Source organism: Acinetobacter tjernbergiae DSM 14971 = CIP 107465 (assembly GCF_000374425.1).
Taxonomy (GTDB): domain Bacteria; phylum Pseudomonadota; class Gammaproteobacteria; order Pseudomonadales; family Moraxellaceae; genus Acinetobacter; species Acinetobacter tjernbergiae.
In genome coordinates this window covers 57672-115342 of sequence record NZ_KB894364.1, presented here as the reverse complement: position 1 = coordinate 115342, position 57671 = coordinate 57672, and the positions used below count along the sequence as shown (strand labels likewise).

Here is a 57671-nt window from a genome sequence, read left to right as displayed (position 1 = left end):
TCAATGCACACTGTGCTGATGCAATGGTATGTATCTCGAACTGTGACAAGATCACCCCAGGAATGTTGATGGCAGCGATGCGCTTGAATATCCCTGTGGTATTCGTATCTGGCGGCCCAATGGAAGCAGGTAAAGTTAAGTTTCGTGGTAATGAAAAAGCCATTGATCTTGTTGATGCCATGGTGGTTGCAGCAGACGAAAGTTATACCGATGAAGAAGTTGAAGCTTTTGAACGTTCAGCTTGCCCAACCTGTGGTTCATGTTCAGGGATGTTTACAGCAAACTCAATGAACTGTTTAACCGAAGCTTTGGGCTTATCTTTACCAGGTAATGGTTCAATTGTGGCAACGCATGCCAACCGTGAAAAATTGTTTTTAAGAGCAGGTCGCTTAGTAGTTGAACTGGCGAAACGTTATTATGAACAGAATGATGACAGTATTTTGCCGCGCTCGATTGCAACCAAAGCCGCTTTTGAGAATGCGATGACACTTGATATTGCAATGGGTGGTTCAACCAATACGGTATTGCATTTATTGGCGGCTGCACACGAAGCAGAAGTTGATTTCACTATGGATGATATCGACAATTTGTCTCGTAAAGTACCTGTATTATCTAAAGTTGCACCTGCAAAGTCGGATGTGCATATGGAAGATGTGCATCGTGCAGGCGGTATTATGGCGATCTTAGGTGAACTAGATCGTGCTAATTTATTGGCGACATCATGCTCAACTGTGCATGAACCGACACTGAAAGATGCCTTAGATAAGTGGGATATTATCCGTACTGAAGATGCAGACGTATATGAATTTTATCGTTCATCACCGGGTGGTATTCCGACCCAAGTGGCATTCTCACAAAACCGTTATTACTCAACTTTAGATGGCGACCGTGAGAACGGTGTGATTCGTAATGCTGAACATGCCTTCTCTAAAGACGGTGGCTTGGCTGTACTTTATGGCAACATCGCTTTAGATGGGTGTATCGTGAAAACTGCGGGTGTAGATGAGTCTATTCTGAAATTTACGGGTACAGCACGCGTTTTTGAAAGCCAAGATTCAGCAGTTGAAGCGATTTTAGATCATAAAATCGTTGCAGGCGATATTGTTGTGATTCGCTATGAAGGTCCACGTGGTGGGCCGGGTATGCAAGAAATGTTATATCCAACCAGCTATTTGAAATCGAAAGGTTTGGGTAAAGACTGTGCTTTGATTACTGATGGTCGTTTCTCGGGTGGCTCTTCAGGTTTGTCGATTGGTCATGTTTCACCAGAAGCAGCAGAAGGTGGTGCAATCGGTTTGGTTCAAGATGGTGATACCATTGAAATTGATATTCCGAATCGTACCATTCACCTTGATGTAGATGATGCAACAATGGCACATCGTCGTACTGTTCAGGAAGCCAAAGGTTGGCATCCAGAGGAAGAGCGTAAGCGCAAAGTTTCAAAATCTTTGAAAATTTATGCTTTGCATTCAACTAGTGCTGCGAAAGGTGCCGTACGCGTTTTGTAAACTTTTGCCAAGCAACTATGCTAATCATCCCTCTTTATTACGATAAAGAGGGACTTTTTTCTGATTTTATAAGATACTCAATATACTTATTTACTCACTTGCTAGAATGTAAGTTAGAGAAAATTTACCCATTTATAAACGTATAACCATTAGAGGCTATCGACATGTCTTTGCTACGTCGTTGGTTTGATCCCATCCGATCGAGTTGGTTCTATCAAAAACCTTCCCGTCAGGCGGTGTTACCCACGGAACAGGGTTTAAGTATTTACCTACGTCTAGACGATGTTTATAGTTATCTTGCAGTACAGCAGCTTGATCAGCTCAATGAAATTTTGAGTGATGAACTCAAACCTTTAAAAGTGATTATTTCAAGGCAGGGCGCTGAGCCTCCGAATGGTATGTCTAGGCAAGATTGGCAAAACTATTGTTTAAATGATGCCAAAATTCTCGCTAAGCAGCATCGTTTTGGTTTCGATGAAACCCCTGAAATACCCAGTGCAGAAGCATTACAACAAGCAGAAATCATTCTAAGAAATACGCCTTTAAGAGAACAAAATTTTTTACATTTACTCGAAGACGTATTCCATATGTTATGGCAACAACAATATGGCAAATTACGTACTTTGTATGCGATGGCAAGCCAACATCAAGCCCCTCAAGATTATCCTGAACGTATCTTTAAAGATGTGCCTGTTGCAGCCAGTTATTTCGAATTTGGTGAGCGTAAATATCAAGCCGTTGATGATTTATTACGCCTGACACGCCGTTTAAAACAACAAAAATTACTGACTGGAAACCCAATTTTCCTGATCAATCATATCGAATGGCGTGAGCATTTGATTAATGATGGTGAGGCACTGGCTGAAGTGCAAGCCTTACATCCAGAATTAGATTTGTATATTGCACTTGAAGATCCAATGAGTTGGTTACTTTTGGCTTATATCAAAGAAGAACTCGCCAATTATTATAATATCCAGTTGAAAGTCTATCCCTTGAGTTATCACGGACGTGACTGGTTCGATTGGAGTTTGGCAACACGCGTATCAAAACGAACACAAGTCGCATTTACGCCGTTTTGTCGCCCAACCAAAGAAGCGACTTATGAAATGGCGAAGCTATTTTATAGTGTTGCAGAAGCAGAACAGGTCGATTGTATTCATGAGATTTTGGAAGGTATTTGGACGCGTGGCAAAGATATTTCTTTCAAAACACATTTTCAACGGATGCAAAAGCGTTTAGCGATCGAACAGATCACAGAACAAGATGTGGGTGCTTTGCTTAAACAAAATGATACCTTATGCCAGCAAAAACATCAGCCTGATTTTCCTGTATTGGAATTACGTATAGATGGGCAAAGTTATGTGTTTAATAGCTTATATCGGGTTTGGATGATTGAAAGTATCATTAGTAATGTTTTAGAAGAAAAATATAAGCAAGAGAGTGAAGAATAGTTGATTTTCCTCAATAAAAAGCTTTAATAGGAATTGCCTGAAAAAACTAATAAATAGGAAATAAAGATGGGAACTTGGTCACATGAACCATTTGGGAATGACACGGCAAATGATTGGGCTGACGAATTAGAAGATGTGACTGATTTTTCAGTCATTGAAGCCACTTTACAGACGGCATTGGATGAAGGACAAGAATATCTTGATGCAGATGTTGCGATGGAAGCTCTAGCTGCGATAGAGGTGCTTGCCAAGAGTCTGGGGCATGGTACTCAAACAGATGTTTATACTGCGAAAGTAGATGAGTGGCTTGAGACAGTTTCACTGAAACCAAGTACAGATTTATTGCTAAAAGCTCAGCAAGTCCTTGTTTTGGTTTTGTCTGATCAGTCTGAATTAAAAGATTTATGGCAGGAAGCGGACGATTATGATATTTGGTTAGCCAGTATCCAACAGCTCAAAGATGCGCTTCATTAAATACATCGAAGAATAAAAAAAGCAGCTTTCACTGCCTTTCTTGTACTAGTTTTTATCTTTTAAACTGAATAACAGATTCAGAAAAATTGCCGCAAACGTTGCAGTTCCAATTCCACCCAAGTTAAAGCTACCAAACAATAATTCAAAGTTACCTGCACCTAAAATGATGGTTACAGATGCCACAATCAGGTTTTTATTATTGGAGAAATCGACTTTATTTTCGATCCAAATTTTAGCACCCGCAATGGTGATTAAACCAAATACCACAATCGAAGCACCCGTCAAAACGGCGGTAGGAATGGTACTAATCACAGCTCCAAATTTTGGTGACAGACCCAAGAAAATCGCAAACACACCTGCAATCACAAACACAATGGTTGAATAAACCCGAGTGACTGCCATCACCCCGATATTTTCACCATAAGTGGTCATCCCTGGTGCGCCTACACTTCCAGATAAAGTAGTTGCAAGACCATCAGCAACAAAAGCTTTACCCAGTTGCGGTGTAAGATCTTCGCCTGTCATTGCACCGACTGCTTTGATATGACCTAAATTTTCAGCCACTAAAATTAAGGCAACAGGCGCAATGATTAAAATGGCATTCAAATCAAAAGTTGGGTGTGAAAAAGTTGGGATACCAAACCAAGGTGCGGCTGCGATTTGGGAGAAATCAATTGGTTTACCAAAACCTAAAAGATTGGTGGTGATCGCATAAATTGCATATGCCATCAATAGACCGACCAACAATAACAAGCGCTGTAACAGACCTTTGGTAAATACGGCGATGATGCCCATACTTAAAACAGTGATCAATGCCATCCACATTTCAAAAGGCTGTCCAGCAACGCCTTTAATAGTAACGGGTGCAAGGTTGAGACCAATAATCATCACCACAGCACCTGTGACGACAGGTGGCATCAATTTTTCAATCCAGCGTGTCCCTGTCAGCATCACAGCAAAGCCGATCAAGGCATAAAAAATACCACAGGCAACAATGCCCCCAAGCGCAACGGCTAGGTTTGGGTTAGCACCTGATCCTGTAACGTGACCTGTTGCTGCTGCAACGACACCAATAAAGGCGAAGCTTGAGCCTAAATAACTTGGGACACGCCCACCCGTGATCAAGAAGAAAATAATGGTACAAATCCCTGACATTAAAATGGCAAGGTTCGGGCTAAAACCCATGAGGAGTGGTGCAAGTACAGTGGCACCAAACATTGCAAATGCGTGTTGTACCCCTAATACCGCACTTTGTAAGGGCGGTAAATATTCGTTTGTCGCAACAGGGCGATGATCAATCTTTCCCTGATACGGCTGCCATTTTGGAAACCAATTTGACATAGATGAGACTCATTATGTGATATCAGTGGGTATAATACCTTGTCTTAAAATGTGCTTTCATCTATTGATCTTTGAGAATGTAGTTAGATAATTCGTTGAAGTTTAATATTTTTACCTTTTGGTAAAATATTTTTTAAAATAACCTATCGTATTTATTATTTATTTTTCTCTAGATTATTTGAAAAGTTAACTATCTTATTTAAAAAAATATTTTCTAATTTTTTTAGAAAAATGGAATATTTTGCCAGTCTTGCCATCAACACGTGTGATTTATGCTGATGGCAAGGTTCTTATTTAGCCGGTATTGCGCAAACCTGCGGCAATCCCTGCAATACTTACCATTAAGGCATGATCGACAGGGCTATGCTCGGTTTGATGCTCGGCTAAATATAGACGACGGCGTTTCATCAGCTCTGCTTGTAATAAATGCAGAGGCAATAAATATGGTTTACGCACCTGCATGGATTGATCCAATACTTCATTATTACTCAGAAGTTTGGATTCACCTTTGAGACGTAGCAGTGTATCGACGGCATTTTGCAAGCGTTGGCGTAACTCAACGCCTAGAACTTTTAAGTCCTGATCTTGGGTGAGATGAGATTCATAGTACAACGCAATGTCTGCATCAGATTTGGATAATACCATTTCCAGCATATCAATTAAGGTTTGGAAATAAGGCCACTGTTCGAGCATCTCATTTAAGGTATTTTTGTGCTGCTCATGTACCTGATTAATTGCAGTGCCTGTACCGAGCCAAGCAGGCAGCATCAAGCGAATTTGTGTCCATGCAAATACCCACGGAATTGCACGTAACGATTCAATTCCACCACTGACTTTGCGTTTGGCTGGACGTGAACCCAGTGGCAGCATTTGCAACTCTAGTTCAGGCGTAACGGTACGTAAATAGCGAACAAAATTGGGGTTTTCACGCACAGTTTGGCGATAGACCTGTACCGATAAATCAGTCATTTGATTCATCAAATCACGCCATTGTTTCTTTGGCTCTGGGGGGGGCAATAACGTTGCTTCTAAAGTTGCCGCTGTATAGATTTCCAAATTTTGTAGTGCGATGCCTTCTAAACCAAATTTAAATCGAATCATTTCACCTTGTTCAGTGACACGAATTGCACCTGAAATCGAACCTGGTGGTTGAGAGAATAGCGCTTGTTGTGTTGGCGCACCACCACGACTGATCGAACCGCCACGACCATGAAATAGCGTTAATTGCACATCATGTTGTTTGGCGATCGCCGTTAGTTCTTCTTGAGCGCGGTATTGTGCCCAGTTCGCAGACATAAAGCCTGCATCTTTCGCAGAGTCCGAATAGCCAATCATCACCTCATGTTTGCCTTGAATATGCTGTTTGTACCAATGCATATTGAATAAGGTACTCATGGTTTTGGCTGCGCCGTCGAGATCCCTTAATGTTTCAAATAAGGGTACGACACGAAGAGGATGCTGAATGCCTGCCTCTTTTTGCAAAAGCAGCACCGCTAAGACATCACTCGGATATTCTGCCATCGAAATAATATAAGCACCCAAGCTCTCGGTAGGTTGTTCTGCTAAAGTGCGCATGGTGGCAAACACTTCCAAAACATCAGGATGCTGAATCAAGCTGCCTTCTGGTTCATTGATAAACTTAGGTAATAACGGACGTTTGCTTTGTAGTTCCTGAATGAGGAAGTTCTGACGGGCTTGCTCCGTCCACGATTCAAAGTTACCCAAACCTAAATATTCGGTAATGGCTGAAATGGCTTGACGATGCCGCCCTGATTCTTGGCGAATGTCGAGTTTGAGTAATTCAATCCCGAAACAATTCACACGATAAATGAAATCGAGTAATTGCCCATTGGCGATTTCAGCTAAGTTACTGTCGATCAGTGAGCGATAGCACAACAAGAGTGGTTGTAGTAATTCATCTTTATTTCGAATGATCTGGCTATCATCGGCTTCTAAGCCTTGTAAGCGTTGACCCAAGCAATAACGGGTTGCTTTCAAGCGTTCACGAGTTTCACGTAAATATTCACGATAGGGTTCAGGGTGTTCATAACCGAGTGCTTGAGTGAGTTCATCCGAACAGCTTTGAATTGACAATTCCCAGCGTAGATTTTCAATATCACGTAGATACAAATCAGCAGCTTGCCAACGTGATAACCATAATACTTCTTGGGTGACTTGATGAGTCACATTGGGATTACCATCACGATCACCGCCCATCCATGAGGCAAAGCGAATGGGTGCAATATTGAGTGGCAAATACTGTTCACAATGCTGCTGGGTGAGTTCATTCAGCTCACGAATAAACTTGGGTACAGCATTCCATAAGGTTTGTTCAATGGTGGCAAAGCCCCATTTCGCTTCATCGACAGGGGTTGGGCGATGTTGGCGAATTTCATCGGTTTGCCATGCCGAGCTGACCAATTGTTTCAGTGTGGCAAGGGTGTGTTGACGCTCACGTGGAGTGAGTTTTTGTTGATCGAGTTGAGAGAGACAGTCCGTAATATCATCATATTTTTGAATTAAGGTACGGCGGCTGACTTCGGTTGGATGTGCTGTCAGTACCAATTCAATTTTTAAATCACAAATTTGTTGGAAGAGTTGTTTTTGATCGATCTGTTCGGTTTTGAATTTTTCAAATAAATGTGACAAAGGATTTGGATTGGGTGCATGTTCATCAAACTCAGCCTGACGACGATTACGCACCACATGATATTGTTCCGCGATATTGGCAAAATTCAGGAAATGTGAAAATGCACGGGTCAGCGGCAAAATTTCTTCATCTTTCAAGCCGAGAAAAAGTTGTTCGAGCTGTTTTTCTGCTTCAACTTGACCGTCACGAGCGCCTTTGGCTAATGCACGGATTTGCTCAATTTGATTAAACAAATCTTGCCCAGCGTGTTGCTTTAAGGTCTCTCCAAGTAGATTGCCCAGTAAACGGACATCTTCACGTAATGGAGCTGTGATTTGTTGAATCATTCTATTTCTCCTCATGGTCTCTTTCGACTATAGCGCGATTGAGAGACAATCCAAGTGGAGAACGTAAATAAATGTGAATTTTATCTAATTTTTAGGTTGATATTTAAGCAAAAAAAATTCAATTGCTTGTTCAATCATTTGCTCGATTTCCATAGTGGTTGGAACGGGATCTAAACCAAGCAAGACTTTATGATGACGTATGCCTAACAGCAATGACATGATGAGGTCAGTCAGTTTAAGTGGCTCATCTGCCTGAATGAATTTAAACGCAATCGCCTGCTCAAAAAAATCACACCAAACATTACACATTCGCGTATGTGACGCATCAAAAAATTGTTGTGTAAGTGGACTTTGTTCAGCGGCAAGTTCAAACAAGAGACAATCTAATTTAAGTGCCTCAGGCAAATAAATAATGCTTAAGGCTCGATGACACATTAAATACAGTGCTTGCTCAAAATCGGACTCAGCTGTCAGTTCAAATTGTTTCGCTCGAATTGATTCTTCACAGCTTTCTTCAATCGCGCAGATAAATAAATTGGCTTTGTCTTGAAAGTGGTTATACACCGTGAGTTTGGTGACACCTGCTTCTTTTGCAATCTGATTCATATTGGTCGCGTGGTAGCCCATTTTTAAAAAAATAGATTTCGCAGCCTGTAAAATTTTGGCTCTCTTTTCTAAATCTTTAGGACGACCACTGTGAATTTGCACGTTACCTTTCTCTTTAATTCAATTAAAAATCAGAATGCTAGATTTATTTTTTAATTAGTGTACTCATGAGTATATTAATTAAAAAATAAACAATCTATCATAATGTTCATATTGTGCCTTAAAAAATCAATTTGAATAAGAGCGAAACAGAGATGAATCTGCTAAATCATGTAATTGTGGGGTTGCTCGTACTCAGCAGTGTCACTTTAACGGCATGTCAAAAAGAGGTTCCCAAGACAGAGGAAATTCCTTATGTCATGGTGACGCAGCCGAATACGAATCATATCGATCAAAAAAGTTATGCAGGTGATGTTCAAGCCAAGCAACAAACTGCATTGGCATTTCGTGTCGGGGGGCAAATTACCGAACGTTATGTTGATGTAGGTGATCGGGTCAAAGTCGGACAGGTTCTGGCTAAACTAGATGTCAAAGACGCACAATTGCAAATGAACGCTGCCAAAGCACAATTGCAAAGTGCTGAAGCAGCAGCAAAAATTGCTGCTGAAGAATATCAGCGTTATCAACAGTTATTACCAGTCAATGCAGTGAGTCGCTCACAATTTGATGCGGTGAAAAATCAGTATGAATCTGCTCAAGCAGGGTTACAGCAAGCGCGTTCTAATTATGAAGTGTCTTCAAATCAAACCGGTTATAACCAACTTATTTCGAATAAGAATGGGGTGATTACACAACGTCAAATAGAGGTTGGACAGGTCATCGGAGCAGCACAACCTGCCTATCAACTGGCGATTGAAGGCGAGCGAGAAGTCGTGTTTGGCGTACCTGAGCAAGCCGTTAGCAGCATTAAAGTGGGTCAACCTGCTTGGGTTACGTTGTGGTCTCAGCCTGATGCTCGTTTTGCAGCGAAAGTTCGTGAAGTGTCACCTGCTGCAGATCAATCTCGAACCTTCACAGTTAAAGTTTCATTATTGGAAGGGCAATCTAGCATCCAGTTGGGGCAAAGTGCGCGAGTAATTTTTGTTGCAAATGAAAATAACGTGTTGAGTGTGCCTTTATCCAGTGTCACCGCCAATAATCAACAAGCGTATGTTTGGGTGGTCACTGCCAATCAAACCTTACGTAAAGTCCCTGTGACGTTGGGCACTTATGGGCGTGATAGCGTACCGATCCTTTCAGGTTTGAAAGCTTCAGATTGGGTCGTAGTGGGTGGTGTGCATCTATTACGTGACCAACAAAAAATTCATCCTGTAGATCGTGATAATCGCGAAGTCACCGTTAAAACGGGAGGTTAAGCATGAAATTTAACCTTTCAGAATGGGCGCTGAAGAATAAGGGCATTGTTCTGTATTTTATGCTGTTACTCGGCATTGTCGGAATTATGTCTTATTCCAAGCTCTCTCAGAGTGAAGATCCTCCCTTTACGTTCAAAGTGATGGTGGTACAGACCTATTGGCCAGGTGCGACAGCCAAAGAAGTGTCGACACTCGTTACCGATCGTATTGAAAAAGAATTGATGACCACTGGTCAGTATGATCGCATCATGGCGTATTCACGCCCTGGTGAATCGTTGGTGACCTTTGTTGCGAAAGACAGTTTGCCATCGAGCCAGATTCCTGATATTTGGTATAACGTCCGTAAAAAGGTCAATGATGTACGTTCACAGCTACCGAGTGGCGTGCAAGGGCCATTTTTTAACGATGAATTTGGCGATACCTTCGGGAATATTTATGTCCTGACGGGCAAAGATTTTGACTATGCGGTAATGAAAGAATATGCCGATCGTTTGCAACTACAATTGCAACGGGTCAAAGATGTCAGCAAAGTCAATCTCGTTGGTCTGCAAGATCAGAAAATTTGGATTGAATTATCCAATACCAAAGCTGTTCAGCTCGGTGTACCCGTTACTGCAATTCAGGAAGCGATACAAAAGCAAAATGATATGGCAGGTGCAGGTTTCTTTGAAACAGGTACCGACCGTATTCAAATTCGTGTCAGTGGGCATTTACATAGTGTCGATGACCTGAAAAAAATGCCGTTGTTGGTCGGGAATAAAACCATTCAATTGGGTGATGTTGCTGAAGTCTATCGTGGTTTCAGTGAACCTGCTCAGCCACGTATGCGTTTCATGGGCGAGAACGGCATTGGGATTGCGGTGTCGATGCGCAAAGGTGGAGACATCATTGCACTGGGCAAAAACCTAGAAACTGAATTTAATAGCTTACAGAAGAGCTTACCTTTGGGCATGAAACTGCAAAAAGTTTCAGATCAGCCTGTAGCGGTACAACGCAGTATTCAAGAATTTTTAAAAGTACTGGCTGAAGCGGTGATTATCGTTTTATTGGTGAGTTTCTTCTCGCTCGGTTTCCGTACAGGGTTGGTCGTTGCATTGTCGATACCGCTGGTACTGGCGATGACGTTTGCAGGGATGAGCTTATTTGATGTAGGGCTACACAAAATTTCTTTGGGTGCATTAATTCTTGCACTGGGTTTGTTGGTCGATGATGCGATTATCGCTGTTGAAATGATGGCGATTAAAATGGAGCAGGGTTACAGTCGACTGAAAGCCGCAGGCTTTGCATGGCAAACCACCGCGTTTCCAATGTTGACAGGAACACTGATTACCGCAGCAGGTTTCCTCCCAATTGCTACAGCTCAATCAGGCACAGGTGAATATACTCGTTCTATTTTCCAAGTGGTCACGATTGCATTGATTGTGTCGTGGATTGCTGCGGTTTTATTCGTACCTTATTTGGGCGAAAAATTACTGCCTGATTTCACCAAGCAGAATCAACAAGCGGCGTGGTATTTACGCCTATGGGCAAGGTTACGCAAGCAACCAGCACCTGTCGTTGAGGCACATGCTGGGCATCATGATCCATATCAGTCAAAATTTTATCAATCTTTCCGTGGTATCGTTGAAATCTGTATTACCTATCGTAAGACAGTGATTGCAGTGACCGTTGGTATATTTGTGTTGTCGGTGGCGATGTTTAAATTCGTTCCACAGCAGTTCTTCCCAGCATCAAACCGTGCGGAGATTTTAGTTGATTTAAAATTAGAAGAAGGCGCATCACTGGTTGCGACTGAACAGGCGGTGCATAAGGTTGAGCAATTCCTTGCGAAACAAAAAGGGATTGATAACTATGTAGCCTATGTCGGTACAGGGTCACCACGTTTCTATTTACCTTTGGATCAACAGCTTCCACAAGCCAGTTTTGCTCAATTTGTGGTATTGGCATCGTCTTTAGATGATCGTAATGAAATTCGCCGTTCTTTAGAGAAACAAATCAAGCAACTCTTGCCACAAGTACGTACCCGTGTGTCTTTACTTGAAAATGGCCCACCTGTGGGTTATCCATTGCAGTATCGTGTCTCAGGTGAAGATTTGGCAACGGTTCGGGCAGAGGCACAAAAAGTTGCTAAAGTTGTAGGTGAAGACCTGAATACCACCAATGTCCATTTGGATTGGGGTGAGCCAAGTAAAATTATTGCGATTGAAATTGACCAAGACCGTGCCCGTCAAATGGGTGTTTCTAGTGTTGATTTAGCCAATTTCTTGAATGCTTCGGTGACAGGCTCAGTGATGAATCAATATCGTGAAAAACGTGAGTTGATTGAGATTCGTCTACGTGGTGATAAAACTGAACGTGCAGAAGTGGCTTCTTTGGCAAGCTTAGCTGTGCCAACCACCAAAGGAACAACCGTACCTTTGGCACAGATTGCAAAAATTGAATCACGTTTTGAAGAAGGCTTGATTTGGCATCGTAACCGCCTACCAACGATTACGGTTCGTGCCGATATTCGAACCAATTTACAGCCTGCAACCGTGGTTCAGCAGTTAGCGGATAAAATGCAAACTTTACGTGCGGATTTACCAAATGGCTATTTGCTTGAGGTGGGGGGTACGGTTGAGGAATCTGCGAAAGGTCAAAATTCAGTGAATGCAGGTATGCCATTGTTCTTGGCTGTGGTGATGACCTTGTTGATGATTCAATTGCGTAGCATGTCACGTGCAACGATTGTTCTGCTGACAGCACCGCTTGGCTTAATCGGGGTGGTTGCATTCTTACTCTTGTTTAATAAACCGTTTGGTTTCGTGGCGATGCTTGGGACGATTGCATTGTCAGGGATGATTATGCGGAACTCGCTGATTTTGATTGATCAAATTGAACAAGATATTCAGGCAGGGTATGCGCCGTGGGATGCGGTGATTGGTGCAACCATGCGCCGTTTCCGCCCAATTGTATTGACTGCATTGGCTGCGGTACTGGCGATGATCCCGTTATCACGCAGTCTTTTCTTTGGTCCAATGGCAGTTGCAATTATGGGTGGTTTGATTGTTGCGACTTTACTCACCTTATTTTTCCTACCCGCATTGTATGCAGCATGGTTCAGAGTAAAGAAAGCAACACCTCTATCGTAATTATTTTGTGAATAAAGGTGCGAAATATTGAAAATTTCAATATAGTAGCACCTATATTTGAAGACCAAAAAATAATGGAATTTCATTGCTTGACCAGTTTGGCAAAATGCAGTGAATGAGGTGATATAGAGCATGGGGCAAGACAGTATTGAGCAGCATCGCCGTTACGTGGCGATTTCTTATGTGTTCATGTTTCTTGCATTATTTACAATCGTGTTTGCAGTATTTGCATACCTATTAGCACGAAAAGTTGCGATTGTGGATAATGCTGAAGTATGGATTCATGCACATGCCCTTTGGATCATGCGTAACGTGCTGTTATTTATCATGATCGTTTGCTTTGCATCGCTATGGTTTATTCCGTTGTTCTTTTTTGCATGGGACAGCGCATTATGGGTCACGGGCATGACGGTTGCAGGTGTGATTTTCAGTGCGATCGCATGGTTATTTTTGCTGAATGCATGGATCAACGGTCTTGCCAAGTATTTTAAAAATAAAGCGGTATTCTAATTTTATCGCTTTTTTATTGTGCGAGACCTTGTAAATTTAGAGTAGCGCCCTTATTAAGGCTCTGTTGACTTTGTAAATAAAATGTCAACAGAGCCTATTTATTTGTAGAGATTGAACTAATTCCGTGAGGAGCATCGCCAACCATGGCTAAACGTGATTATTATGAGGTTTTGGGCGTTTCGAAAACCGCAAGTGATGATGAGATTAAAAAAGCCTATCGTAAGTTGGCGATGAAGTATCATCCAGATCGTAACCCAGACAATGCTGAAGCAGAAGATAAGTTCAAAGAAGCTGCAGAAGCCTATGAAATCCTGTCTGATGGCGAAAAGCGCAGTATGTACGATCGCGCTGGTCATAGTGCTTTTGAAGGCGGTTTCGGTGGCGGTGGTGGTGGCTTTGGCGGTGGTTTTAGCGCAGAAGACATTTTTAGTCAGTTTGGCGATATTTTTGGTGGTGCTTTCGGTGGCGGTGGTCGCCAGCAGCAACGTCAACGCCGTGGCTCAGATCTTCGCTATGTGATGGAATTGACGCTTGAAGAAGCTGTCAAAGGCGTAAAAAAGACCATTACGTTTACTGCACCTGCACCTTGTGATACCTGTGATGGTAAAGGTTCTAAGAATCCAAATGATGTTGAAACTTGTCGTACCTGTCATGGTGCGGGTCAAGTGCGTATGCAGCAAGGTTTCTTCTCGGTTCAGCAAACCTGTAGTACCTGCCGTGGTCAAGGCAAGATGATTAAGAATCCATGTAACACTTGTCATGGTTCAGGCGTTGCAGACCGTCAACAGACGCTTGAAGTCACCATTCCAGCAGGCGTAGACAATGGCGATCGAGTACGTTTAACTGGTAAAGGTGAAGCGATTCGTGATGGTCAAGCAGGCGATTTATACGTTGAAGTCGTGGTTCGTGAACACGAAGTCTTCCAACGTGATGGCGCTGACCTGTATATGGATGTGCCTGTGAGCATTGCTGATGCTGCTTTGGGCAAAGAAATTGAAATTCCGACCCTTGATGGTCGTGTTAGTTTAAAAATTCCTGAAGGTACACAAACAGGTAAATTATTCCGTTTACGTGGTAAGGGTGTTCGCCCTGTACGTAGCAGTATGGTTGGTGATTTATTGTGCCGTATTGTGGTTGAAACTCCTGTCAATTTAAACAGTCGTCAGCGTGAATTGATGAAAGAGCTACAAGCTTCTTTTGATGGTGATGGTCATGCTTCATCGCCAAAGAAGAAATCATTCTTTGATCGTCTATTCGATTAATTGATGCTGAGAAAAAACCTGCTTCGGCAGGTTTTTTTATGGGAATTTTTTAGCGTATGCACAGAGTTTTGCTATAGTAGCGAGATTGTTTAAATAAAAGACTGGGAAAAATTATGTCAACTTCTCCACGCATTGGGATCTTGGGTGCAGGCGGACGCATGGGGCGTATTCTGATTCAAGCGGTACAACAAGCAGGCTATCAACTTGCAGCAGCAGTTGAACGTCCTGAAAGTAGCTTAGTGGGTGCCGATGCGGGTGAGCTTGCAGGTGTGGGAAGTCTTGGGGTTAAGGTTGTTGGCAGCTTAAACGAAGTGTTAAAAGACTGTGATGTGGTCATTGATTTTACCGCACCTGTTGCCACTGAACAGCACTTGAAATTATGCCGAGAAGCGGGTGTGGCCATGGTGATTGGTACCACAGGCATGAATGATGAACAAAAAGCATTCCTCGATGAAACAGCAACTCAAACACCCGTTGTCTATGCTGCGAATTATTCAGTCGGTGTCAACGTTTCAATCAAGTTATTGGAACTGGCTGCAAAAGTCTTTGGCGATACTGTGGATATTGAAATTATCGAAGCACACCACCGCCATAAAGTTGATGCACCATCAGGTACCGCATTTATGATGGGTGAGGCGATTGCAGATACTTTAGGTCGTAATTTGAAAGAAGTTGCGGTGTATGGGCGTGAAGGTTATACCGGTCCACGTGATCGTCAAACGATTGGTTTTGAAACCATTCGTGGTGGTGATATTGTAGGTGAACACACCGTGATGTTTATTGGTGAAGGGGAACGTGTTGAAGTCACCCATAAAGCCACCAATCGTATGAATTTTGCTTCTGGTGCAGTGCGCGCGGCTGCATGGGTTGTTGGTCGTGACGCACGTAAATATGATATGAAAGATGTTCTCGGCTTTAATGATATTGAAGTTTAATCTTTCTTTTTTCGATAAAAGAGCTTGTTGGGCATCTAAAAAGGTACTGTTCAAACAAGCTCTCACAATCACTAAAACAAATTGAGCATGACATGAATAAAAAGCATATCGTTCTTGCTGCACTGCTAAGTGTGACGAGCTTGGTTGCCAGTGCCGCAGAAGCACCTAAACTGAGTTTACATCGTAATAATATTAAAGTTTGGACCTACCAAACAGAAAATAATCCTGTCTTTCAATATAAAGCAGAAACGACTTTTGATGTGCCATTAGAACGCGCTGTTGCTGTGGTATTGGATGTTGAACGTACGCCACAATGGGTACCTTATGTTGCTAAAGCACAATTGTTGTCTCGTGATGAAAAGAAAGGCGAATTTACCCTATATATGTTGTTAGATTTTCCATTTCCTTTAAAAGACCGAGATGTGGTGATTAAAGGTAAAATGATTAAAAATGCGGATGGTAGTATTACAATCAAGAATAGTACAGTGAAAAATAATTACCCTGAACAGCCTGATGTGATTCGTCTAACGCAGTATACGGGTGATTGGACATTTCAACGGCTCGCCAATAATAGAGTCAAAGTCATGACCAGTGGCTACGCTGATCCAGCAGGTTCGATTCCACTCAGTTTTGTGAATATGTTTGTACAGCAACAACCCTACCAGATGCTGATAAAAATGAAGAAAGAGATATACAATCCCTTATATGCACAGCCACATTTACCAGATTTACTGAAGTAATTATTCAGGGTTGAATTACCACTTAAATAAAAAAACCTGATTTCAATCAGGCTTTTTTATTTGAGCTTAAGCTTGCGGACATTGTTGTAATGGCGAATCAGGTTTGCTTGCTAATTTCATTTGAACAAAAACTAGAAGTAGTCCAATACTAGCGAGTATAGCGCCGATCATCGATACTGCCACATAGTTCAAACCAAAACTTAACACTGCACCTCCTGCCACTGCACCAATTGCATTGCCGAGGTTAAAAGCACCGATATTCACCGAAGAGGCGAGACCATAGGCTTCATGAGCAACTGACATGACGCGCATTTGTAAAGGTGGAACGATGGCAAATGCTGCTGCACCCCAGATCACTAAGCCAATGGCTGCACCCAGTTGTGATTGAGCAAGAATTGGGAAAATCAACATCAATGTAATCAGTAACACCAAGAAACCAATCAGGGTCTTGTCTACTGATAGATCTGCAAACTTACCACCGAAATGGTTGCCAATAGAGAAACCAATCCCGATTAAGACCAACATCATAGTGATAAAGGTTGGCGAAGCATGGCTGAATTCAACCAAGCTTGGTGCAATTAGGTGTACAAGCTAAACATCGCTGAAGCACCAAATACCGTGGTCAAGAGTGCCAATACCACAGGCAGGCGAGTCAGAACTTTGAGTTCCATTTTCACATTGGGTTTTTGACCGACTGAACCCGCAGGCAGTGCTTTCCAGAGCGATAGCATGGTGATGATACCGAGAGCTGAAATCGCGAGGAAAGACATACGCCAGCCAATGTTTTGCCCCACCCATGTTGCGAGTGGTACACCACCAATATTGGCGATGGTGAGGCCCATAAACATAGTAGCAACCGCACTCGCCTGTTTATTTGCTGGAACAACACTGGCGGCCACTACAGAGCCAATCCCGAAGAAGGCACCGTGGTTTAAGCTAGTGATCAGGCGAGCGCCCATTAAACTCATATAGTTGGGTGCAACGGCTGCGATCAGATTACCAATGGTAAAAATTGCCATGAGTAGAATCAGTGCATTACGACGGGCAAAGCCACCAAACTATAAGGTCATGATCGGCGCACCGAGCATCACGCCCAGTGCATAACCCATAATCAACATGCCCGCACTTGGGATTGATACTCCAAGATCATTGGCAATATTGGGCAACAGACCCATTGGAGAGAACTCTGTTGTTCCAATTGCAAATGCACCAATCGCCAGTGCCAGCAAAGGAAGACTGATACGGCTGCTCATGTTATTTGTCCCATTCAGGCGCAAAGGGTTCAGGACTTACTTCTCGACCATTACGTTCAAGTTGAGCGATCAACTGCATTTCCTCTGCACTTAAAGTTAAGTCTTGTGCTTTTAAGTTGCTGATCAGGTTTTCACGTTTGGTTGATGATGGAATCACCGCAAAACCATTTTGCAATGCCCAGACCAATGCCACTTGAGCAGTTGTTGCCTGATGTTGTGCTGCAATTTCAATTAAGGTTGGATCATTCAGCACCTTGCCATAAGCCAAAGTCATGTATGAGGTCACGTCAATGTTTTGTTCACGTAAATAGTTCACTAGATTACGGTTTTGTAAATACGGACTGAGTTCAATCTGGTTGGTGGCAATGTGTTCGACACCAATGCTATCAATCGCTTGTTGGGTCAAGGCGATGTTAAAGTTTGAAATCCCGATTTGTTTAGTCAAACCTTGTTGTTTCGCTTCGAGCAGCAATTGCATGACGCTTGGAATAGATACACCTAGCGCTGGAGCTGGCCAGTGAATCAAGGTGAGATCAACGGTATCGGTACGAAGTTTTTGTAAGCTGTCTTTTAAGCTGGGAATAAACTTATCTTCAGCAAAATTATCGACCCAGATTTTTGTGGTTAAGAATAAATCTTGACGAGCGACACCGCTTTCGGCAATGGCTTGACCAACCGCAGCTTCGTTTTCATAAATTTGTGCAGTATCGATGGCACGGTAACCCACTTCCAGAGCGGTTTTAACTGAATCAATGACTGCTTGATCTTTAAGACGGAAAGTGCCTAAACCGAATTGAGGGATACGCATATTTTTTCACCTAATCTTTTTCATGCTCGGAAGAGCTATTCTGTCGATGGCTGTTATTTTGCGATGATTATTGTTGCTAAAAAATAGATGAATTTGCAAAATATAGTTGACTAAATATCAATAATTGAGGAAGTGGCAATGAAATCTACGGTAGAAGAACTACTTGCTTTTATGACCATTGTCGATACAGGATCGTTTATTGCTGCTGCCGAGCGACTTGGTCAGACAGCGTCGGGAATGAGCCGCTCTCTCAGTCGTCTAGAATCAAAGCTTGGAGTTACCTTGCTGGAGCGCACGACCCGAAAGTTAAAACTGACCCAAGAAGGACAACAGTTTTTACAGCATGCGCGTAAAATCCTGAGTGATTTGAATGCGGCCGAAGAAGCATTACAGAAATCAGATCAAGATACTTCGGGGGTGATTCGGATTGACTCAGCCACACCTTTTATTCTGCATGTCATTACGCCATTGGTACATAAGTTCAGACAAAGTTATCCCAATATTGAGATTGAGCTGAATAGTAATGATTTAGTGATTGATCTATTAGAACATAAGACTGATGTGGCATTTCGTTTTGGTGAATTACATGATTCTAGTCTGCATGCGAAACTGGTGTGTAAAAGTCGTATCTATATTGTTGCCAGCCCTGAATATCTAAAACGCAAGGGCACGCCTTTACAGCCTCAAGCATTGCCTGAACATGATGTGATTGGTTTCACCCGTCCAACCTATATCAATACTTGGCCGATTAAAATTGAAGGTGAGTATTTCCAAGCTCAACCTAAAGTTAGAGCGTCCAGTGGTGAAACCGTTCGACAACTCTGTTTACGTGGACAGGGCATTGCTCGACTATCAGAATTTGAAATCTGGCAGGATATGAAAGCAGGGCGCCTTGAGGCACTATTTGAAGATCAGATTGAGCACTCTTATCAAAGCATCCATGCTGTTTATTATCAACAAGCGCATTTGCCGAAACGGGTTCGCTTATTTATTGAGTTTTTGACTGAGCAACTAAGTCATGGCTTTGCGGTTTGCCAATAGCTGTTTCAGCGAGTTTCAGTTCTAAAACTTGAACAAGTTGGCCAGTCGGTTGTTGTACTGCAACTTTGATCTGTTGCTGTTGTTGCGTGCATACAAATTCAACGGTCGGTAGCAGTAAACTGGACATCATTACTCCACTTTCAGTCGGCTGCTTATAGGTCAGTTTTAGAGTATTTTGTTGTGCCTGAGTGACAATCTTTTCTAATCGCCAAAACTGATACTCATCTTGATTTTGTATTTTTAAATAACCATGTGATAAAGTTTTACAGACCTCTTGCTGCTGTTGCGCCGCTGGGTTTTGAGCTTTGCAGCCTATTAATAAACAGATGCTCATTATAAATAAGATATTATTTTTCATGCTCTTATCCTTTCATTGTTGATTTTTATAGCTTAACGGTGTTGTATAAACCAATACAGACACAGAAATTTATAAAAAAGCAGTACAGAAATGACTTTTCAATATCAGCGTTTAGCCGAACAGTTGGCACAAAGAATTTATCAACATGAGTTACAACCCCAACAGAAGCTAAGTTCTTTAAGGGAATTTGCTCGTCAGCAGTGTGTTAGTTTGAGTACTGCACAACAGTGCTATGAATTATTAGAAGCAAAAGGCTTGATCTATGTAAAAGCAAAATCAGGCTATTTTGTTAGTTCACGACAATATCAAAGTGCTGTTCCTGACAGTCCAAGCTTTGAGTCTAAAGCTCGACAAGTTTCAAACTTGGATTTGCAAAATCAAATTCAAACCGCCTCGATTCAAAATCACTTAACCCCTTTAGGTGCGATTCAACTATCTCCTCACTTGATTCCCGTTGATGGACTACGCCGTTCCTTACAACGAGCGCTGAAGCATTGTCAGCCTGAAGATTTTTTGTACTGTAATAGACAGGGGCATGAGCAGTTACGCAAAGCATTATCAGACCATTGGCGTGAAGATGGGATTTATGTCGCCACAGACGATATTTTTATTAGCAACGGTTGTATGCCTGCCTTGTCTTTATTGATTCAACAGATGAGTCAAGAAGGGGATAGCATTTTAATTCCAACGCCAACCTTTAATGGTCAGTTGCAAATGTTGGCAAGTCTTAAACGCAAGATTATTGAGATTCCAGCTGATCATCGTGGTATTGATCTCGAACGCCTAGAGTTCTTTATGAAACAGGGCAGTGCCAAGCTGTGTTTACTCACTGCCAATTTTCAAAATCCATTGGGCTATTGTTTGAGCCACCAACAAAAGCAAAAAATTGCTCAACTTGCACAGCAATATCAGTGTTTTATTTTAGAAGATGATATTTATGGTGAATGTAGTTTTCAAAAAGAACGCCCTTTGCCAATTCGTTATTGGGATCAACAAGGCTATGTGATTTGGTGTGGGTCCGTCTCCAAATCATTATCCAGTGCTTACCGTGTCGGTTGGTTTTGCTTAGGGCAGCAGTTGCAACATTTACGTCCACAATTGTTGGCAAATAATATTGGGGTGAATACACCTCTACAGTTGGGCTTAGCCGATTTTATTTATAGTCGTGGTTATCGCGAACATTTAGAGGGTTTGAGACCTAAGTTAATGCAACAAGTGGAGCAATATCGTGCGTATATTTTGGAAGTATTTAACGGTATTCCGATCGCGTTGAGTCAATCACAAGGTGGCTATGCATTATGGATGCAGCTTCCAGAGAATATGACCGGTTTAGCGTTGTATTATTTGGCACAGAGCCAAGGGATTAATATCGTGCCTGGAGAGGTTTTTGGTGAAGACCTGCGTTATCAGCATTTCATCCGCTTAAATGCAGGGCATGCATTGACCACCGAAATCCGCCAAGCGATTCAACAGTTGGCGGATTGGGTGAGAGAATCTTACCTTAGTCAAAGTCGGCTTTGAGTACGATGCGATAACGTGCTTGCCCTGAATGTAATCGTTCAATCGCCTCGTTGAGTTGAGACATTGGGAATAACTCAATTTGTGGGGCAATATTCTTGCGTGCCGCAAATTGTAGAAGCTGACGCAGCGCCAAAGGCGAACCTGTTGGAGAACCTGTCACTGATTTTGCACCGTCAATGAGTGAGCCGACTGCAACAGGAACAGGTTCCAAAGTGAGACCAAGAAAATGTAATGAACCGTTTGGTGCAAGGGTACTCAAAAAAGCTTGCCAATTTAAGGTCACGTTTACGGTACTCAGCAATAAATCGAATTTACCACGTTGTGCTTTGATCGCTTGAGCATCACGACTATTCACCACATGATCAGCACCCATGGCTTTCAGCTCTTCGGTTTTGTCTGGATTGGAACTGAATGCAGTAATTTCACAACCCCAAGCTTTAAGTAACTTAATGGCAATATGCCCTAAGCCCCCAATGCCAATCACACCGACATGATGTGTCGCTTGGATTTGGTGTTTGAGTAAAGGATCAAATACGGTGATCCCACCACAAAGTAATGGCCCTGCGCTTTCAGGGTCTAAATCTTCTGGCAGAGGAATCACCCATTGCCAACCTGCACGTACTTTTTCAGCAAAGCCGCCCGCATGACCAACGATAGTCGCAACGCTGCCACCTGTACATAACACTTGATCACCACCAATGCATGGATCACAGGCTTGGCAGGTCTCGGCAGTCCAACCAATCCCAACACGTTGACCCAGTTTCAGTCCTTTGGCTTCTGAGCCGAGTGTGATAATTGTGCCAATAATCTCATGCCCAGCAACCGCAGGATAAACTGATGAGCGCCACTCATTATTGATCACAGACAGATCTGAGTGACATAGACCGCAGTATTCAACTTTAACTTCAACCTGATGTGGCTGTAATACACCTGCATCAAATTGGTAAGGGACGAGTTGTTCGCCTGCTTGCATTGCAGCATAAGCACGAATTTGATTATTGCTCATTCGGGAACTCCTTTTAAAGGAACATGAATTGGTATTATTTAAAATGGCAGTGATTTTCATGATCATTGACCATGCCTACGGCTTGCATAAACGCATAGCAAGTCGTGGGGCCTACAAATTTAAAACCGCGTTTTTTTAAAATTTTGGATAGGTTTTGGCTGATGTCCGTTTGAGCAGGTGCATCACGATAATGAATTACATCATGGTTTGGTGTTTGATGGTCAACGAAGCTCCATAGCCAGTGAGATACATCACCAACTTCATTTTTGAGTTGCTGCCATGCAATTGCATTGTCTCGAATCGCTTTAAGTTTACCTAAATGACGAATTAAACCTGCATCACTGAGTTTGAGTTCGAGTTGATCATCGGTGAGTGCTGCGACGTCTGCGATAGAATATTGAAAGAAGTGTGAACGGTAGTGTTCGCGTTTTTTCAGTACCGTGATCCAAGAGAGTCCTGCTTGCTGTCCTTCCAGACAGAGCATCTCAAATAGGTGGGGTTCATCATGTTCTGCCTTACCCCATTCTTGGTCATGGTAAGCAATGTAGAGGGGATCATTGGAGCACCAGCCACAGCGTTGAGTTGTCATATTTGATGCTCCTTATTATTATTCGTAAGGCAGAGTTTAGAGAGTGAATGCCACCCATTCATTTGGGCGAGTATCCCAATAATACAGTTCAGCCGTATTTAAATCAGTAAATTTAAGCCAAAAGTCTTTACCCGATTTATCTGCAAAACCTGTGCTAATCAACAAAGCATCTTCGGTAATTTCCATAATCCAGCCTTGATAGCTCGTACCATTGAGGATGATTTTTTGCTGATTTCCAGACTCTGCAAATATAACCAGTCGTTCAATCAATGCTTCTGACATCGTGTGTTCCTAACGTAAATATGGGTATGGATTGACTGCTCCACGCCCTTTGCCATTTAAATAAATGCCGTAATGTAAATGTGGGGCGGTCGCGTGTGCATTGCCTGTATTGCCCACATAGCCAATCAGGTCACCTTTACGAACATAATCACCAACATTGAGACCACGTTTATGATCATCTAGATGTGCATAGTAGTGCCAAGAACCAGCAGGTCCAATAATCCAAATGATCTTGCCACCTAAATTATTATTGCGTAAATCAGCGACGAGCCCTTCGGTAGCACTATACACTTTCGTCCCACGCTCTGCCATGATATCAATGCCTTCATGGTTACGCCCTTGGCTGCGTGCAGCACCCCAAGTATCACGTAATTCATTTCGATTGATACCTTTGACTGGTACAGGAAGACGGTTATCTAAACGTAAATTTTTAAGCTTGTCGATTTGCGTATTCGGTAAGCTTGTTGGTTTTTTAGGCGTTGTGCTACATGCAGAAAGTAGAATAATCAAGATACCAAGCAGGGTAGATGAAATTGAATGGCGCACACTCACTCCTTGTGATCTTGATTGAGAATATTAAGATGATCCAGTCTTTTGTTTTGCAGTTATCAATTTTTTCATGGCAGTTGGAATGCCCTTGGCAATCGCCGCTTCTGGACTGAGCCATATGCCATTCAGTTCGATACTGATTTGCTCTTTCTGATCATGTTCCACGTGGAACAGTTGTTCATGCAATATCCACGTAAAGTGGGTAAAGCTATGGCTAATCTGTAATGATGATACTTGAGCTTGCAGTTTGAATTGCTGTTCAATCTGTTGTAATTCGGTTGCTTGTTCAATGATCGGTAAGCAATACAATCCACCCCACAACCCATGCGCTTCACGTTGTTGCCACAGCCATTCATGACCTGACTGAATCAGGAGTACATCCGCCGTTTTAACAGGGACAGGTTTTTTGGCTTTTTTAAAGGGTAACTCTTGTTCCAAACCTTGTTGATAGGCCTGACAGTGTTGTTGCATCGGGCAGTATAAACATAAAGGCTTTTTAGGGGTACAGACGGTTGCCCCTAAATCCATAATCGCTTGGGTGTAATCATGGTTACGTTCTGTAGCGCACAGTTGTTCTGCAATCTGCCATAAAGCGCGTTCATGCTGCGGTTTGGAGAGGTCATCTTCTATGGCAAGAAAACGTGCTAAAACCCGTTTTACATTGCCATCCATAATCACGCCATACTGACGTAAGCCAAGCGACATCAGCGCACCCGCAGTTGAACGGCCAATGCCTGGTAATTCAATCCATTGTTCTACGGTCTCTGGAAATTGACCTTGTTGATAAACAAGCGCTGCAGCTTTGTGTAAATTTCTGGCTCTTGCGTAATAACCTAGTCCTGCCCAATATGGGGCAACGTCATCCCAACTGGCTTGACCTAAGTCCTTTACAGTCGGAAATCGTTCGATAAAGCGATCAAAATATTGCAGTACCGTTTTGACTTGGGTCTGTTGCAGCATGATTTCTGAGACCCAAACTTTGTAGGGATCATCTGCAACTTGCCACGGTAAGTCATGACGACCATGTTGGTCGAACCATGTGAGTAGTGCATCAGAAAATGAGAAATCAGACATGAATCAGAACAGTCAAAAGCAGAGGCGTAGTATAGCGGAAATCAGGGATTGATAGGATGTTATCTGTCTTTCAAAAATACGTGATCGAGATACAGTAAATGATTTTATTTGAACGCTAGTCAATATTTTCTGGTGCAAAGGCGGCATTCATGTCGCCTTGCACTCGTAGAAATTGTCTAGGATTGAAACAAACTATATATTCGCTCAATTCTGTATTTATAGGGTTTTTAGAGATAGTTTTTTTAAATCACTTCAAATGCTTATCCAATAGCTCATACATCGCTTCAAGCCCTTGGCGTTCAGCTTCTGCGTTATAGCCTAAGTCAACATGATTGGCTTTAGCACGTTCATCTGCGAGTGGGTTACTAAAGCCATGTTTCGCATCTTCAAAAATGATGACTTCATGTTCAACTCCTGCACCATGCATTTCTTGGCGGAAGCTTGCGACATCATCCAAAGAAACCATACTGTCGAGTTCGCCATGTAAGACGAGGATTTCAGCCTGAATCTTGCCTTTCTCGGCAGGTGCTTTCGGGCTTAAATTGGCATGAAACGTGACGACTGCTTTTAGGTCGGCACCAGAACGTGCTAGATCAAGCACCACTTTACCGCCATAACAAAAACCAATTGCTGCCAATTTTTCAGTATTGACCTCGGATTGTGCTTTTAAAGCATCTAAGCCCGCTTGAGCGCGATTCACAACGGTGTCTACATGGTCAAAGGTTTGCATCATCCATGCAGATGCTTGAGGAACATCAGAGGTAACTTTCTTGTCGCCATACATATCAATGGCGAGAGCGGCAAAACCATGTGCTGCAAGTTCACGGGCACGTTGCTCGGTGTATTCTGTACGCCCCCACCATTCAGGTGCAACAATAACACCTGCAACAGGCATATCTATCGCTGGTGCTGCAAAATAACCAATTAAACGTTGGCCATCTGGCGAGGTATATTCAATTTCACGCGTGGTAATCGGGAAGCTCATGTTTAAAATCCTAGTCTATATTTTTACAATGTTTTGATTACAACATCAAAAATTAAATTGCTGATAAGGCGAATAAATAAATTTAAACTTCTTTTAAGTTAATATTTCTCAATAAAAAAAGAAGAATACAATGATTCTTCTCTTTATAAAATTCTACCATCTCTCAAGACTATACTTTACCGCGGGATAAAAAACCGACCACAGCTAGAATAGCCGCGATTACTAATAAAATGACGGCAAAGTCTTTGGACAAACCAGCAACACCACCAAAACCTAATAAACTGGCGATTAATGCAATCACTGCAAAAATAATAGCCCAACGGAACATAATACGTTCTCCTAAATTTATCGTTATGAATTTACTATAGCGTGTGTTTTTGGGGCTAAATGTGGTGTTTCTGTGGTGGAAATGTTCAATCATTTAAGAATTGTTAATCGCCTAATTCACTCAATAATCAGGTTGTTTAAGAATAAATGCTATAATAAATACGAATTCTAAAGCCTAAAAAGTTTGCTATGTCTACCGAGTTACGTCCCCACTTTTGGAAACAATATCCGCTTGAGCAGTTAAATCGTGCTGAGTGGGAGGCATTGTGTGATGGATGTGGCTTATGTTGCTTGGTCAAACTTGAAGATGATGAGACTGCTGAAGTTGCGTATACCAAGGTGGCATGTAAATTATTAGATTGTAAAACGGCACGTTGTTCAGATTATGCCAATCGCCAACAGCAGGTTGCGGATTGTATTCAACTGACCCCTGAACGATTGCAAACAATTACATGGTTACCGCCCAGTTGCGCTTATCGTCGGTTGAATGAAGGTAAAAACCTACCTTCTTGGCATTACCTAAACACAGGTTCGCGTCAAAGTGTGATTAAAGCGAAAAAATCAGCAGCAGGACGCTGTATTTCAGAACAAGACATCAATGACGAAGATATCGAAGATTATGTCGTACGTTGGATACGATAAGATAGAGTTCTCTTTATTGATCAGCGTTTCTCAGCAATAAAAACAATACTTTTACAGTAATTTTTCTATTCCCCCGATAGGATGAGCATCGAGAGGCAGGCATTGTTGCCGCAGGCTCTCTGGTTGTTTGAATTAAATGAGTTTGGGAAATAGACATGATCGCATCAAGAATGCTGTTCTTCACCGTAGGGCTTTTATCTTGTTATTCTTCGGTTTGGGCGCAGCCGCTCAGTGAGCAGCAAGTCAAAGAGATTGTAGATCAGCAATTTAAACCATTATTAGATCAATACAAGATTCCTGGATTAGTGGTTGCGGTGACATTGAAAGGGCAGCATTACTTTGTAAATTATGGTGTTGCTTCCAAGCAAAGCAATCAACCAGTGAGTAATAAGACCTTATTTGAACTTGGCTCGGTAAGTAAGACCTTTAATGCTACTTTGACAGGCTATGCACAGGCACAAGGGCAGTTATCATTGTCTGATCATCCCGCCAAGTATTTCCCTGAATTAAAAAATACAGCAGTGAATAAAGCCACAATCTTGAATTTAGGCACCTATACCGCAGGTGGTTTTCCACTGCAATTTCCAGATGAAGTTGTTAGTCAGCAGGATATGATTCAATATTTTCAGACTTGGCAGCCAAAAACTAAAGTGGGTGCAGCTCGTCAATATTCCAATCCAAGTATTGGTTTGATGGGTTATGTCACGGCACTAGCATTGAAAAGACCCTATTCTGAATTATTAGAAAAAACACTTTTTCCACAATTGGGATTGAGTCAGAGTTTTATTCATGTGCCTGAGCAGCAGATGCCGCAATACGCGTGGGGCTATAAAAATGACCAACCCATTCGCGTTTCTGCGGGGATGTTTGATGCGGAAGCGTATGGCGTGAAGAGTAGCAGTTTCGATATGCTGAAATTTTTAGATGCTCAAATTTACCCACAAAAATTAAAACAGCCTCTTCGCAAAGCGATTGAAAATACGCATGTGGGGTATTTTAAAGTCGGTGCGATGACCCAAGGTTTAGGTTGGGAGCAATATGCTTATCCTGTTCAGTTAGAGACCTTATTACATGGTAATTCAAGCAAGATGGCTTTAGAAAGTCATGCTGTTACACCGATCAAACAACCAAAGCGGGCTTCAGCAGCAACATTGTTTAATAAAACAGGTTCAAGTAATGGCTTTGGTGCTTATGCTGCATTTATTCCACAGCAGAAAATTGGGATCGTGATGCTCGCGAATACTAATTTCCCAAATGATGCTCGTATTACTGCAAGCTATCATGTTATGCAGCAGTTACTTCAGGCGAACACTGCACAATAGAATGTCGCGTGATTGCAGATTCAAATTGTAGATTTGAGTCAGACACAATAGACTAGGATAAAACAGCATAAAGCCAATAATGATGTCAGATACGCATATTCCTTTACCTGAACGTTTACGCCCTCGTGATTTGTCAGAGATCATTGGGCAGGATCATTTGCTGGGTGAAAATGCCCCATTACGTCAAATGATTGATCAAGGGCACTTGCCTTCGATTATCTTTTGGGGGCCGCCAGGGGTAGGAAAAACCACGGTTGCTTTATTATTGGCGCAAGCAGTCGATCGTCCTTTTATTAGCTTATCTGCATTGAATACAGGCGTAAAAGAACTGCGTGAAGTGATTGCTGAAAGTGGTGATCTATTGACACCAGTGGTGTTTATTGACGAGATTCATCGTTTTAATAAGTCACAACAAGATGCCTTACTGAATGCGGTTGAAAAAGGCAAAATAACATTGATTGGAGCAACCACTGAGAATCCATCTTTTGAGGTGAATAGTGCATTGCTTTCTCGTTGTCAGGTCTACACGCTGAATAGTTTAGATGCTGATGCGATTCAGACACTACTGAATAAAGCGATTCAAACGGATAAGTTTTTAAAAGCACGTTTTATTCAGATTGAAGAATATGATGCACTGATTCAATTTGCTGCGGGTGATGCACGCAAAGCACTCAATCTGATTGATTTAATCGCCAGCACTTTTGAACCTGATATTGAAAATATCGTCACCAATGCAATTGTGGTCAAAGTCGCACAGCAGAATATTGCACGTTATGACAAATCAGGTGAGCAGCATTATGATTTGGTTTCGGCATTTATCAAATCGATTCGTGGCAGTGATGCTGATGCGACCCTATACTGGATGGCACGCATGCTCAAAGGTGGTGAAGACCCTGTTTTTATTGCACGTCGTATGTTGATTGCCGCATCGGAAGATATTGGCAATTCCAATCCAAATGCCTTATTGCTGGCGGGAGAGTGTTTCCGTTCAGTTCAAGCGGTAGGGATGCCTGAAGCGCGGATTATCCTAGGGCAATGTGCCGTGTATCTGGCTACCAGCCCAAAAAGTAATAGCACTTATCTTGCAATTAACAAAGCCTTAGAGCTTGCCGAAAAAACTGCGAATTTGCCTGTGCCGTTGCATCTACGTAATGCACCAACCAAATTGATGAAGCAACAAGGTTATGGTGTGGATTATCTCTATCCACATCATTACCCTGAGCATTTTGTTTTACAGGATTATTTGCCACCTGAGTTGCGGGGTACGAAGCTGTATGAGCGAGCCTTAAATAAACGTGAAGTTGAAGCCGAGCGTTTGCAGCAACGCCGTTGGCAGCAGGAACAGCAGCAACAATAAAGAGCTGTTTAAACAGATGAGTTGTATTTTCACATTTCACCTAGTCAAGTTCCCAAAAGTGTTAATGGGAATCTGGCTGCGGTTTTATCTTCGATTTATTTCAACATGAACTCAAAAAAAGCCACATTCATTGGATTGCTTGCGATCTTCCTTTGGAGCTTGATCGTTGCATTGATCAAGGATGTCAGCTCGCATTTTGGTGCAGTCGGCGGTGCCGCATTAATTTATACGCTTGCCTCTATTTTCCTGTTTTTTTCCGTAGGTTGGAGCAATCTTAAAAGTTCCCCAAAAGCCTATTTAATTTGGGGCAGTATTTTATTTGTGAGCTATGAGCTTTGTTTATCACTTTCAATTGGATATAGCAATAACAACCGAGAAGCCATCGAAGTTGGGATGGTCAATTATTTATGGCCAACCTTTACCATGGTGGCTGCAATTCTGTTTAATCAGCAAAAAGCCAATTTACTGATTATTCCTGGTTTTGTGATTTCATTGTTTGGTATCTGTTGGGTATTAGGCGGTGAGCAAGGTTTTGATTTGGCAGGTATGTGGGGAAATATACAACATAACCCACTGAGTTATGGATTAGCTTTTATCGGAACCCTACTTTGGGCGGCTTACTGTACCCTCACTGCGAAGATGGCTAAGGGCAGTAATGGGATTACCTTATTTTTTATTTTGGTCTCAATGGTGCTTTGGATTAAATATGCATTGATGGGTGGCGGCACATTTAATTTTGATTGGTCATCTTCCATGTCCTTACTTTTTGCTGCTGCCGCTATGGGCTTTGGTTATGCCGCATGGAATGTCGGGATTCTACATGGCAATGTCACGTTATTGGCAGGTGCTTCGTATTTTATTCCTGTATTTTCAGCGTTCTTCTCAGCAATTTTACTGAGTACACCACTGACGATTTCTTTTTGGTATGGTGCCTTTATGGTGTGTATGGGGTCGATTTTATGTTGGTTCTCGACTCGAGTGAAGCAATAAGTAGGCGCATTTCAGATGGGTAGATGCTTTTATTCTGAGTTGTTATAGTCACTATATTTTTTAAGTGGCTACTAGACACTTCACATAAAAGATCGCATTATCGCGGCATATCACGGATGATAAAGCTCTGCCATGATCACAAACAAAATCAATGCTGCGGAAAGTATCCGAGGCTTAGCCTGCCTTGCGGTTGTGTTGTCACATCTATCGTTGACATTCTTTCCTCAAATGCATCATTTTGATTTAAGTGCTGTGCCTCAATATCCCTTTTTTGATCAACTTTATCATTCCCCATTTGCTTTTTTTTATTCGGGTACAGGGGCAGTTTTTGTCTTTTTTGTTTTAAGTGGTTATGTCCTGAGTTTATCGAGTTTAAAAAAGCAAAATTCAGCTGAAAAACTCAAAAAATCATTAATTAAACGTTATCCACGTTTGGCTATTCCCGCTTTTATTTCTTGTATTGTTGCCTACCTCGTTTGTTTTGTTCCTGTCGATGTTTCGCATGTTTCTGAATGGGGGGCTGCTTTGGCGAATCCTCATCCAAAATTAACGACAGCTTTGTATGAGGGCAGTATCGGGGCATTTCTATTTGGAGACTCAAGCTATAACTGGGTGTTGTGGACGATGCAGATTGAGCTGCTCGGTTCATTGGTGATTTATCTCGCCAGTTATTTTTACAGCAAACGACCGATGTTTGCAGGTCTGTTCTTGCTGCTGAGTATTGCGACAGCCTACCTGATTTCACAAATGGTATTACTCGGTATCCTGAGTTTTATTTTAGGTATGGGTTTATTCCTTTACGCAGCAGAGTTAGCAACAGTGCTATCTGTATTGCTATTCGTGCTGGGGTTATATTTCTGTGGTGCGCATAATGAGAGTTGGAGTTATCGAATTTTTGCTCAATTTTTAGGTGAGCAAACCTATGATTATCTGAACTTCATGGGTGGTTTCTGTATTGTCTATGCGGTGCTTAAAGGCAAATGGTTGGCACAATTTTTTGATTCACGGTTCTTGGTTTTTTTAGGTAAGGTGTCATTTTCCATTTATTTGATTCACCTTGCTGTGATTTATGCTTTGGGCATTCCTTTGTTTAATCTATTGCATGTCCAATTCGGTTTTTCATATTTACTTGCAGGTTTGTGGGCGAGTTTATTTACATTGATCATCAGTATTGTTTTAGCTGATCCTTATAGTCGTTATGTTGATGATCTTGCGATTAAAGTATCAAATAAACTGGCAAAGATGTTTTAAGTTTCCATCCTCTTTGGGCTCGATGTGATGGATCTTGCATCGAGTTATGCATGATTGCCATATTACAAAAAGAATCTTTTAAACCTTTTTAAACAAAAAAAGAATAGGGTTTAATAATAAAGCCATAATAAAAACATGGAATTATATAGATGAATCTTAAATATATACCCAAGGCTTCACTTGCAACTTTCATGTTGATTGCCTTGTCAGGCTGCATAACTGTCAAAGCTCCTCAAACGACCACCGAAAAATTATTTTATGACGGCTCTATTTTGACGATGGAGGGAATGCAGCCTAAATATGCTGAAGCCTTGTTGGTGAGAGATGGAAAAATTGTATTTGTTGGCTCGAAACAGCAAGCCGAACGGTTGGCAAATGCCCAAGTTCAATATATTAATCTAAACAATAAAACCTTATTGCCGAGTTTTATTGATGCGCATAGCCACGTGAATATGGTGGGTTTTCATCAAATGGTGGCGAACTTGTATCCGATGCCTGATGGTTCAGTTTCGGATATTAACTCACTTGTAAACGTAATGAATACGTGGAAAACACAAAATCCAACAGTGATTAAGACGATGGGCGGTTGGATTCTAGGCAATGGTTATGATGATGCACAATTGTCCGAACAACGCCATCCTACCGCAACTGATTTAGATCGTGTGTCCAAAGATCAGCCTGTGATGATTTTGCATCAATCAGGGCATTTGGCTTCTGTGAATCATAAGGCATTAGAATTACTGAATTTTAATCAAAATACACCAAATCCAGAAGGCGGTGTTATTCGTCGTGAAGCCAATTCAAATATTCCAAATGGAGTCTTAGAAGAATCGGCTTTATTTACGGCGATTGGTTCAATTTTTAAAGATGTGCCGCCGCAAGTGATGTTTCAGATTGCACAAAAAGGTATTGATGCCTATGTGAAAAATGGTTTTACCACGGTGCAAGAAGGGCGTGCAGATCAGGGCACAACGGAGATGTGGCATGCTTTAGCCAAACAAAATCAATTGCCAATTGATGTGGTTTCTTATCCCGATATTACCACCAGTCAAGAGTACATGCTCAAGCAAGGAAGTCGTCGCCAATATGATCATCATTTCCGTATCGGTGGCGTTAAAATCAGTTTAGATGGTTCACCACAAGGCAAAACCGCTTGGCTCACACAGCCGTATTTAGTTCCACCTGAAGGTAAAGACAAAAGCTATAAGGGCTATCCTGCGATTAAAGATAATCAACAGGTCAATCAATATATTAATTTAGCCTTTAAACAGGGGTGGCAAGTACTTGCACATGCCAATGGCGATGCGGCAATTGATCAATTTATTGGGGCTGTGAAAGATGCCACAGCAAAACAAGGCAAAGCAGATCGTAGAAGTGTGTTAATTCATTCTCAAACCATTCGCGATGATCAACTCGATCAACTGAAAGCCTTAGATATTATTCCATCTTTCTTCTCCTTACATACCTTTTATTGGGGCGATTGGCATCGCCAACAAACCTTAGGAGAGGTGAGAGCAGCACGTATTTCACCGACGGCAACGGCTTTGAAAAAGCAGCTTATTTTTACAGAGCACCATGATGCACCTGTTGTGCCACCGAACAGTTTGATGATGTTAGATGCGACGGTGAATCGAGTGACACGCAGTGATGATGTACTGGGTGCAGATGAGCGCATAAGTCCCTATTTGGCATTAAAGTCGATGACCGATTGGGCCGCCTATCAATATTTTGAAGACCAGCACAAGGGAACGTTAACTCAAGGAAAATTGGCTGATTTAGTGATCTTAGATCAAAATCCGCTTACGATTCCAAGCCGAGAGATCAAAAATATTCAGGTATTGGCGACTTATAAAGAAGGGAATCTGATTTATCAGAAATTAGGGAAGTAGATAAACCAATAAAAAACCAGCCTAATCAGGCTGGTTTTTTACTCAGAAGTTAGAGTTTAGGCTTAGATATCATCTAAGTTAATCCCTAAACGTGTAGCAACTTCTTCATAAGCTTCAACCACACCACCTAAACCTTGGCGGAAACGGTCTTTGTCTAATTTTTTCTTGGTATCTTTATCCCATAAACGGCAACCGTCTGGAGAGAACTCATCTCCTAATACGATACGATCGTGGAAAACACCGAATTCAAGTTTGAAATCAACCAGAATCATATTACCTGCATCGAATAATGCTTTAAGCACGTCATTCACTTGGTAAGTGAGTTCTTTCATCTTTTCAAGTTGAGCAGCATTTGCCCAACCTAAAGCGATTGCTTGAGATTCATTGACCATTGGGTCGCCAAGCGCATCGTCTTTGAAAAATAATTCAAATGTTGGAGGCGTTAACTCTTTGCCTTCTTCAACGCCTAAACGACGGCATAAAGAACCTGCTGCGTAGTTACGAATCACACATTCCACAGGAATCATTTGAAGTTTTTTAACAAGCACTTCAGTTGGAGAAAGCAACTTTTCAAAATGCGTTTCGATACCCGCTTCAGCTAGTTTTTCCATGATGAAGGCATTAAAACGGTTGTTCACCTTGCCTTTACGATCTAATTGCTCAATTTTTTCGCCATTGAATGCTGATGCATCATCACGAAAGACTAAAATTAGGTGATCGGCATTATCTGTTTCATATACAGATTTTGCTTTACCAGTATAGAGCAAGGTTTGTTTTAACATGGGGGAACCTTTTGAAAAGTATGCCTAGTAAACGACTAGGCTGGCCAATTTTGGTAAATCTGGGTTAACACTTCGGTTGCAATAGCAGGGTCTGCAAAAGTGGTGTCAAGTTTGAATAGTGCAACAGTATTGCTTGAACCTACAGCTGATAGCTTGAGTAAGTAATTTTGCTCACCCACTTTAATCGTTGCTTCATAGCCATTTTCTGCTTGAGAAACAACCTTATAGTTCAGACTACTTAATGTTGCAAAAGTATATTGCCAAGCACTTGCTGTTGGGCCTTCAACTTTGAGTAATGGATTTTTATTTCCATCAGTCACGAGTTGTGGACGCCCCACACTTGTCGCATTTGCAGTGCTATTTGCCGAATTTTGCATTTCCTTTGGACGAGGTAATGCATAACGATTGCCACTTTCATTCTCAAGCTTTGGCGCATGCTCAATTGCAAGTGGGTCAACCGTAGGAGCAGGATACAATGGTGTAAATGGTCTTACCGTTGCACCCTCTGGAAATTTGAGTGGTTCAAGGGCTTGAGCTTTTTTATAATCTAAAGAATGATTATTGAGGGCAAAACGACCACAACCAGCCAAACTCAAAGCTGAAATGACTAGGACAACACCAAGACGTAATTGCATCATAAATTGCTCGTATTAAATAATTCCCGCAACTTTTAAATTAGTGCGGAGCGGTTCACGATATTGTTCTGCTAGAGTGGTTAATGGTAAGCGTACGCCAGTACCAATTGATCCCATCTCGTGCAATGCCCATTTCACAGGAATTGGGTTTGATTCGCAAAACAAAATATTGTGTAGATTTGCAATTTGTTGATTCAAGCTTTGTGCTTTTGCTTTATCTCCAGCCAATGCCGCTTCACAAATGTCGCTCATTTGCTTTGGTGCGACGTTCGCAGTTACAGAAATATTGCCTTTCGCGCCAAGTAGGATCAGCTCCCAAGCGGTCTCATCATCACCAGAGTAAACTGCGATTTTACCATTTAAACCTTCGATGAGTGCTTGACCACGAGGTACATCGCCTGTTGCATCTTTTACACCAACAATGTTTTTAATATCTGCAAGACGAATCACGGTTTCGTTTTGCATATCGACACCAGTACGACCTGGTACATTATAAAGAATTTGTGGAATATCAACTGCTTCAGCAATTGCTTTGTAGTGTTGATATAAGCCTTCTTGTGTTGGTTTATTATAATATGGCGTCACGAGTAGTGCAGCGTCAGCACCTAACTCTTTCGCAGCTTTGGTCAACTCAATCGCTTCACGCGTTGAGTTTGCACCTGTACCCGCGATAATCGGAATACGTTTATTCGCTACACGAATCACTTCTCTGATGACTTGTGTGTGTTCTTCCATGCTTAACGTAGACGCTTCGCCCGTTGTGCCGACAGCAACAATACTATGTGTACCTTGTTGGATGTGCCACTCAACGAGCTTCTCAAGACTCTTCCAATCTACGCCGCCATCTTCAAACATAGGGGTGACGATTGCGACAATTGAGCCTTGAATATTCTGTGCTAGCTGAGTCATTTTAAAAAAATATCCTATTTTCCCATCCGGATTTGAAGTGAGTGAAACGAAATATTGGATGGTTGCAGTATTTTGGTTCGTCATTCAACAACTTGATTGGGTTGAATGACAATTATGCAAATTATGACTGATCGGAGGCATAAGAACAATATGCTTTGGTCAAACTGTGGAAAACTTTAATTCATCTTCGTATTGAATATTTTTAGCTCGATAAAAATTGAAACATACCTAGTCAGATGATAATGAGCAGGGTATTGTAAAAATAGAAGATTTAGACTGGGTCATCACATGCGAAAACAAGCAAATCATGTCGCATTAATTGTTGTTGATGTACAAAATGGGTTTACACCAGGTGGAAATTTGGCAGTTGCGGGGGCAGATCAAATTATTCCAGTCATTAATCAACTTACAAGAAAGTTTGAATATGTCGTGCTGACGCAGGATTGGCACCCTGAGCAACATATTTCCTTTGCGGACAATCACGAAAATAAAGTGCCATTTGAAACCATTGAATTGCCGTATGGAACACAAGTGTTATGGCCGAAACATTGTGTTCAAGGCAGTCACGATGCGGAATTTCACCCTGAATTAAATATTTCGGCTGCACAACTGATTATTCGTAAAGGTTTTCATCCCGATATTGATAGTTATTCTGCATTTATGGAAGCAGATCGTAAAACCCCAACGGGGCTGAAAGGATATTTAAAAGAACATCAAATTGATACGGTGTATATCGTGGGAATCGCCACAGATTTCTGTGTCGCATGGACTGCATTAGACGCAGCACAAATGGGTTTTAAAACCTATGTGATTGAAGATGCTTGTAAAGCGATTGATTTAAATGATTCTTTGCAACATGCTTGGCAAATCATGCGCGAACAAGGCATTGATCGGATTCAATCCTCTGCGATTTTGTCCTAAACTTGTGATGCCTGATCTAAAAGCCTTAAACTTTTAAATTCTGGTGAGTGTTGATCGCGATTTGAATTATTTAAAAGACTACAACTGAGCGTTTTATGACTGAAGAACTAGACGATTTTGATCAAAAAATTATCCATCATTTACAGATGAATGGACGTTTGGCTAATCAAGAGTTGGCAGAGTTAGTGGGGTTATCAACCTCTCAATGTTCACGCCGTCGAATTCAGCTTGAACAAAAGAAAATTATTACGGGCTATTATGCGCAAATTGCTTTGAGTGCAGATCCAACACCGATCATGGGCATTATTGAAGTGAAATTGCAGAATTATAATGATGCAACTCATGACCGCTTTATTGAATTTCTTTTAAATGAGCCTGCAGTGAAGGATATTCATAAACTCACGGGGAGTTATGATTTTGCGCTGAAGGTCGCAGTCAAAAATTTGGATGAAATGGTCAAACTGATCGGAATTCTATCATCCAATAACTTTGGGGTGAGTAATCTGAATACCTCGATTGTTCTAGAAAAATTAAAAGAAAATGGTATTGCGATTAAATAACAAGATTTTGCTACACGAGAATGATATTCAAAATAATGCGGTTGATGTGCATGAGTAAAGCTCATTTCAAATCAGTTATTTTGAATATAAATTGTATTTATGGGTAATAAATAATAATAAATTGCGAAATATAAATAAAAATGCTCAAATATCCCATATCTTTCATTGAAAGAATGCTCCCTCTGCTGTTGTTTCCCTATTGAGTTTATCGCTATGAATACCGATCAGAATGTATCTATGGTCATGCCTGTGATTGATCGACACTCTAAGATTGAAGATGGACTGGCGATGTTGATCGGAACATTCATTTTATCTTTTGCGATGACGCTATTGCAGCAAGCAGGCATTATGACAGGTGGAACGGCTGGCTTATCGTTGTTGATTCACTATATTACGGACTTGAAGTTCGGTATTTTATTTTTCTTGATCAATATTCCGTTTTATTATTTTGCTTATCAAAAAATGGGCATGGCATTGGTAATTAAAACCTTTATTGCCGTTGCATTGTTGGCAGGTTTTACCGAAATCATCCCTCATTTCTTTCATTTATCCAGTGTAAATCCGATTTATGCCACCATTTTTGCAAATGTTCTGATGGGCGTGAGTTTTCTGATTCTCTTTCGGCATCGTTCCAGTTTAGGGGGCGTTAATTTGCTCGCGCTTTATTTGCAAGAGCGATTTAAGATTCCAGCAGGAAAAGTACAGATGGCGATAGATGTGGTGATCTTATTAACTTCTTTATTCTTTGTGGATTGGCAGTTGATTCTAGTTTCGATTTTAGGGGCTATTATTTTGAATTCAATCATTTTGCTCAATCATAAAAGCAGTCGATATGTGGCTTAAAATTTTATGATTAGATGGCAATAAGAAAGGAGGGCTAACCTGTGGTTAAGTAATAAAGTTTCATCCTAAAATCAACACAAGTTATTGATTTTAGGTTTTCAGCAAGATTCTTACGAAAAATAAAGTTTCATCCTATATTATAAATTCTTCTCGTATTTCAAAAAGTAGATGTAATAAAGTTTCATCCTTTAATATTTGCTATACGATAGTACCTACATCTCTAAAGTGTATTGCCATACTCGCCGCAATCCAACACTTGTTTCTCTTTTATATGATATACACATGGGTAAGATAATATTTATCATTCCATTCTGGCTTTGATGTTGTCCCTCTTTCCACCAATAATAAGCATGACCAATTACTTGTGCTTTCGTCGAGAGAGGACAAAGATAAATATTATGTTTTAAATTTTGTTCTCTGTGATGAATTATAGCTACAATTCTTTGAATTTGCTTAGCTGTTGAAAATGGATCATTTGCTGGTGCAAAGAATTTCCGAGTAGTTAAATCGTTCTCCTTTATTGGTATAATATTACTCGATCTAAAAGCACTCTGTTGAAACATATCAGCACTTAAAGAGGGAAAACCATACAAAGGATAAAAAGTGGCACTTTCATAATCATTAACAACTTGTGACATTAAATCATGATCAAAACCAATAGACATTATTAATGAGTCTTTAGCATTTGTTGTGATTGTAATAGCAGTTCCATCTAAAGCTTTGACTTTAAGAGCCGAGATACTGAAGTGAGTATTTTCGTTCTCAATATATTGTATTGGTTCAGAATAAAGTACACTAATTTTTTTACATCCCAGATACCCTAGAGTAATTATTAATAGAGCTAAAACATTTCTCATAAAACCTGTACTATCAATACAAATTTTAATGTTTTCTATATCTGTAATGTTTATTGAGGATAATAAAGAGCTAACTTGATCTTGTTCACCAAATTCTATAGGTTTAATTGTGCTTGTTGCATGAAATTCTGTCAGTTCTTCATCTGAAAATTGGTATTCTGGATGGATTAGCCAATATTTTTGGGAGCTATTAATTTTGTCAAAAACTTCTTTTACTCTATCACTTGCATTGAATGCAGATATAAAGATATCGAAAGGAGTCGAGTTAATTGGATTATTTTCTACTGGTAGTAATTCCCGATAGAAAATATCGTAATCAATAATACTCAAAATGGTAACTTCCCTTGTTCTGGTAGCTTAGCAGTAGATCCAACATTTTGCTTAATATTCGTATCTAGTTGATCTATATGTATAGTATTCCATTTCCGTTTAACTCTGTTCAGATGCTCATCAAAGCTTGTATTCTCAGGGTCAAAAATAGCATTTAGAATATCAGCATTTAGAGTGAGATCTCCACGATATACTACAGGTAAATTCCATAAAGGTGATAGCATAGGGTTGAGTTTGATAAGTTTGTGTAATTGTTTTGAATTCCTGTCTGATCTTTGATCAGGCATTTCTTGGATTAAAGAGAATTCTACAGCAAGATTGTAGACTTCTTTTGCTTCTCTATTTAAGTCTTCATCCTTAAAGCTTGCTGCAAGAGGAGAGATCTCAGGAATGTTTAATGCATATCTTGCTGTAGCTAAATAGGCAGCGAATTTAAACATTGCTTTTTTTGCCTTGTCACTTAAAGAACCGTAATTAGAATCTTCTTCAGCAAAATATTTAGCAGCTTGATTAATTGCTTTTGTTTGAGTCTCAATATCAATACTATCTTGAGAATAAAAGCTTTTTCCTTCAAAAGATAACAACTCATATATTTTATTTAATATATTTAATACATTTCTTGGATTTCCAGATGACATTTTGAAAATTGTTTCAAAACCTGCATATGGGATATTTGTCTTATATCTCGCATCCAAGCATATCTGTGCAAATAGATCATACTTGTAGTGATTGAATGACGTTGCATATTTCCCAGTTCGGCGCTGTTCTTTTTCTCTATATATTAAGCTTTCAGAATGAATCTGCTGGGCTATTTCTAAGAAATTAGTACTATTTTTACGTTCTTTACAAAATCTTAAAATATTAAGTTTTTTTAGAATAAGCTCATCTATATCATCACAAAGTACAGAAAAAGTGGAATCAGCATATTGACGAAAATCACTAGGAAAACTTCTAATAAAATTTTCTTTTGTTAACTTTAGAATTTTATTAATAGGAAGATCCAAAGTACGTATTGCTTCTTGTAGTAGGCCACTTGTATCTAATGAATCAAATAATTGATTCGCATTAATTTTGACATGAATATTTGGATTGTTATAAAGACGATTTACTATAAAATTATTTATAAAGTGTTTAGTATCTTGGCTCATAAGTATTTCATCTAAATTTATCTTTAGAAACTCATGGCCACTTAGGTTACTCTCATTTACACCAGTTATTGTGTTGGTTCTTACCCCATTTGGTCTAGTTGCAATTCTAAAGGATACAAATGAATTCGCCATTCTTACAAAATCATTAAATATACTTTGATAGTTACTTTCTAAATTTTCAAATTCATCAATAAGGAAAACTAAAGGAAAATTTGTTAAAGAAGTTGACCATATATTTATTGCAGGTTTAATAAAGCTAAATAAATTATTTATTAATAATATTGATTCAAAAAGCTCAACTTTTTTTATAAAAATAAATTTATTTAAGTTTCTATCAATTAAAACCCTATGTTCAAAAATCCAAACTCGTAAACTATCTAGATCTTGGATTGAATTTAAAGAATCATGACCAATGTTTCTACGAATTTCAGCTAGAAAATCTTCGTCATTATGAGCTAAATCAGCTGTGGTATTTTTAATATCAATTAGACATTCGACCACTGCTTCAAACAAGGTTAATTCTACATATGCTTGAAATATTATTTGTTTTAAGTTTTCAGGTAAAGAATCAAATTTAGAAGCCCCAAAGTGATTACATCTATAAAAAATAGTAAGTGCACCGAGTTGCTCTAAGACTTCTACACCCGTTAAGTCATCCTGTCGTTGTCTAGTAACGAGATATGAATAATATCTAAGAATATGAGTTTTACCTGATCCCTTTCCTCCGAAAATATATTTTGGTGTTGCACCTGATAAATCTAAAATAGAGGACTTAATATCATACTCAAAATCAACCCATAAGTGATTTATTTGTTCATCCGTGTATTCCGCTGCGCGAAGAGAACCAAAAGGGTTTACAGAATTCATAATTGCCTCAAGCATATATTTTGCTGTATCTAGCAAAAACTGGTGTCCAATAAACTGGGTGTTTTGCCCAAAATATTGGCAAAGTATTGTCAGGGGTGTTATATGAAAATCCAATCATCAATTGGCAATTTTTATAGCCTAATTTATGTGGTTCCTCAAAGCCCAAATATGTTGAATAAACCTGACAGAATTTTTTAAGTTTTCTACGACTAGGTTTTCTCAGTGACTTAAAATTTCTAGATTTCTTGCTGAATATCTTATAGGAATCATCTAAATGAAATAAGCAATGAGCATTCCCATTGAACATTTCAACGGTATTTAGGGCTTCTAGTCCAGCAGTTGTAGCAAAAAGACACATAAATTGGAGCTTGATTGAAGGATTAGTGGCTCGAATTTGTATCAAACGATCTTTTAAATAGTCCGTTATTTGGGTACCTGATGCAACTAAATCGTCAAAAAAAATATACCTGTTTATTAAAGTTGATTGTGGATGGAGTTCATTTGAAATTTGATCCTTATAAAATGCTCCATAGAAGTCAGAAAATCTTTCTTTTGATAAGTCATTCATTTGTCTAAAAAAATAAAGCAAATGTGCTCCGCTCTCAGAAGGATTTCCAGCACCAATAAAGAGAGTTTTGTTGATCTCTTGAATTAATAAACTGTTGATTAAATTAATATCAGTGGTATCCCCATTTGCTTTACGTATTTCTTGTTTTAAGGGGATAATAAATTGCTCTTCATAGCAAGCCTTAAGCATCTCTCTAATAGTTGAATTACCAAAATAGATAAAGTGTGTAAGTAAATGGAGGGCTAATAGGTATTCTTCCTCTTTTGGGAAGCAGCGACCAGTAAAATTAGTAAGCCATTGCTCAATTTCAGGCCATTTCTTATCATAATCCCAAGCATGAGAGCTGAGTTTCATGAGCTGGTTTTTATAGGCTTCTAATTTAGGTTGAAAGTCAGGTCTCAACATATCTTCCTTTAAAAATTAAAAATATCCATAGTTGCTACAGTCTGATTACATGTAATAAGTAAAACTCATGGAATACGTACTTCTATTTTTCAAAAACTAGAACCGTTTCACGAGAAATTACAGATGCTGTTCGATTCCGTTTGGTCATTAAACCTCGTGATTTAATGTCATCAATTAAAATTAATTTGAGTTTTAGATGATGTTTTTGGAAACATTCAATGATGAATCTGTCATTTCTCAGAGTTTCACCACAAACTTGATTATTACCAAGTACAAATATAACACGCCCATTAGGTGCCGTCACTCGGGAAATTTCATCAACAACTTGAGACATTTCAATTAGATATTTTTGAGTAATCTGAGCTCTTACTTCATTTTTAAGAGCAATTTTTTTTAAGAGCTGAACATAATCTTGAGGTAGATTACTTTCTTCTAAGCATAAAGGTGTCTTTTTTAGATGTTCTCTCCCAATTGATTTTTCTTCTAAAGAGCGAAGTTCTTTGGGAGAAGCAAGTTCTAACCAGTTTAGAGATAGACTAGATGCTCTGACATACTTTTGTGCACTTCCATAAGGTGGAGATGTAATGACTAAAGGCACAGAGTTATCTGGCATTGGTATTGAGCCATTAGGATTGGTAAATAATGACCTTGCATCAATACCAACTTGTTTAGCAGTGAAACGATTTGGATATTTATTATTTGTTTCTATTACTCGCTCAATGTTAGCATCCACAATAATATTAAATTCTTGAATAATATTAGCACTTTTAATCCAATCCAGCCTTTTATTAATTCGTGCATTTATTGTAGGGGAAAACTTCTCTTTAGTTTTTAGGCGAACTGGAACACTAATCGCAGGATCAGCGAAACTAACTTTTTTAGTAAGAGAAGAGAAACAAATTTTAAAAAAAGCTTTCTCTTCCTGATCCACTACTTCTTCAATAGTTCTTAATAAAATTTCTAACCGTTTTTTATGTTCTGGTAGATACCATAAATCAGGATTTACTATATCTATTGTAGGTGCGACTTTATACCTTATATATTTATAAGATATTTTTTCCTTGATTCGTATCAATTTCTCTATGCAATAGGGAGTGGTTTTTACTTTTGTCAATAATAGTGCTAAAGGATTTGCATCAGCAACTAGAGGTAAAAATCCATGTATAGAGGCTTCCAGAGCTACAGTTCCTGATCCACAAAAAGGGTCAAGTACCAATTTTTGTGTAAGATTTTTATGAGCTTTAAGAAAAAAATATGCAATATGAGGTAATAGCTTAGCTGGGTATGGGTGAATTTGATGAGTTAATTGATCGCCTGCTCTTAACCAATGGATCAGTTTTCTAAAATCAATGTCTATAGGAGTTTGATTTTTATGATACTCATCCATCATTTGAGATAAGGTTTCTTGCAGGTATTGATCTAATAAATCTTCCTTTTTTGTGGAGTCTAGTGCATAACTACTTAAAGCCATGAGATTTGAATTGAGATCGCCCATTATGCAAAATTGAATTCCATGAAAATTAAGGAAAATTAGAAAACTAAGAGCAGCTTAAATTAATAAAAGATTTTCATCAAGCTTAATCCTTAAAAAAGGATAATACCCTAAAAGATATGCCCTAATTTGAGTCAGAAATCCTTAGGATAAGGACAGCAAAGTTTCTTCTAGTCGTATTCGCCAATTTTTAAATTCTTCATCAGATTCAGCCATTTCGGCTAGATTTCTTGGATGATTAAAGGTTTTCCTTATCCCTATATCCAGTAACGACTTGGCTGTCGGCCAACGTAAAGAGCGCTTAACGACTTGTTTCCGAAAAGTTGGAAAATGTGAGTTCCATGAGTCTGTATCTGAGATTTTGACAATCAGTGTAGAAAGAGGCTTCAGATTATCGCTGGTATCTATTTCCAGAATGACAAATTTTTTGCTTTGAAAGCTAAGCTGGACTTCAATAATACACCTCGGATTACCATCATGAGTTCTATGTAACTTAGAACGATTGACCGCAGGCAACTTATGTACATGAATGATGGGCTGAATACGATGTTGTGATGCAAATTGTTCAATCATGACTTTGAATGCTTCAAACCTTTTCATGAAAAATTCAAGATCATCACTTTCATCCTGAACATTTTCAAATTCCCCACGACCAATTTCACCAAAGATCGTAGTTTCACCTGTACTCACACCATGATCGGGTAGAATTTCAACATCATTATTCTGATTCGGTATACCTTTTTTACCTGAACGTTTAAGTGTCGCCTTTTTTGTTTCATAAGGACTGGCAAGGAACATAGCAATTTTTGGAGATTCAATCTTGATAATTTTCCGATCACTATCTGCCTCTTTTTCATCATCAATGGTTGGATCATCATTGGCAGAGGTACGTCCTCCAGAACTTCCACCTGTTTTTTCATAACTATTTTTTACGGTAAAGTTTGGATTACAAAAAATCACTTCATTAGAAATATCAGTTGGTAAATTAGCAATCCCAATGATCTCATTCACATAATATTGTTCATTTTTTTCACTGAAGTAAACTTTCATTGTAATTTCAGCACCTCTTAGTGAGGGAGGTGCAAAAATAAAATTCCAAAAAGTTTGTGTTTTAGTTCTAAATTGTTCACTTAAAAAATGTTTGGAAATACTCTCATAAGATGCTCGTGCCTCAGTATCCAGTAATATCCATGAAAGTAGACGGCGCATACCGACATTATCATATTGATAGGATGGGAAGCCACAAAACTCATGGACGTGAATAGTCGTTTGATGTTCTTCAGGCACAATATAATATTCTGCTGTCAGTTTTCCTTGTGTTAAAGCTGCACGAGATAGATAGGCATTATGGAAGAATAAGACCCGAGCCAGTTCAATGTGTGGTAAATGAATTTGAATATTTTTATATGTTTCTTCTAAGTCACTCACAATATGGCTAAATAGATATTGTCCTGATTTACTTGTGGTTATCTGCCAATTTTTAAAGTCATCAATTTTGATGGTGATGATGGATTCATTGTAGAGTGGAATCTCTTTGGTCTGGTTAAATCGTCTATTTTTGGCCAATAATGGCATATTAGAAAAGCGAGCGTGTTTTATCATATATTTTTGATAATCAGCCGAGTTTGTATAATGGTTTTCCAAACCAATATTAATATTCCAGTTTACCTGTTTGTTCTCTTTAAAAATAGAACCCAGAAAGGTAATTCTGGAATTTTCTGGAAAATTCTTAATTTTCAATATTGTTCTCCAAAATTTAAATATCAGATGAAGTCTTGTATGTGTGTAGCTTTCACCATCCGATGGTAAATACGTTATTTTTAGGGCATTTTAAAAAGCATCTCAAATAAATAAATCAGCCCATATAATGCCAAGAAAATGATAAATAGAAGACTGGAATTTAAGATAAATTTGAGTGATTTATAAGTTTTATAATGATTTTCTTTTAACTTTAGTGATTTTTGTTTTAATGGCGCAATATTTTTAAAAATCTTACTAAAGAGACCGCATTTATCTTCAGGCGTGTTTGGAACAACAGTACCTTTCACAAGAATGCGATAGCCACTGTTAAAGATTCGTCCAAAAATGTTCATCGGACGATCTACATCACACATTAGGATTAAACGTGCTGAATTTGTTGTGTTGTATGCAAAATGTGGATAGGTTTCATCAAATACAAAATCTTCACCATCAAACCAAGTACAGGTTTGCCCATCAATATTAATTTGGCAATTTTTAGAGTTCGGTGTTGCTAAACCTAAATGATATCTGAGACAGCCACCTATAGGGTCAGAATGTAAACTCAATTCAGAACCAGCAGGTAGAATAGAGAACATAGCACCACGAATGGCAGGGATTTGATTGAGTAAATCCAATGTTTGAGGACATAATCTTTGAGCAGAAAGATGCGTTGTTCCATACCATTTTAAGTAAAATTTACTCCAGCCTCGCTTATAAAAAGTGCGAAAACCAACATCATAATAACCATCTGCACCAACAGTTTTGATGGTATCAAACAGACCAAATGATTGTATAGCAAGGGCTTCATCTCTAATGATTTGCCAGTTATCCCTAAGTATTTTGATATTTTGCAAAAAGTCAGCACGTAATATCGGATTTTTTGCTGATCTCTTTGTAGTCATATAAAGAATACAATTGAATGGTGCAAATATTGGCCAACTTTTTCTTAGAAATTGTGAGAATGTGTCATAACGCACTGCACCTCGCCAATGGTATACATAAGCAATGGCACTTATCGAATAGATGATTAAGCCAATGATGACAATTATACTTGGATTCATGAATGCTGCTCCGATTATAGTTCATTGGTTTCAATGACTTGAGCTTGGTCTTTGTTAAATAAAACCAATATCTTTTGCTCAATCTCATCCAGATAAGTAAAGACCACAGGAATGACCAACAGGCTTAAAATGGTTGATGTAATTAATCCACCAATGACGACAATCGCCATAGGACTACGAAAACTTGGGTCAGCACCCAAGCCAAGTGCAATCGGTAACATACCTGCCCCCATAGCAAGTGTTGTCATCACAATGGGGCGAGCACGTTTTCTACACGCATCCAGTGTGGCTTCAAAACGTGATAAGCCCTGTTCATGTTGTGCGATTAAAATATAGTCAATCAAAAGAATCGAATTTTTAGTTGAGATACCCATGAGCATGATTAAACCAATCATGGATGGCATGGAGAGTGGGGAGTTCGTTATGAATAATGCGATTAATGCACCAGGAATAGATAAAACCAAAGCAATGAGAATCACCAATGGTCGAATAAATCCTTTAAACAGCAATACCAAAACCATATAAATACACAGCACACCCGTTGCCATGGCTAAGCCAAAACTTTGAAATAATTCGCCCATCACTTCGGCATCGCCTGTTGTGGTATGTACAATGCCTGTTGGCAAGTGCTGTAAAGAGGGTAAAGATAGGATTGCGCGTTCTACATCACCCAAAGCCAGTCCATTGAGTTCGATTTGGATATTGATATTTCGCATACGGTCATATCGTTCAATTTTGGATAAGCTACTATCCATCGAAAAAGTGGCGACATTTTTTAAAGCGACAAAGCCTGTTGCACTGGGAATCGGCAGATTTTCAAGGAGATGTAAATCTTTGCGAGCCTGTGCTTGTAACTTTACTCGGACAGGGATTTGCCGTTCTGTGAGATTGAGTTTTGCAAGTTCCTGCTCATAATTACCATTGGTCGCAATACGCAATGTTTCCGCAATCGCTGCCGATGTGACCCCTAAATCCGCAGCTCGTATAAAATCTGGACGAACGACAATTTCAGGGCGAACCAGTGCTGCCGTTGAAGTGACTGTACCAATATTGGCGATACGACGAATGTCTTGTTCAACCTGTCTGGCATATTGGTTGAGTTGTTGGGAATCTTCGCCTGCGAGTACCAAAACATAGCTTTCGGCATCGTCCATTCCGACTTTGATGCGTACACCAGCCAATGGTTGTAAAGCGTCCCTAAATTGCGACTCAATCTCTTGTCGAGTTACGCCTTTACGCTGCTGACGGGGTAAAATATTGATGGTCAATGTTGCCTGACTGACATCAGCAAATTGACTGCTAGAAAAAGGGTCACTCTGTGCTGAGGTTTCGCCAATAGAAGTATAAACTTGCGTGACATGGCCATTATTTTCCAGTAATAAACGAGCCTGTTCTGCAATCGCTTTGGTTTGCTCTAAGTGACTGCCTGAGGGTAAAGTGAGGGTAACTTGCGTTTGTGACAAATCATCAGGCGGCATAAATCCTGTGGCTAAAAATGGAATCAGACATAAACTACCGATAAGAAAAGTACAGGCGGCAACCATCGTCAGTAAACGATGTTTTAAGCATATTTTTATCCACTTTAAATAATGACTTAACCAAAAGGGTTGTTTTTCTTTAAATTTTGGTACTTTAAATAAATATGCTGCCAACATGGGTGTAAGCATTCGGGCAACAACTAATGAAAAAAACACTGATATTGCTGCTGTCCAGCCAAATTGAATAAAGAATTGACCTGCAATACCACCCATAAATGCAGTGGGTAAGAACACCGCAATTAAGGTAAATGTTGTGGCAATCACTGCCAAGCCAATTTCATTGGCGGCATCTATCGCAGCCTGATAAGGTGTTTTACCCATGCGTAAATGCCGCATGATATTTTCGATTTCAACAATGGCATCATCGACCAATACCCCAATAACCAATGAAAGCGATAAGAGTGTCACCACATTGAGACTAAAACCCAGCCAATGAATCAGCAGAAATGTCGGAATCACCGATAGAGGTAAAGTGATGGCGGAAATCAGCGTGGCACGCCAATCTCGTAGAAACAGGAAAACCACGATGATGGCTAAAAATGCACCCTCATAGAGCAGCATCATTGAACCGTGATAGTTCTCATTGACAGGTTCAACAAAGTCCAGAACTTTTGTGAGATGGATATGGGGGTGTTGTGATTGAAATTTCTCTAAAACTGCCTGAACATCTTTTGCTACTTCAGTTTCGCTTGCAGATTTTGCACGGGCAATTTCAAAGCCGACCACAGCTTGTCCATTGAGTAGGACAATAGAGCCAGGTTCTGCAATATCATCATCAATGTTTGCCACCTGTTCCAGTCGTACCACCCGACCATCAAATAAGGGAATCGGCATTTTTGCCAATTCATCGGCAGATTTTACCGTGGCTAAGGTACGGATTAATTGTTCAGCATCGCCTAAACTGGCTCGACCAGCAGAAGCATCCTGTTGGACGTGTTTTAATTGCTGTGAAATATCATTGACTGTGGTATTCAATGCCATCAATTTAACAGGGTCAATGTCTACCCGAATCTCCCGATGAACCCCACCAATCCGCTTTACGCCACCCACGCCTTTGACTGCCAAAAGTGCTTTGCTGACTTGATGTTCAACAAACCAAGATAAAGCCTCATCATTCATTTTATCGGAGCTGATGGTATAACTTAAAATTGTATTTCCCGTCATATTGGCACGTTGTACAATCGGGTCAGTGAGATATGTGGGTAAATCGGAACGGATTTGCGTGACAGCAGCATCGACTTCATCTACGGCCTGTTGAATGTTTTTATCCAGTTCAAAGCTCACGCTAATATTTGCCTGACCGTCTGAAATCTGACTTTGGATATTTTGAACACCTTGTAGGGTTGCAAGAGCATCTTCAATTTTTCTGACCACATCATGTTCTAATTGTTCTGCGGTTGCCCCCGATAATTCCGTATTAATCAGGACAGTGGGTGTTTCGATATCAGGAAAGTTCTGCACATGTATGGCATTAAAACTATATAAGCCTAAAACGGTCAGTAAAATAAACAGTAGAATGACAGGGGTAGGATTGCGAATTGACCAAGATGAAACATTAAAATTCATGATTCACCTCACGATGAGCAGTTGATGAATCTAAAACTCGTACCAAATCGCCCTCTCTTAAAAAGCCTCCACCTGTTGCGATGACTTGGCTCAAGGGGGTTAAGCCCTCAATAATTTCAATTTGATTTGCAAACGATTGTCCAATTTTGACTGGAATTTGTTGTACTCGAGAACTAGCATTGACCGTCAATACAAAGTGAAAGCCATCTTGAATGAAAACAGCACTTTGCGGCAGAGTGAGTGCATTTTTCTGGGCAATGGTAAATGTACCTTTGGCAAACATTCCCATTTTGACATAAGGATTGGCAACCAAATCGACATAGACCAACGCATTGCGTGTTTGCACATCGACCACAGGGGCAATCCTGCGTAATTTTCCCTGAATTGTTTCGCCATGACTTAACGTTAATGTGGCAGTTTGCCCAACTTTGAGCTGAATCAAGTCAGCTTCTGCAACTTCTGCACGCCATTCTAACCGACCATGGCGAATGAGCCGGAATAATTCCTCACCTGCGGGCATGACTGCTCCAACCGTTGCGATGCGAGCCGAAATCACCCCATCATCAGGGGCTAAAATATGCGTTTGTTTAAGTTTTAGCTGGTATATTTTTTCCAGTGCTAAAGCACTGTCCAAACGTGCTTGGGCTGCTCGTTCAGTATTGATAAGTTGCTGTATTTCCTGAGCAGAGACTGCCCCAGTGTCTTTTAATAATTTGGCACGCTGGGCATTTGCTGCGGCATCGGCTAAAGCAACGGTGGCTTCACTGACAGTTGCTCGACTTTGTACCAATTCGGCTTGAATGGTATCGGTTGCAAAACTTGACAATAACTGACCACGCTTTACCGTATCGCCAATATTGACCTTTACATCAATCAAGCGAAGCCCATTGGCTTCTGTTCCAATACTGGCTTCCTGCCATGCCATAATATTGCCGTTTGCCATAATGGTCTGCGGTACAATATTCTGTTGTGGAGAAATAATTTCTACACTGAGTACAGGTTTTTCCTCTGTAACGGGGGGGACAGATGTTGAGGGAAGTCGCCATATCATTAAAAATATCGCAATGCCTAACACAACAATGCAAGTCATAAGACGATGCCGTAATTTCATAAAGTTTGTCTGCTCGTGTCGTATTCATATCTCATGCGTTTCCATAATTTCGATAAAACAGGAATACGCAAAATGATGTGACCACTATGCAAGATTGAAACTTTCTCAATGCTTACTGAAAAATAACGCAGTTAAAAAGGCTTAAAAAGAAAAGCGTAAGTATGCAGTAAGTCACTTTCCCTGAAGCTAGTGAAAATTTCATGAGGAGAACTTCAATGTACTTATTTTCTACTATTCACAAATTTCAGGGCGTGGTTCAAAGTAAGCTAAAAATGACAGCACTATTGATAAGTGCAGTTGCATGTTCGATGTCAAGCCTTGCACAGCCGCCCGAGCAAGACGGTTGGGAATTTGGCTTGGGTATTGCAGGGATAACCAGTCAAAAACCATATAAAGACATTGACCGTAAAACAATGGCGATTCCGATTATTCAAGCAGAAAATCAATATATCCGTTTATTTGGTCCAACACTGGATTTTAAACTACCGAGCTTGCAACTTGATGAATCACAAGAATTAAATTTTAATCTGTCTGCCGAGTATGATTTTGGTGCTTACGATAAAGATGACATTAAAGACACCCCTATTTTAAATGGTATGCAGCAACGCAAAGGTGGCGTGTGGGCAGGTGCGAAAGTAGAATGGAAAAATGATATTGTTGATGTAAATGCCGCTTGGCTTGCTGATGTATCAGGCAAAAGTAAAGGACAACGTGCCAGTTTAGGCTTGGAAAAAACCTTTCATATCGCTGAACGTGTGATGCTAACCCCTTATGTCACAGGAACGTTTTTAGATAAAAAATATGTAGATTATACTTATGGTGTTCGTCAACATGAAGCTCGTCCTGACCGCCCTGAATATCATGGCGATTCCGCATTTCAAGTTGAATATGGGATGAGAGGTATGTATTTGTTTGATATGAAAAATTCGATGTTTATTGATGTTGCGGTCACCAACCTGTCAGATGAGATTAAAGATAGCCCTATCGTGGATAGTTCTATGGAAAATCGTATCATGTTGGGTTATCTGCATCGTTTCTAATGTAACCGCTTATGTATAGAATCATTTTAGTTGAAGACCATGAACGCCTTGCAACATTGGTCTGCAAAAAATTAAACATTGCGGGTATTGCAGTTGATGTCTTTGAACGTATTGATACGGCTTGGGCAGCGATACAGAAAATTCCTTATCAGGCATTAATTTTAGACCGTGGCTTGCCTGATGGTGATGGACTCATACTGCTAAAAAGATTACGCCAAGCAAATCATAATATTCCGTGTTTGATATTAACCGCACGGGATATTCTGCATGACCGTGTTGAAGGGCTTGAAGCTGGGGCAGATGACTATTTACCCAAACCTTTTGAAATGGAAGAAATGGTGGCTCGGGTCAGAGCATTATTACGCCGACCTGCGGTGAGTATTATACTTGAACCGCAATATCACGATATTTGCATTAAGCCCGAAATCAGTGTGATGTGTTGCCATGATAAGCAGGTTAAACTTGCTCCAGCCGAGCTGCAAATTATGCTGTTATTTGTACAGAAAAAAGCTGATGTGATTCGTCACCATGCACTGGAAGCAGCAGGTTGGGGATTGAGTGAAGCCGTTACACCGAATGCACTAGATGTGGTCTTACATCGTTTACGCAAAAAACTGGGTGTGATTGATTCCAGTCTAGGCATTGTGAATATGAGAAATCTTGGTTATGCACTTCGTGAAATTGCAGTGGTTAAAAAGCCTGAGTTTTAAAATCATTTTTGCCTATGTGGTTGGGGTGATATTCAGCATTATACTGGTTTCACTGATTGCATTTTGGTGGGTGGTCATCAGAAGTCATTATTTTGCCAGTTCTGATGTCGCTGCATTAACTTATGAACAAGCAAAAAATGTCGTTTTTGACCAAACAGGCACACCGATTGGCTTTGCCGATGATATGGAGGGCAACTTATCTTGGATATTTGACAGCCTAAAACAGGAAACTGCTTATCGCATACTAGATGAAAATGGAACGACCTTTTTATCTTCTGGTGCAGATGAAAATTTTTGGCGTAGTGTCGATATTCAGACCTTAGAAAATCAGCAACCTTTCCAGTTTAAAAATGATAGTGGTGTGGTATATGCTGCAACGGCTTTAATTCAAAATCAGAATAAAAACTGGTATCTACAATTTGCAGTCAGTGCAAGATTACATTACCTTTTACATCGAGGATTTGCCTTACCCTTTATGTGGTTGGGGATGATGCTTTTTAGTTTTGTATTATGTATCGTGTTTGGATTATGTGCCTATTTTACCCTTAAACATACCCTAAAACCGTTACGCAAAATTTCAGAATCTGCGACTGCGATTTCCCCACGCTCACTGCACGAACGGCTTTTAGTGGAAAAAGTACCCTTAGAAATTGTGCCTTTGGTTGAGGGTTTCAATCGAGTTTTAGACAGACTGGAACAAGGTTATCATCATCAACAAGAATTTTTGGCAACCGCAGCACATGAATTAAAAACCCCCTTGGCACTGATTCGAGGACAAATCGAACTGGAAGCCCCCAGCGAAGACCGTCAAATACTGTTAAATGACGTTGAACATATGGCAAGGCAAGTACAGCAATTGTTACTGCTCGCCGAAGTTAGTGAAGTACAAAACTATAGTTTAAAAGAGGTGAATCTGCAAAATATGCTGGATGATGTGGTGCAATATCTACAACCTATGGCAAACCGAGCCAAGATTCAGATTAGAATCATTCAAAGTGAAAATGTAAATTGGCAAGCGGATACTTCTGCTTTATTCATTCTATTAAAAAATTTATTAGAAAATGCGATACAACATGCCCCCGAAAATACGGAAATTCATATTCATATCAATGCGAATCAAATAAGCATCCGTGACCACGGTCATGGAGTTAAAGAGGATGAACTGGCAAAACTATTTATCCGATTTTGGCGAGGTGCTCATCGTCGAGATTATGGTGCAGGGCTTGGCTTATCCATTTGTCAGGAAATTGCTACTGCTCACGGTTGGCAGCTCACAGTAGCAAATGTTTTCCCTGGGTTATGTTTTAGGGTATCGGTCTAATTTGAGGGCTAGTTTCGTGAATGATATTTTTACATAACATACTTTTTTGTTGTAAAGACTCTAAGGCACAAGAAAATTTAAAAAAGGATTGGCTTCTTCCATAAGTCTTTCTTTACTTAGAGTTGCATTCAAAATATTCCGTTTAGTAGTAACAGATAATTTTATATATAAAAGTAGTCTAGAAATAAAAAAATTTTGCTGATGATGGTTGAATAATTGTTGAATGTAGCCATATTGAACAATAGCAAGGCAAATTTTGCCTTTTAAATTCATTGACATTATGAGGCAAAAATATGCCAACAATTAAAGAAAGTTTACAAACTTATAAATATGATTATACATGGTCTAGAGATGATGGGGATGCACCTTATAAGGGGAAGTCTGATCGTATTAAAGTAGATAAAGATGAGGGTTACGAAGTTGTTTATTTTATCAAAAAATTTATGGAGAAGCATTCTCTAACAAAAGTTGCAGATGTTCATAAAATTGAAGATGCTTTACATGCTGATAGTTTATCGTCAGTGGTGTATCGTGATGACCTAATTGCTGCAATTGAAAAAAAACTGGGCTATTAAATAACTTTAAAAAGGAGTCCATGCTATCTAATGGTGGACTCTTATCTCATTTCAACTTTTTACAATACATTGAGCAGAAATCGACTAGCTTCCGAAACCATACGCTCATCACTTAGACCTGCTTTGCGTAGAATCCTCCAACGAGGCAGAACTTCTCCCTTTATTTTCATCTCAATGAAAGTTTTGGTTAAACGTCTAATCTGATATGTCCCAATATCTTCACTATATTTCTCTAAAAATAACTTGGTTAAAGGCAGCATATCTAAATTTTTCTCAATGGTTGATATATAAGAAGTTTGCTTCATCCACCATTTTGTTGAGCGTCTAGGACTATCTATATCCCAGATGAGTTCATGATTAAGTTGAATTAACTGCCTAACAAAGAACAGATCACGGCTATGCCAATCAACCTTAGTACCTTGAGGAATAAATTTCTGATGAAAAGATAGATTGGTATTTAATAACCAGTTTTTATCATTACGATATAGCCATGCGTATAAAGCAGCGTTTAAATGGCGAGCTGGTTTGATACTGTGTTCTTGTACTAGATTTAGCCATTTCTCTCTATATTCATCTATTAAATCGCTAATATGGATGGCGGGATTATTTAACAACAGATTTTTTCTGGTTGTTTTTCTAAAAGATAGTACTTGTTTAAATATATCTACAAAAGACCATTCTTTATCCATTAGGGATTCAATAGCAATAATATGTTCCAGATAATTCAAGCTTTTGCGATGTTTCCTAAAAATACCATGTAGCCAACTGGTTTCTGAGATTAAATCATCTAAATGATATTGTTTAAGCAGATCCAGTGACCAGCGTATTGTAATCTTTTCCAGAATATTTGGATAGAAGATATGACATTTCCCCCGAATACAATCGTTCTGTCTTGCAAGCTGCTGATAGAACATTGTCCACTGCTCATAAGTTGGAGATTCAAAAGGTGGAATTGTGAGGAGTTCAAGTATTTTGTGGGTAAGAAAAACATCATCTGAGATGGCAGGATTTTGGGATGACTCTGAACAGTGTTTATCATTTGGTGCTAAAAATGCATGGCGATGTAAGGATCTTAGGTCTAGTTCTGAATCAACAAGTTTTCCATGATAAGGACAGCAAGCTCCCTGTATTTGCCATAAGCGAAACCAATAATATTCACCATATTTCTCTAATTGTTCTGCCAAACATTGTGGGCAATAACGTAATTTATGTATAGGTGGGATACGTGAGGTATTAATGCCTAATGCAAGATGAATTGAACCTTGAGAAATATCGGCCATCCATTTTAAACATTGTTGTCGTCTTTTTTCGGGAACAAAAGGTGCATAGAGTGGAAACAGCGTATGCTGATAGGCGATATCTTCAACGGTAAACTGATGATTCGAAAACTGATGAATAATAGCGTTTAGATGACAAGGTAAATCTACAGTTGCAATCACCTTACGATTTTTAAAGACTTCATCCAGTAATTGTTTAGGACTATCTAAAGCCAAACGAGTCCCTGCCCGAGCCACAGTACTGTAAATCAGCTCGTGTTGGTAAGGCATGGGAAAGTTTAGCATGGCTAACTGACCTGTTTGAGCCAGTGATCAATATCAAAAACTATATGGGTTTGAGCTTTTAAATGCTCATAAAAGCTATGTTCACTTTCTTTTTGTGAGAATTGGAAACGTAAGTCTGCCGTATCCAAGGTTTGCCATTGATCAGGTTTGGTGCTTTTACCTTGTGATAATTTTGGTTTTGATGACGATGAACTGGATTCTTGCGTAACATCCTGATTTAACCAACGCATAATAATAGGGAGTAACTCAGTTAATTTTCGATCTGGATGTTCTTTAAATGCTCTTTTAACAAGAGGAATTAAAAGCTGGGAATCATAACCAAGCTCAAGCAGTAGATTATGTAAGCGTATGGATTCAGCATGACTTCGATATTCTGCCAGTTGGTCATTTTGATCTAGGCTACTTTCTTCAATTCGGGAGATTAGTTTTAATAATTGCCGATCTACTTCAGGTGTAATCAAGTCGGAATATTCTGCAATTCGTCTTGCATCACCAGAGCGTAAAACATCTATAATTTTATGAATCGGTTTAAAATCTTCCTGAAATGTGGTTTTAAGCAGTTTAACCGTAATACATTCCAAACCTGATTCAATCGCCCGTATCTGTGCCAGAACGAACAGTTTGACCACAATGTCCAAAATACCCTGACTCAGATCAAACCAGCATTGGCGTAATTCTTCAGACAATACAGGGTCCGATTTTCTCAACCATTGATATTTCCAGAGTGAGTCAGTAAATGTCATCCATTCGGATTTTCTGACTTTTCCATCTGGTGTGGTGTTTGCAGGCTCATTTTTCATCGGTTCCCAATGAATTGAACCCAAACCTACCGCTCGACGTGATGAACGGAGATCCTGCTCAAAGATTTGAATTGCTTTAGGTGTCCCGACCATGACGATGGGTAGGCTATAAACATTGACTAAAGTGACAAAGAAATTAAGCATCTCATCTGAATTTTTGGATCGATTTGCCAACAAGTGTTGAATTTCATCAATGACTAATAAGCCAATGGCATGAAGATGGGCAATATGCCCCATAAGCTGTAATAGCTTTTGTTCATTATGGCGTTTTTGCGTATATTGTTTTTCGTAAGTTGTTCCCAATGCACGATCTACGGCACTAAAGAAATTTAAATATAAAGACTTAAGTGAACCATTGTAAGGACAGTCGATTTTTAAATAGACAAGTTGGGTAAAGTTATGCTCAGGGTGGTAAATCTTTTGTTTGTAATTTCTTAAAATTCTGTTCAGGGTTGTGGTTTTCCCACTGCCTGAAAAACCAATAAAGGTAAGGCTCTGCGCTGTAGAACGTACATCATTAGAGGGTGTTGGTTCAAAATTGTTGGATAAAGCAATTTGATGGCTACGGTTTAGAATTCGATTAAAGTCGCCAGTCACAATATTCCTCCCTACATAGCCTTTCCTCAGCATGATGGAGATTTTCTGCTCTAATTCTAAGTGTCTGCGAATAGGATGAAAAAAGTTATTAAATAGCTGTGAAATAATATGGGCACGAGTATTATTTGGTAACTGCCGATCAGATTGTTTAAATTCGATTGAACCTTTGATCGCTTGAATCGTGTCCTGTGCCTCAAAAA

At 39.9% G+C, this 57671-nt stretch carries 49 protein-coding genes and 1 pseudogene (2 of these 50 cut by a window edge); 24 read left to right on the top strand and 26 right to left on the bottom strand.

The window, feature by feature from the left end:
* From ilvD to C502_RS0110475, 3 genes are all read left to right on the top strand, one after another.
* A protein-coding gene (ilvD, locus tag C502_RS0110485; protein WP_018678781.1) for a dihydroxy-acid dehydratase crosses the window boundary here: on the top strand, nucleotides 1-1508 show its 3' portion. 322 nt of this gene lie to the left of the window's left edge; only the last 1508 of its 1830 coding nucleotides appear in the window; its start codon lies off the left edge, out of view; it ends in the stop codon at nucleotides 1506-1508.
* Between the two features lie 164 nt (nucleotides 1509-1672).
* On the top strand, nucleotides 1673-2959 hold the full coding sequence (locus tag C502_RS0110480) for a hypothetical protein (protein WP_018678780.1): 1287 nt from the start codon (nucleotides 1673-1675) through the stop codon (nucleotides 2957-2959).
* A gap of 66 nt (nucleotides 2960-3025) precedes the next feature.
* On the top strand, nucleotides 3026-3433 hold the full coding sequence (locus C502_RS0110475; protein WP_018678779.1) for a DUF4259 domain-containing protein: 408 nt from the start codon (nucleotides 3026-3028) through the stop codon (nucleotides 3431-3433).
* 45 nt (nucleotides 3434-3478) lie between these two features.
* On the opposite strand, the gene C502_RS0110470 is transcribed toward C502_RS0110475, so the two are convergent.
* From C502_RS0110470 to C502_RS0110460, 3 genes are all read right to left on the bottom strand, one after another.
* On the bottom strand, nucleotides 3479-4774 hold the full coding sequence (locus tag C502_RS0110470) for a solute carrier family 23 protein (RefSeq protein WP_018678778.1): 1296 nt from the start codon (nucleotides 4772-4774) through the stop codon (nucleotides 3479-3481).
* A 294-nt stretch (nucleotides 4775-5068) separates the two neighbouring features.
* On the bottom strand, nucleotides 5069-7750 hold the full coding sequence (ppc, locus tag C502_RS0110465; protein WP_018678777.1) for a phosphoenolpyruvate carboxylase: 2682 nt from the start codon (nucleotides 7748-7750) through the stop codon (nucleotides 5069-5071).
* Nucleotides 7751-7834: 84 nt separating this feature from the next.
* Nucleotides 7835-8458 carry a TetR/AcrR family transcriptional regulator gene (locus C502_RS0110460; protein WP_018678776.1) on the bottom strand — a complete coding sequence of 208 codons (624 nt, stop codon included), beginning with the start codon at nucleotides 8456-8458 and terminating at the stop codon, nucleotides 7835-7837.
* Nucleotides 8459-8610: 152 nt separating this feature from the next.
* Here C502_RS0110460 and C502_RS0110455 point away from each other — a divergent pair, with 152 nt between their 5' ends.
* From C502_RS0110455 to C502_RS0110430, 6 genes are all read left to right on the top strand, one after another.
* Nucleotides 8611-9711, top strand: a complete 1101-nt coding sequence (locus C502_RS0110455) for an efflux RND transporter periplasmic adaptor subunit (RefSeq protein ID WP_018678775.1) — start codon at nucleotides 8611-8613, stop codon at nucleotides 9709-9711.
* 2 nt (nucleotides 9712-9713) lie between these two features.
* Nucleotides 9714-12842, top strand: coding sequence for an efflux RND transporter permease subunit (locus C502_RS0110450; protein ID WP_018678774.1), 3129 nt, complete (start codon nucleotides 9714-9716; stop codon nucleotides 12840-12842).
* A 132-nt stretch (nucleotides 12843-12974) separates the two neighbouring features.
* A complete protein-coding gene (locus C502_RS0110445) occupies nucleotides 12975-13352 on the top strand; it encodes a hypothetical protein (protein ID WP_018678773.1) in 378 nt (125 codons plus the stop codon).
* A gap of 143 nt (nucleotides 13353-13495) precedes the next feature.
* On the top strand, nucleotides 13496-14614 hold the full coding sequence (gene dnaJ / locus C502_RS0110440) for a molecular chaperone DnaJ (RefSeq protein WP_018678772.1): 1119 nt from the start codon (nucleotides 13496-13498) through the stop codon (nucleotides 14612-14614).
* A gap of 113 nt (nucleotides 14615-14727) precedes the next feature.
* Entirely contained in the window at nucleotides 14728-15549 is an 822-nt protein-coding gene (gene dapB / locus C502_RS0110435) for a 4-hydroxy-tetrahydrodipicolinate reductase (RefSeq protein WP_018678771.1), read from the top strand.
* A 92-nt stretch (nucleotides 15550-15641) separates the two neighbouring features.
* On the top strand, nucleotides 15642-16289 hold the full coding sequence (locus C502_RS0110430; protein WP_018678770.1) for an START domain-containing protein: 648 nt from the start codon (nucleotides 15642-15644) through the stop codon (nucleotides 16287-16289).
* A gap of 66 nt (nucleotides 16290-16355) precedes the next feature.
* Here C502_RS0110430 and C502_RS18270 read toward each other — a convergent pair.
* A pseudogene (locus C502_RS18270) lies at nucleotides 16356-17542 on the bottom strand (MFS transporter).
* 1 nt (nucleotide 17543) lies between these two features.
* On the bottom strand, nucleotides 17544-18350 hold the full coding sequence (gene dkgB, locus C502_RS0110420; RefSeq protein WP_018678769.1) for a 2,5-didehydrogluconate reductase DkgB: 807 nt from the start codon (nucleotides 18348-18350) through the stop codon (nucleotides 17544-17546).
* 138 nt (nucleotides 18351-18488) lie between these two features.
* On the opposite strand from dkgB, the gene C502_RS0110415 reads away from it, so the two are divergent.
* Nucleotides 18489-19391, top strand: a complete 903-nt coding sequence (locus C502_RS0110415; protein ID WP_018678768.1) for a LysR family transcriptional regulator — start codon at nucleotides 18489-18491, stop codon at nucleotides 19389-19391.
* Here the strand turns inward: C502_RS0110415 and C502_RS0110410 are convergent.
* Nucleotides 19339-19749: a hypothetical protein gene (locus C502_RS0110410; RefSeq protein WP_018678767.1), complete on the bottom strand. Its 411-nt coding sequence runs from the start codon at nucleotides 19747-19749 to the stop codon at nucleotides 19339-19341. The two genes, C502_RS0110415 and C502_RS0110410, sit on opposite strands and share 53 nt — an antisense overlap.
* Before the next feature lie 90 nt (nucleotides 19750-19839).
* Here C502_RS0110410 and C502_RS0110405 point away from each other — a divergent pair, with 90 nt between their 5' ends.
* Nucleotides 19840-21270 carry an aminotransferase-like domain-containing protein gene (locus C502_RS0110405; RefSeq protein WP_018678766.1) on the top strand — a complete coding sequence of 477 codons (1431 nt, stop codon included), beginning with the start codon at nucleotides 19840-19842 and terminating at the stop codon, nucleotides 21268-21270.
* Here C502_RS0110405 and ahr read toward each other — a convergent pair.
* The 7 genes from ahr to C502_RS18870 all read right to left on the bottom strand — a co-directional run bounded on the left by ahr (nucleotide 21251) and on the right by C502_RS18870 (nucleotide 26083).
* Nucleotides 21251-22276, bottom strand: coding sequence for an NADPH-dependent aldehyde reductase Ahr (gene ahr, locus C502_RS0110400; protein ID WP_018678765.1), 1026 nt, complete (start codon nucleotides 22274-22276; stop codon nucleotides 21251-21253). The two genes, C502_RS0110405 and ahr, sit on opposite strands and share 20 nt — an antisense overlap.
* Before the next feature lie 34 nt (nucleotides 22277-22310).
* On the bottom strand, nucleotides 22311-22865 hold the full coding sequence (locus C502_RS0110395) for a DNA-3-methyladenine glycosylase I (RefSeq protein ID WP_018678764.1): 555 nt from the start codon (nucleotides 22863-22865) through the stop codon (nucleotides 22311-22313).
* Nucleotides 22866-22901: 36 nt separating this feature from the next.
* Nucleotides 22902-23147 (bottom strand): hypothetical protein, encoded by a 246-nt coding sequence (locus C502_RS0110390; protein ID WP_018678763.1) that lies wholly within the window; start codon nucleotides 23145-23147, stop codon nucleotides 22902-22904.
* 9 nt (nucleotides 23148-23156) lie between these two features.
* Nucleotides 23157-23693, bottom strand: coding sequence for a M23 family metallopeptidase (locus C502_RS0110385; RefSeq protein ID WP_018678762.1), 537 nt, complete (start codon nucleotides 23691-23693; stop codon nucleotides 23157-23159).
* 30 nt (nucleotides 23694-23723) lie between these two features.
* Nucleotides 23724-24770, bottom strand: a complete 1047-nt coding sequence (gene mutY, locus C502_RS0110380; RefSeq protein ID WP_018678761.1) for an A/G-specific adenine glycosylase — start codon at nucleotides 24768-24770, stop codon at nucleotides 23724-23726.
* 247 nt (nucleotides 24771-25017) lie between these two features.
* Nucleotides 25018-25755, bottom strand: coding sequence for a dienelactone hydrolase family protein (locus C502_RS0110375; RefSeq protein ID WP_018678760.1), 738 nt, complete (start codon nucleotides 25753-25755; stop codon nucleotides 25018-25020).
* Nucleotides 25756-25924: 169 nt separating this feature from the next.
* Nucleotides 25925-26083 carry a DUF1328 domain-containing protein gene (locus C502_RS18870; protein WP_018678759.1) on the bottom strand — a complete coding sequence of 53 codons (159 nt, stop codon included), beginning with the start codon at nucleotides 26081-26083 and terminating at the stop codon, nucleotides 25925-25927.
* A 188-nt stretch (nucleotides 26084-26271) separates the two neighbouring features.
* Between C502_RS18870 and C502_RS0110365 the strand changes: the two genes are divergently transcribed.
* The 6 genes from C502_RS0110365 to C502_RS0110340 all read left to right on the top strand — a co-directional run bounded on the left by C502_RS0110365 (nucleotide 26272) and on the right by C502_RS0110340 (nucleotide 33533).
* Nucleotides 26272-26724, top strand: coding sequence for a YcgN family cysteine cluster protein (locus tag C502_RS0110365; protein WP_018678758.1), 453 nt, complete (start codon nucleotides 26272-26274; stop codon nucleotides 26722-26724).
* Between the two features lie 155 nt (nucleotides 26725-26879).
* The gene (ampC, locus tag C502_RS0110360) at nucleotides 26880-28046 is read left to right on the top strand and encodes a class C beta-lactamase (protein ID WP_023274629.1); all 1167 of its coding nucleotides are present in this window, start codon (nucleotides 26880-26882) and stop codon (nucleotides 28044-28046) included.
* 82 nt (nucleotides 28047-28128) lie between these two features.
* Nucleotides 28129-29403 (top strand): replication-associated recombination protein A, encoded by a 1275-nt coding sequence (locus C502_RS0110355; protein WP_018678756.1) that lies wholly within the window; start codon nucleotides 28129-28131, stop codon nucleotides 29401-29403.
* A 105-nt stretch (nucleotides 29404-29508) separates the two neighbouring features.
* Nucleotides 29509-30393, top strand: coding sequence for an aromatic amino acid DMT transporter YddG (gene yddG, locus C502_RS0110350; RefSeq protein ID WP_018678755.1), 885 nt, complete (start codon nucleotides 29509-29511; stop codon nucleotides 30391-30393).
* Between the two features lie 132 nt (nucleotides 30394-30525).
* Nucleotides 30526-31644 (top strand): acyltransferase family protein, encoded by a 1119-nt coding sequence (locus C502_RS0110345; protein ID WP_018678754.1) that lies wholly within the window; start codon nucleotides 30526-30528, stop codon nucleotides 31642-31644.
* A gap of 149 nt (nucleotides 31645-31793) precedes the next feature.
* Nucleotides 31794-33533, top strand: a complete 1740-nt coding sequence (locus C502_RS0110340) for an amidohydrolase (RefSeq protein ID WP_018678753.1) — start codon at nucleotides 31794-31796, stop codon at nucleotides 33531-33533.
* Nucleotides 33534-33595: 62 nt separating this feature from the next.
* Here the strand turns inward: C502_RS0110340 and purC are convergent, their stop codons facing one another.
* Genes purC through dapA form a run of 3 tightly spaced genes read right to left on the bottom strand, consistent with a single transcriptional unit; the run spans nucleotide 33596 to nucleotide 35859 of the window.
* Nucleotides 33596-34315 (bottom strand): phosphoribosylaminoimidazolesuccinocarboxamide synthase, encoded by a 720-nt coding sequence (purC, locus tag C502_RS0110335; RefSeq protein ID WP_018678752.1) that lies wholly within the window; start codon nucleotides 34313-34315, stop codon nucleotides 33596-33598.
* Nucleotides 34316-34350: 35 nt separating this feature from the next.
* Nucleotides 34351-34953, bottom strand: coding sequence for a hypothetical protein (locus C502_RS0110330; protein ID WP_026315781.1), 603 nt, complete (start codon nucleotides 34951-34953; stop codon nucleotides 34351-34353).
* Between the two features lie 12 nt (nucleotides 34954-34965).
* Nucleotides 34966-35859, bottom strand: a complete 894-nt coding sequence (gene dapA, locus C502_RS0110325; RefSeq protein ID WP_018678750.1) for a 4-hydroxy-tetrahydrodipicolinate synthase — start codon at nucleotides 35857-35859, stop codon at nucleotides 34966-34968.
* Between the two features lie 288 nt (nucleotides 35860-36147).
* On the opposite strand from dapA, the gene pncA reads away from it, so the two are divergent.
* From pncA to C502_RS0110310, 3 genes are all read left to right on the top strand, one after another.
* Nucleotides 36148-36780, top strand: coding sequence for a bifunctional nicotinamidase/pyrazinamidase (pncA, locus tag C502_RS0110320; RefSeq protein ID WP_018678749.1), 633 nt, complete (start codon nucleotides 36148-36150; stop codon nucleotides 36778-36780).
* Nucleotides 36781-36875: 95 nt separating this feature from the next.
* On the top strand, nucleotides 36876-37340 hold the full coding sequence (locus tag C502_RS0110315) for an Lrp/AsnC family transcriptional regulator (protein WP_018678748.1): 465 nt from the start codon (nucleotides 36876-36878) through the stop codon (nucleotides 37338-37340).
* A 213-nt stretch (nucleotides 37341-37553) separates the two neighbouring features.
* A complete protein-coding gene (locus tag C502_RS0110310; RefSeq protein WP_018678747.1) occupies nucleotides 37554-38183 on the top strand; it encodes a YitT family protein in 630 nt (209 codons plus the stop codon).
* A 212-nt stretch (nucleotides 38184-38395) separates the two neighbouring features.
* Here the strand turns inward: C502_RS0110310 and C502_RS0110305 are convergent, their stop codons facing one another.
* From C502_RS0110305 to C502_RS0110270, 8 genes are all read right to left on the bottom strand, one after another.
* Nucleotides 38396-39370: a hypothetical protein gene (locus tag C502_RS0110305; protein ID WP_018678746.1), complete on the bottom strand. Its 975-nt coding sequence runs from the start codon at nucleotides 39368-39370 to the stop codon at nucleotides 38396-38398.
* Nucleotides 39367-41421 carry an ORC-CDC6 family AAA ATPase gene (locus C502_RS0110300; protein WP_154650415.1) on the bottom strand — a complete coding sequence of 685 codons (2055 nt, stop codon included), beginning with the start codon at nucleotides 41419-41421 and terminating at the stop codon, nucleotides 39367-39369. The genes C502_RS0110305 and C502_RS0110300 overlap by 4 nt, the downstream gene beginning before the upstream one ends.
* Nucleotides 41393-42355, bottom strand: coding sequence for a phosphoribosyltransferase-like protein (locus C502_RS0110295; protein ID WP_409360633.1), 963 nt, complete (start codon nucleotides 42353-42355; stop codon nucleotides 41393-41395). Before C502_RS0110295 ends, C502_RS0110300 begins: the two co-directional genes overlap by 29 nt.
* 85 nt (nucleotides 42356-42440) lie before the next feature.
* Entirely contained in the window at nucleotides 42441-43829 is a 1389-nt protein-coding gene (locus C502_RS0110290; RefSeq protein WP_228129333.1) for a TRM11 family methyltransferase, read from the bottom strand.
* Nucleotides 43830-43994: 165 nt separating this feature from the next.
* Nucleotides 43995-45593, bottom strand: a complete 1599-nt coding sequence (locus tag C502_RS0110285; RefSeq protein ID WP_026315779.1) for a Tn7-like element transposition protein TnsE — start codon at nucleotides 45591-45593, stop codon at nucleotides 43995-43997.
* A gap of 77 nt (nucleotides 45594-45670) precedes the next feature.
* Complete coding sequence (locus C502_RS0110280) at nucleotides 45671-46651, bottom strand: aspartyl/asparaginyl beta-hydroxylase domain-containing protein (RefSeq protein ID WP_018678741.1); 981 nt, start codon at nucleotides 46649-46651, stop codon at nucleotides 45671-45673.
* A 14-nt stretch (nucleotides 46652-46665) separates the two neighbouring features.
* Nucleotides 46666-49755: an efflux RND transporter permease subunit gene (locus C502_RS0110275; RefSeq protein ID WP_018678740.1), complete on the bottom strand. Its 3090-nt coding sequence runs from the start codon at nucleotides 49753-49755 to the stop codon at nucleotides 46666-46668.
* The gene (locus tag C502_RS0110270) at nucleotides 49745-50866 is read right to left on the bottom strand and encodes an efflux RND transporter periplasmic adaptor subunit (protein WP_018678739.1); all 1122 of its coding nucleotides are present in this window, start codon (nucleotides 50864-50866) and stop codon (nucleotides 49745-49747) included. Before C502_RS0110270 ends, C502_RS0110275 begins: the two co-directional genes overlap by 11 nt.
* 215 nt (nucleotides 50867-51081) lie before the next feature.
* Between C502_RS0110270 and C502_RS0110265 the strand changes: the two genes are divergently transcribed.
* The 4 genes from C502_RS0110265 (at nucleotide 51082) to C502_RS0110245 (ending at nucleotide 54512) form a co-directional block, all read left to right on the top strand.
* Nucleotides 51082-51906 carry a MipA/OmpV family protein gene (locus C502_RS0110265; RefSeq protein ID WP_018678738.1) on the top strand — a complete coding sequence of 275 codons (825 nt, stop codon included), beginning with the start codon at nucleotides 51082-51084 and terminating at the stop codon, nucleotides 51904-51906.
* 11 nt (nucleotides 51907-51917) lie between these two features.
* Nucleotides 51918-52616, top strand: coding sequence for a response regulator transcription factor (locus tag C502_RS0110260; RefSeq protein ID WP_018678737.1), 699 nt, complete (start codon nucleotides 51918-51920; stop codon nucleotides 52614-52616).
* Nucleotides 52573-53937 (top strand): sensor histidine kinase, encoded by a 1365-nt coding sequence (locus tag C502_RS0110255; protein ID WP_018678736.1) that lies wholly within the window; start codon nucleotides 52573-52575, stop codon nucleotides 53935-53937. The genes C502_RS0110260 and C502_RS0110255 overlap by 44 nt, the downstream gene beginning before the upstream one ends.
* Nucleotides 53938-54230: 293 nt before the next feature.
* A complete protein-coding gene (locus C502_RS0110245) occupies nucleotides 54231-54512 on the top strand; it encodes a hypothetical protein (protein ID WP_018678734.1) in 282 nt (93 codons plus the stop codon).
* Between the two features lie 59 nt (nucleotides 54513-54571).
* Here C502_RS0110245 and C502_RS0110240 read toward each other — a convergent pair whose 3' ends face one another.
* Together C502_RS0110240 and C502_RS0110235 are read right to left on the bottom strand one after the other, a co-directional pair.
* Nucleotides 54572-56074, bottom strand: coding sequence for a TnsD family Tn7-like transposition protein (locus C502_RS0110240; RefSeq protein ID WP_018678733.1), 1503 nt, complete (start codon nucleotides 56072-56074; stop codon nucleotides 54572-54574).
* A 2-nt stretch (nucleotides 56075-56076) separates the two neighbouring features.
* Nucleotides 56077-57671, bottom strand: partial view of an AAA family ATPase gene (locus C502_RS0110235; RefSeq protein ID WP_018678732.1) — the 3' portion only. Its footprint extends 88 nt past the window's final position; the window shows 1595 of its 1683 coding nt (coding positions 89-1683); its start codon lies beyond the right edge, outside the window — the gene reads right to left on this strand; it ends in the stop codon at nucleotides 56077-56079.

Coding starts and splice junctions, on each gene's coding strand:
- C502_RS0110480 (WP_018678780.1), top strand. CDS start 1,673: ATGTCTTTGCTACGTCGTTGGTTTGATCCCATCCGATCGAGTTGGTTC.
- C502_RS0110475 (WP_018678779.1), top strand. CDS start 3,026: ATGGGAACTTGGTCACATGAACCATTTGGGAATGACACGGCAAATGAT.
- C502_RS0110470 (WP_018678778.1), bottom strand. CDS start 4,774: ATGTCAAATTGGTTTCCAAAATGGCAGCCGTATCAGGGAAAGATTGAT.
- ppc (WP_018678777.1), bottom strand. CDS start 7,750: ATGATTCAACAAATCACAGCTCCATTACGTGAAGATGTCCGTTTACTG.
- C502_RS0110455 (WP_018678775.1), top strand. CDS start 8,611: ATGAATCTGCTAAATCATGTAATTGTGGGGTTGCTCGTACTCAGCAGT.
- C502_RS0110450 (WP_018678774.1), top strand. CDS start 9,714: ATGAAATTTAACCTTTCAGAATGGGCGCTGAAGAATAAGGGCATTGTT.
- C502_RS0110445 (WP_018678773.1), top strand. CDS start 12,975: ATGGGGCAAGACAGTATTGAGCAGCATCGCCGTTACGTGGCGATTTCT.
- dnaJ (WP_018678772.1), top strand. CDS start 13,496: ATGGCTAAACGTGATTATTATGAGGTTTTGGGCGTTTCGAAAACCGCA.
- dapB (WP_018678771.1), top strand. CDS start 14,728: ATGTCAACTTCTCCACGCATTGGGATCTTGGGTGCAGGCGGACGCATG.
- C502_RS0110430 (WP_018678770.1), top strand. CDS start 15,642: ATGAATAAAAAGCATATCGTTCTTGCTGCACTGCTAAGTGTGACGAGC.
- dkgB (WP_018678769.1), bottom strand. CDS start 18,350: ATGCGTATCCCTCAATTCGGTTTAGGCACTTTCCGTCTTAAAGATCAA.
- C502_RS0110415 (WP_018678768.1), top strand. CDS start 18,489: ATGAAATCTACGGTAGAAGAACTACTTGCTTTTATGACCATTGTCGAT.
- C502_RS0110410 (WP_018678767.1), bottom strand. CDS start 19,749: ATGAAAAATAATATCTTATTTATAATGAGCATCTGTTTATTAATAGGC.
- C502_RS0110405 (WP_018678766.1), top strand. CDS start 19,840: ATGACTTTTCAATATCAGCGTTTAGCCGAACAGTTGGCACAAAGAATT.
- ahr (WP_018678765.1), bottom strand. CDS start 22,276: ATGAGCAATAATCAAATTCGTGCTTATGCTGCAATGCAAGCAGGCGAA.
- C502_RS0110395 (WP_018678764.1), bottom strand. CDS start 22,865: ATGACAACTCAACGCTGTGGCTGGTGCTCCAATGATCCCCTCTACATT.
- C502_RS0110390 (WP_018678763.1), bottom strand. CDS start 23,147: ATGTCAGAAGCATTGATTGAACGACTGGTTATATTTGCAGAGTCTGGA.
- mutY (WP_018678761.1), bottom strand. CDS start 24,770: ATGTCTGATTTCTCATTTTCTGATGCACTACTCACATGGTTCGACCAA.
- C502_RS0110375 (WP_018678760.1), bottom strand. CDS start 25,755: ATGAGCTTCCCGATTACCACGCGTGAAATTGAATATACCTCGCCAGAT.
- C502_RS18870 (WP_018678759.1), bottom strand. CDS start 26,083: ATGTTCCGTTGGGCTATTATTTTTGCAGTGATTGCATTAATCGCCAGT.
- C502_RS0110365 (WP_018678758.1), top strand. CDS start 26,272: ATGTCTACCGAGTTACGTCCCCACTTTTGGAAACAATATCCGCTTGAG.
- ampC (WP_023274629.1), top strand. CDS start 26,880: ATGATCGCATCAAGAATGCTGTTCTTCACCGTAGGGCTTTTATCTTGT.
- C502_RS0110355 (WP_018678756.1), top strand. CDS start 28,129: ATGTCAGATACGCATATTCCTTTACCTGAACGTTTACGCCCTCGTGAT.
- yddG (WP_018678755.1), top strand. CDS start 29,509: ATGAACTCAAAAAAAGCCACATTCATTGGATTGCTTGCGATCTTCCTT.
- C502_RS0110345 (WP_018678754.1), top strand. CDS start 30,526: ATGATCACAAACAAAATCAATGCTGCGGAAAGTATCCGAGGCTTAGCC.
- C502_RS0110340 (WP_018678753.1), top strand. CDS start 31,794: ATGAATCTTAAATATATACCCAAGGCTTCACTTGCAACTTTCATGTTG.
- purC (WP_018678752.1), bottom strand. CDS start 34,315: ATGTTAAAACAAACCTTGCTCTATACTGGTAAAGCAAAATCTGTATAT.
- C502_RS0110330 (WP_026315781.1), bottom strand. CDS start 34,953: ATGATGCAATTACGTCTTGGTGTTGTCCTAGTCATTTCAGCTTTGAGT.
- dapA (WP_018678750.1), bottom strand. CDS start 35,859: ATGACTCAGCTAGCACAGAATATTCAAGGCTCAATTGTCGCAATCGTC.
- pncA (WP_018678749.1), top strand. CDS start 36,148: ATGCGAAAACAAGCAAATCATGTCGCATTAATTGTTGTTGATGTACAA.
- C502_RS0110315 (WP_018678748.1), top strand. CDS start 36,876: ATGACTGAAGAACTAGACGATTTTGATCAAAAAATTATCCATCATTTA.
- C502_RS0110310 (WP_018678747.1), top strand. CDS start 37,554: ATGAATACCGATCAGAATGTATCTATGGTCATGCCTGTGATTGATCGA.
- C502_RS0110290 (WP_228129333.1), bottom strand. CDS start 43,829: ATGGCTTTAAGTAGTTATGCACTAGACTCCACAAAAAAGGAAGATTTA.
- C502_RS0110280 (WP_018678741.1), bottom strand. CDS start 46,651: ATGAATCCAAGTATAATTGTCATCATTGGCTTAATCATCTATTCGATA.
- C502_RS0110275 (WP_018678740.1), bottom strand. CDS start 49,755: ATGAATTTTAATGTTTCATCTTGGTCAATTCGCAATCCTACCCCTGTC.
- C502_RS0110270 (WP_018678739.1), bottom strand. CDS start 50,866: ATGAAATTACGGCATCGTCTTATGACTTGCATTGTTGTGTTAGGCATT.
- C502_RS0110265 (WP_018678738.1), top strand. CDS start 51,082: ATGTACTTATTTTCTACTATTCACAAATTTCAGGGCGTGGTTCAAAGT.
- C502_RS0110260 (WP_018678737.1), top strand. CDS start 51,918: ATGTATAGAATCATTTTAGTTGAAGACCATGAACGCCTTGCAACATTG.
- C502_RS0110255 (WP_018678736.1), top strand. CDS start 52,573: ATGCACTTCGTGAAATTGCAGTGGTTAAAAAGCCTGAGTTTTAAAATC.
- C502_RS0110245 (WP_018678734.1), top strand. CDS start 54,231: ATGCCAACAATTAAAGAAAGTTTACAAACTTATAAATATGATTATACA.
- C502_RS0110240 (WP_018678733.1), bottom strand. CDS start 56,074: ATGCTAAACTTTCCCATGCCTTACCAACACGAGCTGATTTACAGTACT.